This is a genomic window from Streptomyces sp. G5(2025) (genome assembly GCF_049542075.1).
Classification (GTDB): Bacteria; Actinomycetota; Actinomycetes; order Streptomycetales; family Streptomycetaceae; genus Streptomyces.
The window spans coordinates 1,888,176-1,945,846 of sequence record NZ_JBMUZT010000002.1; the positions used below are offsets into that span (position 1 = coordinate 1,888,176).

Consider the following 57,671-nt stretch of genomic DNA (forward strand, 5'->3'; position numbering starts at 1 on the left):
GCCCCAAGTCCGGTGATGTTGAAGCCGATGCGTTCCAAAGCGGCCGCGAAGAGGAGGTTCTGTTCGTAGCAGTAGCCTCCCCGCCGCCTGCGCACCATCTTGTCCTGCAGTGCGGCCAGGTCCAGCGGAACCGGACGGCCGAGCATCACTTCGAGATTCTCAAAGGGGATCGCCGCCACGTGCGCCCTGTGGAGTGCGCGCAGGGTGTCCAGATCCGGCTTCGTCCCACCCGTGTACCCGAGTCTGGCCACATAGGCCTCGACGTCGAGCTCTTCCCCGTTCCATGTCATGAAGCAATGATCCCTGTGGTCACGGCGGACTCCGTAACCTGCATGACCGCCCGACCTATTGCACGGTTCTGACCAGGAAAGCTACTCCGTTGTCAGTCCTACGTCGTAGCGTGTGTCCGGGACATCCTGGCGGATCGACGACGGCCAGGTCACGAGGAGGGGGAAGCCCAATGAGCAGTGTCAGCAAGGGAATCAGGAAGGTCGAAGTCGGTCTCAAGTGGGACCCGAGCCCTGCCGGATCCCCGTCCAACGACCTCGACATCATCGCCGCGACGTACGCGGCGGACGCTCCTTACGGCCAGCCCGTGTACCTCGTCCACTTCGACAGCCGCTCCCCGGACGGCACGATCACCCTCAACCGCGACAGCAGGACGGGCCAGGGCTTCGGTTTCGACGAGGTCATGGTCCTGGAGCTGGACCGCCTCGCACCCACGTACTGCCGGGTCGTGGTGGGGGTAGCGATCCAGCAGCATGAAGGGCAGAAGGTGTTCGGCGACATCACGAACACCGCCGTGCGGATCCGCGAGGGCCACACGGACCTGGCCCAGAGCGATCTCGCGGCCGTCGCGGGCAGCACGGCCGCGACCATCGCCGAATTCACCAGGGACGAGTCCGGGGCGTGGTCGTTCCGCGAGGTCATCCGTGGCTTTGACGCCGACCCCACGTCGTTCGCCTCCCTCATGGGGAGCAAGACCTGACGCCGGACTGAGCGGTGGGTGGATACGTCGTACCTGGGAAGACGGGCAGGCGCGCCGAAGGGGACCGACGTATCGCCGATCCCCTTCGTGCCGCTGTCAGCGGGCAGCCACCCGCTCAGCTGTGCCGGAAGCGCGTCCGGCACAGCCCCTCACAGGTCAGCTGCAGCCGCTGGTGGAGCCACAGCCCTCGCAGATGTAGCAGGAGCCTGCCCGCTGCATCTTCGTACCGCAGGAGAAGCACAGCGGCGCGTCGGCCTGGATGCCCAGCTGCATCTCGACGAGCTCGGCGCTGGTGTGCGCCTGCTGCGGGGCGGGCTTGGCGGCCTCGGCCTCAGTCTCGGCCTTCGGCGTGGCGACCGCCTTCAGCGACTCGGTCTGCCGCGGAGCGGACTGTGCCAGCCCCTCTACGTCGACCTCGGAGTCGTCGAGCGACGGCTCGTAGGAACCCGTCTCCAGGTGACGCTGGCGCTCCTCGGCGGAGTGGATGCCGAGCGCGGAGCGCGTCTCGAAGGGCAGGAAGTCCAGCGCCAGGCGGCGGAAGATGTAGTCGACGATCGACTGCGCCATCCGCACGTCCGGGTCGTCCGTCATACCGGCCGGCTCGAAGCGCATGTTCGTGAACTTGGAAACGTACGTCTCCAGGGGCACGCCGTACTGCAGACCGACGGAGACGGCGATCGAGAAGGCGTCCATCATGCCCGCGAGGGTCGAGCCCTGCTTGGACATCTTCAGGAAGACCTCGCCGAGACCGTCGTCCGGGTAGGAGTTGGCGGTCATGTAACCCTCGGCGCCACCCACCGTGAAGGAGGTGGTGATGCCGGGACGACCCTTCGGGAGGCGCTTGCGGACCGGGCGGTACTCGACCACCTTCTCGACCGCGGCACGGATCGTCTCTTCGGTCTTCTCCGTGAGCTCGGTCTTCTCCACCTCCTTCTTCTTGGCGGAGAGCGGCTGGCCGACCTTGCAGTTGTCGCGGTAGATGGCAAGCGCCTTGACGCCCATCTTCCAGGCCTCGAAGTAGACCTCTTCGACGTCCTCGACGGTGGCGGTCTCCGGGAGGTTGACCGTCTTGGAGAGGGCGCCCGAGATCCACGGCTGGATCGCGGCCATCATGCGGACGTGGCCCATCGCGGAGATGGAACGCTCGCCCATGGCGCAGTCGAAGACCTCGTAGTGCTCGGTCTTCAGGCCCGGGGCGTCGATCACGTTGCCGTTCTCGGCGATGTGGGCGACGATCGCCTCGATCTGCTCCTCCTGGTAGCCCAGGCGACGCAGGGCCTGCGGCACGGTGCCGTTGACGATCTGCATCGAGCCGCCGCCGACGAGCTTCTTGAACTTCACCAGGGCGAGGTCGGGCTCCAGGCCCGTGGTGTCGCAGGACATCGCGAGACCGATGGTGCCGGTCGGGGCGATGACGGACGCCTGGGAGTTACGGAAACCGTTCTTCTCACCGAGACGGATCACGTCCTGCCAGGCCTCCGTGGCGGCGGCCCAGATCGGGGTGTCCAGGTCGTCCATGCGGACGGCCGCGGTGTTGGCGTCGGCGTGCTGCTTCATGACGCGCTTGTGCGGCGTGGCGTTGCGGGCATAGCCCTCGTAGGGGCCGACGACCGCGGCGAGCTCGGCGGAACGCTTGTACGAGGTACCCGTCATCAGCGAGGTGATGGCCCCGGCGAGGGCACGGCCGCCGTCGGAGTCGTACGCGTGACCGGTGGCCATCAGGAGGGCGCCGAGGTTGGCGTAGCCGATGCCCAGCTGACGGAAGGCGCGGGTGTTCTCGCCGATCTTCTGGGTCGGGAAGTCCGCGAAGCAGATCGAGATGTCCATCGCGGTGATGACCAGCTCGACGACCTTCGAGAAGCGCTCGGCGTCGAAGGACTGGGTGCCCTTGCCGTCGTCCTTCAGGAACTTCATGAGGTTCAGCGAGGCGAGGTTGCAGGACGTGTTGTCCAGGTGCATGTACTCGCTGCACGGGTTCGAGCCGTTGATCCGGCCGGACTCCGGGCAGGTGTGCCAGGCGTTGATGGTGTCGTCGTACTGGATGCCGGGGTCGGCGCACGCCCAGGCGGCCTCGGCCATCTTGCGGAAGAGCGACTTGGCGTCGACCTCCTCGATGACGTCACCGGTCATCCGGGCACGCAGGCCGAACTTGGAGCCGGACTCCACGGCCTTCATGAACTCGTCGTTCACGCGGACCGAGTTGTTGGCGTTCTGGTACTGGACGGACGTGATGTCGTCGCCGCCCAGGTCCATGTCGAAGCCCGCGTCACGCAGGGCGCGGATCTTCTCCTCTTCCTTGACCTTGGTCTCGATGAAGCCCTCGATGTCGGGGTGGTCGACGTCGAGGATGACCATCTTGGCCGCACGGCGCGTGGCGCCACCGGACTTGATCGTTCCCGCGGAGGCGTCGGCACCGCGCATGAAGGAGACGGGACCCGAGGCGTTGCCTCCGGAGGACAGCAGTTCCTTTGAGGAACGGATGCGGGAGAGGTTCAGGCCGGCGCCGGAGCCGCCCTTGAAGATCATGCCCTCTTCCTTGTACCAGTCGAGGATCGACTCCATGGAGTCGTCGACGGCCAGGATGAAGCAGGCGGACACCTGCTGCGGCTGGGGCGTGCCGACGTTGAACCAGACCGGCGAGTTGAAGCTGAAGATCTGGTGCAGGAGGGCGTAGGCCAGCTCGTGCTCGAAGATCTCGGCATCGGCGGGCGAGGCGAAGTAGCTGTAGTCCTCGCCGGCCTTGCGGTAGGTCTTCACGATGCGGTCGATCAGCTGCTTGAGGCCGGTCTCGCGCTGCGGGGTACCGACGGCCCCGCGGAAGTACTTGCTGGTGACGATGTTGACCGCGTTCACCGACCAGAAGTCGGGGAACTCGACGCCACGCTGCTCGAAGTTGACCGAGCCGTCGCGCCAGTTGGTCATGACGACGTCACGGCGCTCCCAGACCACCTCGTCGTACGGATGCACGCCGGGGGTCGTGTGGATGCGCTCGATGCGCAGACCCTTGGCCTTGGATCCCTTGGCGCGGGAACCTCGTGCCGGGCCGCTCGTCGTCTCGGTCATGCCGCCTCCCTGTTTCAGGCTAAAACGCCCTGAAGTGCCACGATCTTCCCGTGACACGGATGTGTATCTGGCGTCGCGGGCATCGCAAAGGACACCCACGACAGGTCTGGTTTGCCGCCGGCCGGTCGGTCAGCCGGTCAGTCGGCGGCGGTGGCGGGCACCGGGACTTCGACAGTCCCTCCGGGCCCGCATTCATTCACGACGCGCTCTCCGCCCGCGTCGCGCGGCTCCGCGTCGAGCCGCTGTTCCCTCAGCTCTCCGATGGCAGCCTCGAAGTCCTCGAGCGAATCGAACGCCCGGTACACGGAGGCGAAGCGCAGGTAGGCGACGAGGTCGAGTTCCTGCAGCGGACCGAGTATGGCCAGCCCGACGTCATGGGTGGTCAGCTCGGCGCTTCCAGTGGCGCGGACGGCCTCTTCCACCCTCTGCCCGAGGAGGGCGAGGGCGTCCTCGGTGACCGGCCGTCCCTGGCACGCCTTGCGGACGCCGTTGATGACCTTCGTACGGCTGAAGGGCTCGGTCACGCCACTGCGCTTGATCACCATCAGTGAGCACGTCTCCACAGTCGTGAAACGACGGGAGCAGTCGGGGCACTGGCGGCGCCTTCGGATCGACGTGCCGTCGTCAGTGGTGCGGCTGTCGACTACGCGGCTGTCGGGGTGCCTGCAGAAGGGGCAGTGCATGGAACTCCCAACCCTCCTTCACGGCGCGACTCATAAGCGTCAACGGGCCCTCGGGGCCCCTCGAAGCAGCCCCAAGCATAGGCGATGCCTGAGCCCCTGAAAGACCAGGGACCACAACTTCTGGGCCGCTGTCGCAATCCAACCACTAGATCTGGGGTTTGCCCGCTTCTTCGACACCTCGCGTGTCGCGCCGCTCCTGGCCATGTCGGGGCCATGTCGGGCCCGCGAAGGCGCCCTTCGCGGGGCTCGGGAAGGGGGCCGGTGCCGGGTTGACGAGGCGCCGGATGGCAGTATGTGAGCCCCAGCGAGGGGCTCACGGCCCCGGCGGTGAAGCGTACCGTAATGAACCGAATTGCCGTTCGGCCCGAGTGTCAGCCATACACCTGGAAACCTGATCACGTCAGGTAATCAGCGATTTTTCACTCGAACGTGTGTTTGGCGCAACCTTTCGAAAGCAACTACCGTTGGCTAGCTAGGGAGAGAACATCTCGAGAGGGGCCGACCGACGTGACCACCACCGCAGACAGCGCCACCATCACTGCCCAGGACCGCTCCCAGAGCCGACTCGAGCCGGTGCATGCCATGAATGACGTAGCCACGAACCAGGAGGGGCCAAAGCCCACCCGCTCCCTGCCGGGTCGACCTCCAGGCATCCGCGCCGACAGTTCGGGACTCACCGACCGGCAGCGCAGGGTGATCGAGGTCATCAGGGACTCCGTGCAGCGGCGCGGTTACCCACCGTCGATGCGGGAGATCGGTCAGGCGGTGGGCCTGTCCAGCACTTCCTCGGTCGCCCATCAGCTGATGGCCCTGGAGCGCAAGGGCTTCCTCCGCCGCGACCCCCACCGCCCGCGCGCGTACGAGGTGCGCGGCTCGGACCAGCCGAGCAGCCAGCCCACCGACACCACCGGCAAGCCGGCCGCGTCGTACGTCCCGCTCGTCGGCCGTATCGCGGCCGGTGGCCCGATCCTCGCCGAGGAGTCGGTGGAGGACGTCTTCCCTCTCCCCCGGCAGCTCGTGGGCGACGGAGAGCTCTTCGTGCTGAAGGTCGTCGGTGACTCGATGATCGAGGCCGCCATCTGCGACGGCGACTGGGTCACGGTGCGGCGCCAGCCCGTCGCGGAGAACGGCGACATCGTGGCCGCCATGCTGGACGGCGAAGCGACGGTCAAGCGTTTCAAGCGCGAGGACGGGCACGTCTGGCTCCTCCCGCACAACTCCGCGTACCAGCCGATCCCCGGTGACGAGGCGACGATCCTCGGCAAGGTCGTGGCGGTGCTGCGGCGGGTGTGAGTCCGCGCTTCTGACCGGCCCCGGAACCAACTGCGCCGGTTCCGGGGCCCTGCTGTGTCCTGGCTCAGCCCGACACCTGAGCCGCCTCGGCCGCCTTCGCCGCGGCGTCGATCGCGGCCAGGGAGCGACGCACCTGATTGCGGTCCGTCGTGTACCAGAAGTCGGGCAGCGAAGCCCGTAGATAGCTTCCGTAGCGCGCCGTGGCCAGCCGGGGATCCAGGACGGCGACCACGCCGCGGTCCCCGGACGCTCGTACGAGACGCCCCGCGCCCTGCGCCATCAGGAGAGCCGCATGGGTGGCCGCGACTGCCATGAAGCCGTTGCCGCCGGCTTCGTCGACCGCCTTCTGGCGGGCGCTCATCAGCGGGTCGTCGGGGCGCGGGAAGGGAATCTTGTCCATGATCACCAGCTGGCAACTGGGGCCCGGCACGTCCACGCCCTGCCAGAGCGAGAGCGTCCCGAAGAGGCATGTCTTCACGTCCGCCGCGAAGCCCTTGATCAGCTCCCCCAGGGTCTCCTCGCCCTGGAGGAGGATGGGCATGTCGAGTCGCTCCCTTAGCTCCTCCGCCGCACTCTGAGCCGCACGCATGGAGGAGAACAGGCCGAGCGTCCGGCCACCGGCCGCCTCGATCAGCTCGGCCAGCTCATCGAGCATGTCGCTGCGCGTGCCCTCGCGGCCCGGACGGGCCAGGTGCTTGGCGACGTAGAGGATGCCCTGCTTGCCGTAGTCGAACGGGGAGCCGACGTCGAGGCCCTTCCACTGGGGCGCGTCCTCGGACTCGGTGCCCTCCGGGGCGAGGCCGAGCGACGCCCCGACGCCGTTGAAGTCGCCGCCGAGCTTGAGCGTGGCAGAGGTGAGGATCACCGAGCGCTCGGCGAAGAGCTTCTCCCGGAGGAGACCGGACACGGACATCGGGGCCACCCGCACGGAGGCTCCGAAACGGTCGTGCCGCTCGTACCAGACGACGTCGTACTCGGAGCCGTTCGTGATGCGCTCCGCCACGTCGTGGATCGACTCCACAGAGGCCAGGGCCTGCTTACGTACCGCGTCCTCGTCCTGGACCGACTTGTCGCGGGTGGAACCGAGCGCTGTGATGACCGAGCGGGCGGCGTCGCGCAGGGCCATCAGCGCGTACCCGAGGTCTTCGGGGATCTCCTCCAGGCGGCCCGGCAGGGCCAGCTCCATCAGCCGCTCGAAGCCTTCGGATGCGGTCTGGAGCTGGTCGGCCGCCTTCTCGTTGACGAGCTTGGCGGCTCGGCGCACCGCGCGGTTGACCTGACCGGGGGTGAGCTCGCCCGTGGCCACGCCGGTGACCCGGGAGACCAGTTCATGGGCCTCGTCCACGATCAGCACCTCGTGCTGGGGAAGGACAGGGGCGCCCTCGATGGCGTCGATGGCGAGCAGCGCGTGGTTGGTGACGACGACGTCGGCGAGCTTGGCGCGCTCGCGGGCCGCCTCGGCGAAGCACTCCGCCCCGTAGGCACACTTCGAAGCACCGAGGCACTCCCTGGAGGAGACGGAGACCTGGGACCACGCCCGGTCGGAGACGCCGGGGGTCAGGTCGTCCCGGTCGCCCGTCTCCGTCTCGTCGGCCCAGTCCCGCATCCTCAGGAGGTCATGGCCCAGCTTGCTGGTGGGCGCTGCCGCCTCGAACTGGTCGAAGAGGCCCTCCTCCTCGTCCTGCGGCGCGCCTTCGTGGAGGCGGTGGAGGCACAGGTAGTTCGAGCGGCCCTTGAGCATCGCGAACTGGGGTCGGCGGCGCATCAGCGGGTGCAGTGCGTCCACCGTGCGCGGCAGGTCCCGCTCCACGAGCTGGCGCTGGAGGGCGAGCGTGGCGGTGGCGACCACGACGCGCTCCCCGTGGGCCAGGGCGGGCACGAGATAGCCGAGGGATTTACCCGTGCCGGTGCCGGCCTGGACCAGCAGGTGGGAGCCGTCGTCGATCACCTCGGCGACGGCCTCGGCCATGGACACCTGGCCAGGGCGTTCCGTGCCGCCGACAGCGGTGACGGCGGCGTGCAGGAGCGCGGGGAGGGAGGGCTTCGTCATAGCGCGACCACCCTACGGTGCCCCACTGACAATCCCGCGATCAAGGCTGGTGGAGAGGGTTGGGCACGGTGCCGTGCACGGCGGCGTGCGGACGCTGCGGGCGGTCGCGGTACCCGTCGAGGAGGAGCCGGTTCCGGTTGAGGCACAGCCGCTCGATACGCGGTGTGAGCAGGTCGAACATCTCGTACCGCTCCTTCATCTCTGGAGCGCGCGCCTGGTGCCGGAGGATCTCGGCGCGCACGGCGGACCAGAAATCCTTCTCCGGGACGCCCAGTTGTTTCTCACACAGCGGCGCCAGGTAGCGGAAGACTCCCACGAAGAGACCGGAATGGATGAATTGCGTGAGGAAGTCGGGGGGCTCGGTGAGCAGTACGTCGCGTACATCGTCAGGCATCGAGTCATGCTCGGGCAGCCGCGCGGCGCTGACGTTCACGTCGTCCACGAAATCCTTCACCCCCAGGCGGACGGGCACGTCCTTGTCGTCGAAGACGACGATGGCGTTCTCCCCGTGAGGGGAGAACACGGTGCCGTAGCGGTAGAGGAAGTGCAGGAGCGGAGGCAGCAGGGCGGCGAAGAGCCGGCGCAGCCACACAGTGGGGGCGAGTCCCGAGCGTTCCACGAGTTCCGTGACGAAGGCCCTGCCGGCCGGGTCGACGTGCAGCAGCGAGGCAAGGGTGCGTGCGCGTTCGTCGGGGGCGAGGTAGCGGGTGAGAGGCTCGCGCCAGATGGCGCCGAGCAGTTCCCTGTACTGGTAGGGAACCTCCGGCAACCCGTCGTACACAGGATGTTCGACGGCCACCGAAGCCACCTCGCCGAGCAGGATCACCCGGCACTCGTCGCGCAGGAAGGGGTCGATGTCGCGCAGGGCGTGCATCCACGCGGTGACGGCGGGCGCGGCGATCGTGCGCTCCGTGGGCAGTCCGCGCCAGACCAGTGTGTTGAGGACCGAAAGCGGCAGCTTCACGGTGTGCCTGTCGGGACGGGACGCGTTGAGGAACGTACGGATGGACTGCTGGGGCAGGCGTATGTCGCCGTCGCTGCCGAGCGGAACGATGGCGTCCGCGGCGACGGAGGGAGCGAAGAGCGGCAGGACGACCTCGTCCCACTGCCAGGGGTGCACCGGAAGGTACAAATACTCCTGGGGGTCGAGCCTGCGCGCGCGGAGTAAGTCCGCGAAGGTCTCCTGGGTGGGGATGGGAAGCTCGCGGGCGTAGAGCTGCTGAGCGGTTTCCAGCCCGGTGACACCTCGATACACGGCGAGGTCGGTGTGGACAGCGATCCATGGGAGCGTCGTGGCGCGGCGGGCCTCCGGCGCCCATAGGTTGACGTCGGTGGCGGAGAAGCCGATGCGGCCTTTGTTGAGGACCAGCCAGGGGTGGCCGGTCTGGTGGCCCTCCAGTTCCGCGTAACTGAGGTCGGCGAGCTGCGCCGCGGTGAGCGCGGTGTGGTCGATCCTGGCGTCGGCGCTGAGGGTGATGCTGAGTTCGCGGACGAGGTGACCGAGGGTGGCGCCGTCGAGTCCCAGGGTCCTGCGGGCCAGCGTGAGGAATCGGACGGGGTCATGCAGGGGGCGGGCCGCCGCACCGCCCTCGCTCAGCGCCAGGCTGGCGGGGTCGACGTGCCAGCCTCCGTACGAGCCGCGGCGTGCGCGGAAGGTGAGACAGGGGCTGTCGTGGTCACCCTTGGGGTCGCGGTCGTGGACGCGGTTGCCCTCTTGGCTCCGGTTCTGGTCCCGATCTTGGTTCTGATCTCGGAGCTGACCCCGATGCCCGTCGCTGCCGTTGGGAGCGGTGGCTCCGGGCGGTGTGTCAGCCGCGTCCGGCCCGGGCGGTTCGAGGTGGAGACGGTAGGTGTCCGCCTCACCTTCTATGACCGGCTCGGGCCTGATGATCTCTTCGTACGCGAACTCGCCGATCATCTTGGCGAGCAGTCGGCGGCCGGCCTCGCGCCATCTGTCCTGGGTCAGCTCGGGTGGGTCGTAGAGCGCGGCGGATGGGCGGGAGATCGGGCTTGCGAACGGATTCGGCACGGGGACTCCTCAGGGAGGGAACCGGATCGGGTCGAGCGGTGTACCAAGAGTGATCGGGTCAGAGCACTGCGCGCAGGGCTCGGTCACGGACCATGAGCGCCGCCCGTTTGTCGGGCAGGTTCACTTCGGCGGAGAAGCGGAAGCCAGCACTCAGGAATGCGGAGATGGAGGGGGTGTTGCGCAGGTCAGGTTCTGCGATGACGCGTGCGCATGCGGGGCGGTGGTCGAACACGAGGTCGGCGACGGCTCTGAGCAGTGAAGTGCCAAGGCCGCGCCCGCGGTTGACGACGCCACCGATGAGGAGGTGGACACCGGTGTCGTGCGGGCGCGAGGGGTAGAGGCGGGCCAACGGGTCTAGGTCCGCCCGGTAGATCTCCCAGTAGCTCATCGGCATGCCTTCGAGCACGCCGAGGCAGGGCACGCTGCGTCCGTCTCCGTCGAGTTGGGGACGCAGGTGCTCCTCGGTGACGGCCTCGGGGCCTTCCAGCTCCCAGAAGGCTGCCACGGCAGGGTCGTTCATCCACCGGCTGATCAGTGGGAGGTCACGTTCGAGACGGACAGGTACGAGTTGGAAGACACCGGCGTCAGTGGTGGTTGGCCCCCAGGCGGCGATGCCGTCGAGGAGGTCCTCCACGGCCACGGTGCCCGGGCTGTGGTCCGGGGCGCGCTCGCCGTGCCCGATGTGAGTTGCCCGCGGAGTTCGCTCGTCGCTCTCGGCCAGCAAGGCGACGAGTTCGTCGGGCAGGCGCAGGTCGAGAGTGTCCGCGCCGTCGGCGCCGGTGGCCGTGGGATCGGTGTCGGCGTCGGTACTCGCATCGGTGGGAGACACGGCGTCGCTCCTGTCAGAAGAGTCAGAAGAGTCAGAAGAGTCTGAAGAGGCGGGGCATGGTCCTCAGGAATGAAGGGGGTTGGCGATGGTGACGTACACGGACTGGGTGTCGACCGGGCCGACGAGCTCATCGAGTCCATGGAGCCTGGTCAGCAGATTGGCCTTGCACCGCAGCACGGGTGAGTCGAGCAGCGTCGCGGGCAGTGAGGTGCGCAGCGGGTCAGGGCCGGATGCGATGTCGCCGAGGAAGCGTCGGAAGGCCGCGAGCAGCAGCCTTTCGTCCGCGAGTCGTTCGGCGCCGAACGCTCCGATCAGACCCAGGACGTTATTGATGCCGAGGTAGTAGGCGAACCGCTCGTCGGTCACCTCGTCCGAGACGAAGGTGTCGCTGTGCCGGCCGATGCCGGGGAGCCGCCGGTCGAGTTCGGCACGCCGGGATTCCCGGAAGTAGTAGCCCTGGTTGTCGCGGTAGCGGCCTCCCACGGGCCATCCCTCGGAATCGAGGAGGAGGATCGTGTTCTGCTGGTGCGCTTCCAGGGCGACGCCTGCCTCGCTGTCCAGCCACAGCACGGGGCGGACGACGGTCTCCAGGTAGCGCAGGAACCACTCGGTGGCGACAGCGCCTCGGGGGCGGCCCGTCCGTCCCGCCAGCCTGGTCACCGTCTCGCCGAGCCGGGAGCGCATGAGGCGGAGGTCCTGGCAGGCGGGCAGGGCCGAAGGCTTGGGCGAAACGAGGCCCGCGACGCAGGTGGCGTCGTCCCCGGGGCTGAAGGGGTTGTGCCGAATCATGACGTCGAGCCCGGTCACGGGCGCGCCGTCACGATCGTTGACGGCAAGCCACGCGGGGTCGCGGACGACGTCGAAGCAGGGGTGGGCCGCCTGCCACTGCTTGGCGAGGCCGCTGCGTAGCAGCCGGTGGACTTCGACGCCGCGACGGAGTTCTTTACGGAGGTTCTCACGACGGGAGTTGGTGATGCGGACGCCGAGCGACAGCTTGAGCATGGCGGCTGCGCCGGAACGGTAGAGGGTGCGTACGGAGGAGGTGGGGTGCCAGGGGGCGCCGTGCGGTCCGAGGTCTTGGAGGAGGCCGGCGTCGAGGAGTTCGGCCGCCGTGGGACGGTGTCGGAGCTCGCGGATCTGCCACGGATGGACGGGCAGCGCGACGCGGCCGTCCGGCAGCGGTAGTTCCGGGCCTGCGAGGCGGGCGGCGAGCTGGTCGGCCGGGAGCGGACGCCCGCGTTCCGTCCAGGCCGAGTCCGCTGCGAGTACGGAGGGATGGACAGCTAGCCAGTGCAGTGCGAAGGCTCCGCGCAACTCCGGTGAGTAGAGCCGTGATTCGCTGTCGGACAGGCCCTCGCGGCTCTTGGGGGTCGGGTGGAAGGGGTGACCGAGGAGCAGCGACTGTTCGGCGGCGAGGAAGAGGTCGGGCTCGTCGGCCCGGCTGGCACGACGGTCGGCGATGAACTGGGCGGTGCGACGGACCGAGTCGGCGACCCGGCCGACCAGGTCGGCGCCGTCGACGGGGCCGGCCGGATGCGCGGCTGCGGCCTGGGGCGCCACTTCCGGGAGGGGCACTGACACCTCGGGGTTCGACTGTCCTGCCCGGTTCGCCGCAGGTGCCGGGGCTCCTGGGTCTGCCGGGGTTGCCGGGTCTGCCATGGTTCCCGTGCCTGAAGGGTTTTCCGGGCCTGGAGGGGTGCCCGTGCCTGCCGGGGTTCCTCTGCCTGAAGGGATTCCCGGGCCTGCCAGGGTCCCCGAGTCTGCCGAGGTTCCCGGCGGGCCTGCCGGGGCATTCGTGGCCGGATCACCCGCCGGCGGCTCCGCGTCGCGGCGTGCCGTCTCGCGGCCGAGGAGGGCAGCGACGGTCACCGCGTCGACGGGAGGGGCGCTGGCCGGGCCGTCCTCCAGGTAAGGCAGGCCGAAGCGGTGCCAGCCGGTGGCCGACCAGTAGTGCACGGGGACGAGCAGAGCCGTGCCGCTGGCGTGGAGAGGGATGCGCAGGGCGCCCTGCTCCGGTGCCGGAAGGTTGTTCTCCCTGACCCAGCAGCGCAGCAGGTTCTCGACGGCGGCCGCCTGGGCGGCGGTGTGCGGATCGGGGTGTTCCAGCAGGTCGGTGGCCCTGCCGTGCAAGTGCTCGGCCTCTCGGCCGCCGCACTTCTGCCGGGGGACCGTACCGGCCTCGGCCGCCAAGAGTGGTTGTGTGACGCACGTGCCTGGGGCGTCGAGGTGGGGGCGGCCTTCGGACGGGGGGGTGGCGTTCAAGAGGGGTTCCTTGTGGGGTTGTTCGGGCTCCGTGTGGCGACGGGTCCGGGACATACCCGGCATCTCATGGCCGCCGCCGCGGGGCGGCCCGGGTCCGTCTTGGCTATCCGTGGTGGGCACGCGCTGCGGTGGTCAGCGCGTCGGCGAGACGGTCGAGGACCGCAACCGCCTGTTCGTCGGTGATGGTCAGAGGGGGAAGGAGTCGTACGACGCTGGAGTGGCGCCCGCCGAGTTCCACGATGAGGCCGCGCCGCAGGCACTCGCGCTGCACAGCGGCGGCCAGTTGGGGGGCTGGTGGGCGAGGGCGAGTGGCGGTCGGCAGGTGGCCGGCGGCCCCGGTGAGCGGCTCGTATGCGGTATCAGGCCGGCTGAAGCGCCCCCAAGTTTTCGATGCCCTGGTCGGCGGTAGCGTCACTACCGGCGGCCGGCCTCGCCCGGGATTCTTCCGGCCCGGGCCCAGGAGCGCCCTGACCCGGCCGAGGGTGGACGATCCCCGCTCCGAAGCTGCCCGGGTTCCCACCACCCCGCGCCCCCGACCCCGCTCCCGCTCCCGCTCCCGCCCCAGGGGTAGAGCCCGGCATCCTCGCCCCGACCGCCCCACCAGACCTGGCCGACCCGACAGACTCCACCGCCCCCACCATCCCCACCGGCTTAACGGGCTCCCCAGGCTGCCCAGAAGCACCTGACTCGCCCCGCCCACCTGGCTCACCCCGCCCACCTGGTGCACCCCGCCCATCTGGCTCGACGAGTTCGACTCCGATCATCAGGCCCCGGCCACGAACCTCACCGATACAGGGGTGGGCTGCCGCCAGGGAACGGAGTTGAGTGATCATGCGGGCACCCAATGTGGCGGCGCGTTCGGCGAGGCCGTTCTCGCGGACGTAGGCGAGGGTCGCCGCGCCCGCTGCCATGGCGAGTTGGTTGCCTCGGAAGGTGCCCGCGTGGGCGCCGGGGGGCCAGACGTCGAGGTCGTCCCGGTAGATCACCACCGCGAGGGGCAGGCTGCCACCGATCGCTTTGGAGAGCACCATCACATCGGGTACGACGCCGCTGTGCTCGACGGCCCAGAACGCTCCGGTGCGCCCGACACCCGTCTGGACCTCGTCGGCGATGAGCGGGATGCCGCGCACCGCGGTGATCTCACGCATTCGGCGCAGCCAGGCGTCGGGCGCCGGAAGGACCCCGCCCTCGCCCTGGACAGGTTCGACGATCATGCCTGCTGGGGCTGGAACGCCCGACTTCGTGTCGTCGAGGAGACTCTCCGTCCAGCGGGCGGAGAGTTCGGCGCCGCGTGGGCCGCCGAGACCGAACGGGCAGCGGTAGTCCTGGGGGTAAGGGAGGCGCGCGACCCGTACGCCCCGCGCGCCGCCGGACACTTCGAGCGCCCCGGCCGTCATGCCGTGGTAAGCGCCGGTGAAGGCCAGCATGCCGTCGCGTCCGGTGGCCGCGCGGACCAGTTTCAACGCGGCCTCCACGGCGTCCGTCCCGGCGGGGCCGCAGAACTGGATGCGCGCACGCTCGGCGAGGCCGCGCGGCAACGTGCTGAACAGCTCGGTGGTGAAGGCGTCCTTGACCGGTGTGGCGAGGTCGAGGACGTGCAGCGGCGCCCCCGAGTCGAGCACCTTCCTGATGGCTTCGAGCACCACGGGGTGGTTGTGGCCGAGGGCCAGCGTCCCTGCGCCCGAGAGGCAGTCGAGGTAGCGGCGCCCGTCCGCACCTTCGATGGTCATGCCGCGCGCCCGCACCGGCACGATCGGCAGGGCTCTGGCGTAGGTACGTGCAGCTGATTCGCGCGCCGACTGCCGCCGCAGGATGCCCTCTTGCGTGGCGGAAGGCATGACGGTAGGCCCGGCACTCATTTCCCCGCCCCCCATTACCGCCCCCTCGGTCTCTCCAACCCCCGCAGGCCCCTCAACCTCCGAAGTGCCCTCGCCCCCCGTCGGCCCCTCAACCTCCGAAGTACCCTCAACCCCCGCAGGCCCCGCAACTCCCGCAAGATCATCAGGCCCCGCAGGCTCTACAGACCCCGGGGCCTCCGCCGGCTGCAACGACTGTGTTACGGAACGTGCTGCGGACACCGCCGCGGGCGCAGGCTCGGTCACGGCCACGACTGTTGGTCCTCCCGCTGTGGACGAGCGCGTCCGGCCGTGTGGCTCGGGTGCACCCGTATGTCGGGTGGACCCCATATGACCGAACGCGCAGGCGAGTTGGCAGGGGAGATCGGCGCAGGCCGCGACTCCCCCCGTACGTACCAACGACGGTGAACCCGGAGGATCACGGGTCATTGGAAGATCCTTGCCGTGACGGAACCGTTGCCCTTCCGTCGGCCGTCCCCAACGGCATCGGCATAGTGTGGGGGGCCGTTCGCCAGCGACAGGTGCGCCGCCCCCTGGTCACAGGGGGCCCGCGCCGGTGTGCGGCGGGTGCTTGGCACCCGAGTGTCCAGCACTTCGAACCATTGCACTCTGCACCAGTGAGGCGCTTGCCCCACAGGCGCTCAGAACCATGCTCAGAACCATTGCACTATGAACGATCTTCGAGGCCCAGGGGGAATCTCACGATGCGACCCATACGTCCGCTCTTCACCGCCCGCAGTGGGAGGAGCGCGCGCACCAGAACCTCCCCCGTGGCGGCCGCGGTGGCGCTCGGCGCGGCGCTCGTACTGACCGCCACGGCCTGCGGCCCCACCGAGGACAACGCCGGCGGTGACTCGTCCTCGGCACAGCCCGGTGACAGCGAGGGCGGCGGCAGCAGCGATGACAAGATCAAGATTCCGGCGGACCTCCAGGACCGGCTCAAGGAGCACGGGATCGACCTGGACAAGTGGAAGAACGGCGCCTGGAAGAACTGGGACAAGGACGACTGGCTGCGCGAGGCCGGCGACTTCGTCAACCCGATCATCGAGGACCTGTGGGACCCCGAGCGGATGCGGGACGCCGACAAGAACCCGGACCGCAGCGTCGACGACAGCGACATCTCCGGCGACCAAGGCGTCACCGATCCGACGCCCGAGCCCGTCGAGGCCGCCGCCGTGAAGGCGCCGTACCACGACCAGGCAGCCGAGTCCGGCAAGCTCTTCTTCGACGGTCCCGAGGGTTCGATGGTCTGCTCCGCGACCGTCATCAAGGACCCGGCCCACCCGGGCAAGTCCAACATGGTGTGGACCGCCGGTCACTGCGTGCACGCCGGCGCCGAGGGCGGCTGGTATCGCAACATGGTCTTCGTCCCCTCGTACAACGACAGCGGCAAGTCGGCCGAGGAACTGCAGAACGCCCCCAAGGAAGAGGTCGCCCCGTACGGCGTCTGGTGGGGCGACTGGGCGCAGACCTCCGACCAGTGGATTGAGCAGGGCGGCCCGACGGGCGGCAAGGGTGCGCCGTACGACTTCGCGGTGATTCACGTGGCGCCCGAGAAGGGCAGCGAGGGCAAGTCGCTGGAGGAGACCGTCGGTTCGGCGCTTCCGGTGGACTTCAACGCCCCCTCGGTTCCGCAGATCAAGACCATGACGGCCACCGGTTACCCGGCGGCGCCGCCCTTCGACGGCCAGAAGCTGTTCCAGTGTGCCGACAAGCCGGGCCGGCTCTCGCTCACGAAGCCCGACCCGACGATGTACCGCGTCGGCTGCACCATGACCGGTGGTTCATCCGGCGGCGGCTGGGTGGCGCAGGGCCAGGACGGCAAGCCCGCCCTGGTCTCGAACACCTCCATCGGCCCGGTGACGGCGGGCTGGCTGGCCGGTCCGCGCCTGGGCAAGGAGGCCAAGGGCATCTACACCGCGGTCAGCAAGAAGTTCGCCGGGCAGTAGGCCGGACCCCCGGCATGTGAGGCCTTCGGGCAAGCCGGACCTCTCGTACCGCATACCGTACGGCGGCGGGGTCGTCGTAAACCTTCACGACCCCGCCGCTGTTCATCCCCAATCTCACAGGCATAGTGGGGTGTTGTGTCAACGCGGGTCTCCCGGACTTCTCCCGGGACGCGCATGACACGTACATGGCAATTCTCTGCCTCTATCCATGGCAATCACGCAATTCACGTTCTATTCGGGGGTAACAGCACCATGCGTTCCACTCGTGCGCTCTTCGCGCGCAGTCGTGGACGGCGCGCCGCACTCGCCGCCACCGGACTCGCAGCGGTCCTGGCGCTCACCGCCACGGCCTGCGGTCCGAGCGAGGACAAGGCGAGCGACGCGCCGGACACCGCCGCCTCCCAGGGATCCGACGGCTCCGACGCCGGTGCCGGGAGTGCCGACTCCAAGCTGCCCGGCGAACTCGCCGACAAGCTCAAGAAGCACGGCATCGACCCGGACAAGTGGAAGAACGGCGCCTGGAAGAACTGGGACAAGGACGACTGGCTGCGCGAGTCCAAGGACTTCGTCAATCCGGTCATCGCCGGGCTCTGGAAGCCCGAGCGGATGCAGAAGGCGAAGGACCCGAACAAGACGATCGCCGCGAAGGACGCGAGTGCCGACCAGGGCGCGACCGACCCCGCCCCGACGCCGGTCCGGGCCAAGCCCGAGAAGACGCCGTACCACGAGAACGCCGCCCCCGTCGGCAAGATCTTCTTCGACTCCCCCGAGGGTTCGATGGTCTGCTCCGGAACCGTCGTGAAGGACCCGCGCAACCCCGGCAAGTCCAACCTCGTGTGGACCGCGGGTCACTGCGTGCATGCCGGCGCCGAGGGCGGCTGGTACCGCAACATCGCGTTCGTGCCCTCCTACAACGACCTCGGCAAGTCCGAGGCCGAGCTGGGCAACGCGGCTCCGCAGGAGATCGCCCCCTACGGGCAGTACTGGGCGGACTGGGTCTCGACCTCGAACGAGTGGATCAATGAGGGCGGTCCGACGGGCGGCGCGGGTGCGACGTACGACTACGCCGTGATGCACGTGAAGCCGGAGCGGGGCGGCAAGTCCCTTGAGGAGACCGTGGGCAACGCGCTCGATGTCGACTTCTCGACTCCGGCCGCGCAGACCGTGAGCTCTATGGGTGCCTGGGGCTACCCGGCCGCCCCTCCGTACAACGGCCTGATCATGCACAAGTGCGTGGACAAGCCGGGCCGTCTGTCGCTGTCACCGAGCCAGCCGACGATGTACCGCATCGGCTGCACCATGACCGGCGGCTCGTCCGGCGGCGGCTGGTTCCGGATGGTGGGCGACAAGACCGAGCTCGTGTCGAACACCTCCATCGGCCCGGCCGAGAACACCTGGCTAGCGGGACCGCAGCTGGGCAAGGGCGCCGAGCAGGTCTACGACATGATGAGCAAGAAGTACGGCTCGCAGTAGCCCCACTGGTCACCAACTGGTTACCGAACCGGTCACCCACCGGTCGCCGAAGAGTCATCCACCGGTCGCCTGACACAGCTGAAGGCCCGCCCCCTGCGAGAGGGGACGGGCCTTCGGCCGTGCGATGGGCGGGCCGGATTGTGCTCGGTCCGGCTGCCGTCAGCGGGTGGCCGGTACGTACGGCCCGAGCTCAGCGGCGAGTTCCTCGTGCACCCGCGCCTTGAGCAGGGTGCCCTCCGCGGTGTGCTCCTCGGAGAGCACCTCGCCCTCGGCATGCGCACGCGAGATGAGCTGGCCGTGGGTGTACGGGACGAGGGCCTCGATCTCGACCTCGGGCCGCGGCAGTTCGGCGTCGATCAGCGCGAGGAGCTCCGCGATACCGGCGCCGGTGCGCGCCGAGACCGCGATCGCGTGCTTCTCGTTCCGCATCAGGCGCTGGAGGACCAGCGGGTCCGCCGCGTCCGCCTTGTTGATCACTACGACCTCGGGCACATCGGTGGCGCCCACATCGCGGATCACCTCGCGCACGGCGGCCAGCTGCTCCTCCGGCACCGGGTGCGAACCGTCCACCACGTGCAGGATGAGGTCGGAGTCGGCGACCTCCTCCATCGTGGAGCGGAACGCCTCGACGAGGTGGTGCGGCAGATGCCGTACGAATCCGACGGTGTCGGCCAAGGTGTAGAGCCGGCCGGTCGGTGTCTCGGCCCGGCGCACGGTCGGGTCGAGGGTGGCGAACAGCGCGTTCTCCACCAGCACGCCCGCGCCCGTGAGGCGATTGAGGAGCGAGGACTTGCCCGCGTTCGTATAGCCGGCGATCGCGACCGAAGGCACCTTGTTGCGTCGGCGCTCCTGTCGCTTGAGGTCGCGGCCCGTCTTCATCTCCGCGATCTCACGGCGCATCTTCGCCATCTTCTCGCGGATCCGTCGCCGGTCCGTCTCGATCTTGGTCTCACCGGGGCCACGGGTGGCCATGCCGCCACCGCCGCCGCCACCCATCTGACGGGAGAGCGACTGACCCCAGCCGCGCAGTCTCGGCAGCATGTACTGCATCTGCGCCAGGGCGACCTGCGCCTTGCCCTCTCGGGACTTGGCGTGCTGGGCGAAGATGTCGAGGATCAGGGCGGTCCTGTCGACCACCTTGACCTTCACCACGTCTTCGAGGTGGATCAGCTGGCCGGGGCTCAGCTCACCGTCGCAGACGACGGTGTCGGCACCGGTCTCAAGCACGATGTCGCGCAGCTCAAGGGCCTTGCCGGAGCCGATGTACGTCGCCGGGTCCGGCTTGTCGCGGCGCTGGATGACACCGTCGAGCACGAGCGCGCCCGCGGTCTCCGCGAGGGCGGCCAGCTCCGCGAGGGAGTTCTCCGCATCGTCCACGGTCCCGGAGGTCCACACGCCGACGAGGACCACGCGCTCCAGGCGGAGCTGGCGGTACTCGACTTCGGTGACGTCCTCGAGTTCGGTGGAGAGTCCGGCGACGCGGCGCAGAGCCGCGCGCTCGGAGCGCTCAAGCTGGTCGCCGTCCCGCTCTCCGTCGATCTCGTGGCTCCAGGCGACGTCCTCTTCCATCAGGGCATCGGCCCGAAGACCTTCGGGGTAGTTCTGCGCGAAGCTCTGTGCGTCCTGGGAAGGGGAAGAAGAGGAGGTCATTGGGTCCTTACGTCGATACGTCGATGGAATACGAACGGATCCCTGATCCGTCGCCGACGAGTGCGTCACCCGTCACAGTCGACAACGCCCGAGCCGGCCCGGAGATTCCCGGACCCGGCCTCGGCCGACCCTGAGATATCCCCGAGGGGAAGCCCCGAAGTCCGGACCGGCCGTGCCGGCCGTGCCGGCCGTGCCGTCGACCTGATGATGGTTGCACGGCACGGGCCGTCTCGTCATCCGTGTTTTTCCCGGCCGGAAATCGTCACCGGGTAGTTACTTCCCTTCCGGCGCTCCCGTACGCCAGTCCGGGTGCCCCGGCATGGGCGGCGTCTTCTGCCCGTACAGCCAGGCGTCGAAGAATCCGGTGAGGTCACGGCCCGCCGTCTCGGAGGCGAGCCGCACGAAGTCGGCGGTCGTGGCGTTGCCGTCGCGGTGGATGTGCACCCACTGCCGCTCAAGGTGTTCGAAGGCCCGGTGCCCGAGCTCCTGGCGCAGCGCGTAGAGGACCAGGGCGCTGCCGTCGTAGACGACGGGTCGGAAGAGGCTGATCTTCTCCCCGGGAGCGGGTGCCTTGGGCTTGGCGGGCGGGCCGCCGGCCGCGCGCCAGCCGTCCGACCGGCGGTAGGCCACCTTCATCCGGTCCTCCAGGGGCCGCTTCGACTTCTCCTCGGCGTAGAGGGCCTCGTACCAGGTGGCGTGGGCTTCGTTGAGCCAGACGTCCGACCAGGCCCGCGGGGTGACGCTGTCGCCGAACCACTGGTGTGCCAGTTCGTGCACCATGATCGCGTCGACGTACCACTCGGGGTATTCGGTGCGGGTGAAGATCTCTCTCTCGAAGAGAGAGAGCGTCTGTGTCTCCAGTTCGAAGCCGGTGCGCGCGTCGGCGACCAGGACGCCGTAGGTCTCGAAGGGGTAGCGCCCGACCTTCTTCTCCATCCAGTCGATCTGGCCGGGCGTCTTCTTCAGCCAGCGCTCCAGGAGCTTGCGGTCCTTGGTGGGCACCACATCGCGTACGGGAAGGCCGTGCGGGCCCTGGCGGTGGACCACGGTGGACCGCCCGATCGACACCTGCGCCAGTTCGGTCGCCATGGGGTGGTGGGTACGGTATGCCCAGGTGGTGGTCCCGTCGGCGCGCCGGGCCTTGGCGGTCGGCAGGCCGTTCGCGACGACGGTGAGTCCCTTGGGGGCCGTCACACGGAACGTGAACGCCGCCTTGTCCGCCGGATGGTCGTTGCACGGGAAGACCAGGTGGGCGGCGTCCGCCTGGTTGGCCATGGCGAGCCCGTCCGCCGTGCGCACCCAGCCGCTCTGGGCTTCCTTGGCGGAGATCGGGTCACTGGTGTGCCGGACGGTGATCCGCAGCCGCTCGCCGGGCGTGACCGGTGCGGACGGCGTGAGCACCAGGTCCTCGCCGGAGCTGTCGAAACGGGCGGTTTCGCCGTTGACCTCGACGGAACGGACCTTGCTGTGCGTGAAGTCGAGGTTCACGCGCTCCAGGGGCGCCGTGACCCGGGCGTCGATCTTGGTGATGGCGTCCAGCGGCTTGCGGTTGTCGCCGCGATAGGTGAAGGCGATGTCGTACGAGTCCACGTCGTACCCGGGGTTGCCCAGGTGCGGGAAGAGCGGGTCGCCGATGCCGAGCGGGGCGGCCGGGGACGGCACGCTCGCCGCGACGAGGGCGGCGGACGCGGTCGCCGCGATCAGTGCCGCGGCGATGCGGGGGGTGCGGAGGGCCTTCGGCCGCGGGGCCGTGGTCCGAGGGGTGAGCAGCATGGCTTACGGCTATCAGCGCGGCACCGTCACGGTGTGACGACGCGCGTTCCGACCACTCGAACGGGGCGCCGTGCCCTCGGGCGATGAGCCGAGTCGACGGTCCCAGGGTGGCCGTGGCGTGTCAGTGGGCGGCGGCGGCCGGGTGCTGGGCGCGGCTCACGTCGTACACGCCCGGCACGGCGCGCATCGCCCGCATCAGCGCCGGAAGGTGCGCGGCGTCGGGCAGTTGCAGCGTGTATGTGTGGCGGACGCGCTGCTGGGTGGGCGGTTCCACGGTCGCGGAGACGATGGCGACGCCCTCCAGAGCGATCGCTTCGGTGAGGTCGGCGAGCAGGTGGGCACGGCCGAACGATTCGGCGGTCAGGGTCACCCGGAACTCCGCGCTGTCCCCCCAGCGGACGCCGACCTCCGCGCGCCCCACGTCCTTCATGCGCTCCACCGCGGGGCAGCCGACACGGTGGACGGTCACGACGCCTCCGCGCACGGCGAACGCGGTGATGGCGTCGGGCGGCACCGGCGTACAACACCCCGCGAGGCGTACCGTCGCGCCCTCGCGGTCCACCACGGCGCTCGCGGCGGCCGAGCGTGGGGCGTCGGAGGCGTCCGGGCGGGGCGTGCTCACCGGCGTCTGCTGGGCAGGCCGCCGACCGGACGGCGTCGGGGCGGGAGCCGCGGGCACCGGGTGCGTGGTGAGCCAGCGCCGGATCGCGATTCTGGCGGCGGGCGTACGGGCGTGGTCGAGCCACTCGCTCGACGGCCCGGAGGTGGCGTCCTGCCCCATGAGCAACTGCACGGTGTCGCCGTCGCGCAGGACGGTGCTGAGGGTCGCCAGGCGGCCGTTGACGCGGGCGCCGATGCAGGCGTGCGCGTCCTCGCCGTACTGGGCGTAGGCGGCGTCCACGCAGCTGGCGCCGGCGGGCAGACCGAGCGTGCCGCCGTCGGGGCGGAAGACGGCGATCTCGCGGTCCTGGGCGAGGTCCTCGCGCAGCGTCGACCAGAACGTGTCCGGGTCGGGTGCGGCCTCCTGCCAGTCGAGGAGCCGGGAGAGCCAGCCGGGCCTGGTCGGGTCGACGCGCTCGTCGTCGGCCCGGTCGGACAGCTCCTCCGAAGGAGGAGCGTAGGGATGGCGCAGGGCGACGACGCCCGCCTCGGCCACCTGGTGCATCTGGTGCGTACGGATGAGGACCTCGGCGACCTGGCCGTCGGGACGGGCCACCGCGGTGTGCAGCGATTGGTAGAGGTTGAACTTCGGTACGGCGATGAAGTCCTTGAACTCCGAGACGACCGGCGTGAAACAGGTGTGCAGTTCGCCGAGGGCTCCGTAGCAGTCCGCGTCTTCGTTGACGAGCACGAGGAGGCGGCCGTAGTCCGAGGCACGTAGCTCACCGCGTTTGCGGTGCACCCGGTGGACAGAGAGGAAGTGCCGCGGCCTGATGAGCACTTCGGCGGCGATGCCCGCGTCCCGGAGCACGCCGCGCACCTCGCCCGCGATGTCTCCGAGCGGGTCCCCGTGGCTTGCGGCGTTGGCGTCGATGAGGGTCTTGACCTCGGCGTACTCCTCCGGGTGGAGGATCGCGAAGACCAGATCCTCCAGCTCGGTCTTGAGCGCCTGTACGCCAAGGCGCTCGGCGAGCGGAATGAGGACGTCCCGGGTCACCTTGGCGATGCGGGCCTGTTTCTCGGGGCGCATGACGCCGAGGGTGCGCATGTTGTGCAGCCGGTCGGCGAGCTTGATCGACATGACGCGAACGTCGTTGCCGGTGGCGACGAGCATCTTGCGGAACGTCTCCGGCTCGGCCGCCGCGCCGTAGTCGACCTTTTCGAGCTTGGTGACGCCGTCGACGAGATAGCAGACGTCGTCGCCGAACTCGGCCCGTACCTGGTCGAGGGTCACGTCCGTGTCCTCGACCGTGTCGTGGAGCAGGGACGCGGTCAGGGTGGTGATCTCGGCGCCGAGCTGGGCGAGGATCAGGGTCACGGCGAGGGGGTGCGTGATGTACGGTTCGCCGCTCTTGCGCATTTGGCCCCGGTGCGAGGACTCCGCGAGGACGTAGGCACGGCGCAGCGGCTCCAGGTCGGCGTCCGGATAGTGGGCCCGGTGCGCCTCCGCCACGTGGCCGATCGCGTCGGGGAGGCGGTCGCGGGCGGCGGGCCCCAGCAGGGCGGCCCTGCCAAGCCTGCGCAGGTCAAGACGGGCGCGGCCGCGCCTGCGCTGGGCCCCGGACGTCACGGGGCCGGGCATGGCAGGGTTCGTTGCCTCCGCACTCATGGGCACCTCCGGCTGCTTCGACCGGCGGTGGACGGACGGTGGCGTACTCCGTCCGGGCCGGTGCTTGATGCTACCGAGCCCATCACGTGGCACTGACCGCCTCTCGCCGAGCGTGAAACGGATCACCCATTCGAGCGACAGTTCATGCGCTCGCCGTTTCGAGCCATTCGGACGTGAACTCGCCTTCGGCGACGATGACGGCGGGACCGGTCATCTCGATCTCGCCGTCGGGCCGCTCAGTGATCACCAGGCGCCCGCCGAGCACGTCGACGGTGTACGTGACCGGGGCGCCGGTGGCGGCCGGGTCCACGCCGTCCCTGCGGGCGGCGGCCACGGCCACGGCGCACGTGCCGGTGCCGCATGAGCGGGTCTCCCCCGCGCCGCGCTCGTGCACGCGCATGGCGACGTGCCGCGGGCCGCGGTCGACGACGAATTCGACGTTCACCCCGTCCGGGTAGGCACCAGCGGGGCTGTAGAGCGGCGGGGCGTAGAGATGGCCGGCTTCGGAGAGGTCGTCCACGAAGGCGACCGCGTGGGGGTTGCCCATGTTCACATTGAGCGCGGGCCACTTGTGGTCGTCGACCGAGACCGTGACGTCGTCTCCGGAGAGGCGCGCCTTGCCCATTCCCACGGTGATCTCGCCGCCGGATTCCGCCTTGGCGATGTGCACGGTCTTCACGCCGCCCCGGGTGGCCACCACCAGGTCGCCCGCGTCGATGTGTCCCGCGTGCTGGAGGTACCGGGCGAAGACGCGCACTCCGTTGCCGCACATCTCGGCGATCGATCCGTCGCCATTGCGGTAGTCCATGAACCACTCGGCCTGATCCGCGAGGTGGCGGGCCTCGGGGTGGGCGGCGGAGCGCACGACGTGCAGGAGGCCGTCGCCACCGATGCCCGCCCGGCGGTCGCACAGGGCGGCGACGGCGGCCGGGGGCAGCTCGATGGCGTTGCCGGGGTCCGGGATGATCACGAAGTCGTTCTCGGTCCCGTGCCCCTTGAGGAAGGCGATCCGCGTGCTCATTCCTCGATCGTACGGTGTGGGTACGACACTCGGTCGGCGCGGTGCCCGCAAGCTGCCGGCGGCGGCCTCAGCGCAGCCGGGCCACCCGCCACACCGCGAGGACGGCGGCGCCGAGGAACAGCAGGGCGTACGCGGAGACGACCCGCCAGTCCGGGCGGCGTCCGGAGCCGCGCTCCGGTAGCCCCGGCCAGGTGTGCCCCACCCGGCGGGCAGCCATCATTCCCCAGCCGGCCGCACAGCAGCTGATCAGCAGTCCCAGCATGGCGACCACCGCGCCGCCGTCACCGAACTCGAAGGCGAGCGGGAAGGCGAACATCAGGGAGCCGACCGCGGCGAGGATCACGATGGGCGCGAGCTGCCAGATGCGCAGGCGACGCTGCGGGCGCAGCTCGACCTCGACCTCGGCCTCCGCGGCCATCTCGTCCGGGCCGGGACCGTCGTCCGTGACGCCTCCCGGCGCCTCGTCGGGACCGTCGGGACTCAGCTGCTCTCCGCCGTCATGCGCGGTGTCTCGAGGGCCGGCCTCCATCGCCACGCGCCCTCCCACTTCGGACTTCACTGGTCGATCGATGGTCGATGATGGCACGGCGTCAGGTGCCCGGATGACCGCCGGAGCGTCCCGATGCCATCACGTGATCAGGCTGTGACCGGTCGTTCGACCAACGCCAGTGCGAGTGCCGGGAGTTCCGCACGATCGGCCACGGCCCCGCTGAGCCAGTTCACCCGCGGGTCGCGCCGGAACCACGAGTCCTGACGGCGCGCGAAACGTTTGGTGGCGCGCACTGTCTCGGCGCGCGCCTCCTCCTCGGTGCACTCTCCCGCGAGCGCGGCGAGCACCTGCTGGTAGCCGAGCGCGCGCGACGCCGTGAGTCCCTCGCGCAGCCCTCGTGCCTCCAGCGCGCGTACCTCGTCGACCAGGCCCGCGTCCCACATGCGGTCCACGCGCGTGGCGATGCGCTCGTCGAGTTCGGGGCGGGCGACGTCGACGCCGATCTGGACCGTGTCGTACACGGACTCGTGCCTCGGGAGGTTGGCGGTGAAGGGCTTGCCGGTGATCTCGATGACCTCCAGGGCGCGGACGATCCTGCGGCCGTTGCTCGGCAGGATCGCCTGGGCGGCACCCGGGTCGGCGGCGGCGAGCCGGGCGTGCAGCGCTCCGGGGCCACGCAGGGCCAGCTCCTCCTCCAGGCGGGCCCGTACGGCGGGGTCGGTGCCGGGGAACTCCAGGTGGTCGACGGCACCCCTGACGTACAGCCCTGAGCCGCCGACGAGGATCGGCCAGCGCCCTTCGGCGAGGAGGCGGTCGATGTGCGCGCGGGCCAGCTTCTGGTATTCAGCGACGCTGGCCGCCTCCGTGATGTCCCAGATGTCCAAAAGGTGGTGGGGAACTCCGTCACGCTCTTCGGGCGTCAGCTTGGCGGTGCCGATATCCATCCCTCGGTAGAGCTGCATGGAGTCGGCGTTGACGACTTCGCCGCCGAGACGCTGGGCGAGGAAAACGCCCAGATCGGACTTTCCGGCCGCAGTGGGACCGACAACGGCGATGACCCGCGGGGCGGGAGCTGCACTACTCACCGCCCCAGTCTCGCAAACCTCGCACGCACTTCCCGAACGAGCTACGTGACGGCACGGCTTCCAGGTCGTTGCCTGTTGCGAGGTTCCGGCCGCCGGTTTTGAGGACCGACGACCCGGGCGACGCAATGTGCCGCACCGGGCGGCGCGGGATTTCGCCCACACGAGTAACGTATGGAGTAGATATGGGCGTTTTTGCAAGGTTCCGCCGGAAGGCCAAGGACGACGAAACGAAGACGTCCGAGGCGGCAGCCGCCACAGTGACGGCTGAGCCGGAGAAGACCGAGGCGACCGCCGAGGCCTCCCCCGCCACGACCGATCCGAAGCCCGTTGCCGAGGCCGACACGGACGCGAAGAGCGCCGCCGAGGACAAGCCCGCAGAGGCCCCCGAGGCGGCCGCGGCAGAGGCCGTGGACATCCCCAAGCAGCAGTCCGCCGAGAAGGCGGCCGACACCGAGGCCGGTGAGGGCGCCCGAAAGTAGCTCCCCACAGCTCCCAGCGAGGGAAGGTGAACCCATGGGCTTCCTGGACCGCATGAAAACCAAGCTCGCCCCTGCCAAGGACAAGGTCTCGAACCTCGCGCAGCAGCACGGGGACAAGATCGACCATGGTCTGGAGAAGGCCGCGAAGGTGGTCGACGAGAAGACCAAGGGCAAGTACAGCGACAAGATCCAGGCGGGCACGGGCAAGGCCAAGCACGCCGTCGACCGCTTGGCCGCGCAGGACCAGGGCAAGGACAAGGACGACGGCGGCAGCACCACTCCGCCGCCGTCGACGCCTCCGACGCCCCCTCCGGCTCCCTGACCCGCATCGCAACGGCGGACGGCCGTGAAGCAGCCCGCTTCACGGCCGTCGCCGTGTCACAGGGACCGATCCACGGCCGGCCGCCCGGGGGCCACCGGGGGGCCGCTGAGGTCCTGGGCGCGGGCCGACAGAGCCCGCTGGTCGCTGGGGCCCGCCGGTAGCCAGGCTGCCGGTCGCTAGGACCAGGCGGCCACCAGATAACCGACGCCGTACGGCGCGTCCTCATAGAGCAGCTCGCCGCTCAGCGCCGCTCCGTCGGCCGCCCCGGCGAGCACCTGCCACGGGGCGCGGCCCGCCGCCTTCAGTTCGTGCGCGAGCTCGGCGTCCAGCGCCTTCAGTGCCGCCACGTCGGCCGCGCCGAGGGCCCGCCCGACCTCCGCGTCAAAGCCGGCCGCCCGCTCGTCGAGGTAGCCCGGCGCCTTCAGCGTGCGGCACGCGCTGGCGTCGCCCATCACCAGCAGTGCCACGCGGTCCGCCCGCGCCGCGATCTCCCCTCCGACTTCAATACACCGCTCGGCGGCAAGTGGTTCCCCCACGCCCAAGCCTTCCAGGGGAGCAGTCGACCAGCGGATACGCGTGAGTAGCCAGGCGGCCACCGCGAGCGACGGCGGAAGCACACATTCCGCCGCCTCGGCATCGGCACGGCTGTTGGCGTCGGCCTCGCCCTGGGCCGAACCGAGCCGGACGTCGAGATCGACTCCGAAGCCCCGGAAGGACCCGCGCGCTCCCTGCGGATGCGGCCCGCGCGCACTGGGGCCCGCGGGGCCCACCACCACGAGCCGGTCGGGTCTGGCGGCCGCGAGGACCCCGATGGCGTCCGTGCACGCCGCGCGCGCGGCGTCCAACTCGGGAGCGGCGCCTGCGGCGACGTCGGGGACGAGCAGAGGCGGACAAGGGCACACGGCAGCGGCGACAAGCATGATCCGCAGCGTAACGCGCCTGCTGGGAGACCGGTCCCGAGTCACCGCCCCCGTCCCGCAGTCGGCGACTCCCGTCGTCGACGACCCCGCCGACGACGGCCCCGCGCCTCAGGTCAGTCGCAGCCGCAGCCGCTTCCCGTCGCCACCGGCAGCGGCGCGGGAGCGCCGATCTTCGGCAGGCCCAGCATGACGCCCGCGGGCTTCGCGGCCGCCTCGGTGTTGCGCTTCTCCCAGGCGTCGCCCGCGCGCGTGGGACGCACATTCAGGACGGCACCCTCGGCGAGCAGGTGGTGCGGGGCGGCGTAGGTGATCTCGACGGTCACGACGTCACCGGGACGCACCTCGGTGTCCGGCTTGGTGAAGTGCACCAGGCGGTTGTCGGGGGCGCGGCCGGAGAGGCGGTGCGTGGCACCGTCCTTGCGGCCCTCGCCCTCCGCGACCATCAGCTCCAGCGTGCGGCCGACCTGCTTCTTGTTCTCCTCCCAGGAGATCTCCTCCTGGAGGGCCACCAGACGCTCGTAGCGCGACTGGACGACCTCCTTGGGGATCTGTCCCTCCATGGTCGCGGCCGGGGTCCCGGGGCGCTTGGAGTACTGGAAGGTGAACGCGTTGGCGAAGCGGGCCTCGCGGACCACGTGCATCGTCTGCTCGAAGTCCTCCTCGGTCTCGCCGGGGAAGCCCACGATGATGTCGGTGGAGATCGCCGCGTCCGGCATGGCGGCGCGGACCTTCTCGATGATCCCCAGGAAGCGGTCCTGGCGGTACGAGCGGCGCATCGCCTTCAGGACGGGGTCCGATCCGGACTGGAGCGGCATATGGAGCTGCGGCATCACGTTCGGCGTCTCGGCCATCGCGGCGATCACGTCGTCGGTGAAGTCGCGCGGGTGCGGGGAGGTGAAGCGCACGCGCTCCAGGCCCTCGATCTTCCCGCAGGCGCGCAGCAGCTTGCTGAAGGCCTCACGGTCGCCGATGTCGGAGCCGTACGCGTTCACGTTCTGTCCGAGGAGGGTGATCTCGGAGACGCCCTCGCCGACGAGCGCCTCGATCTCCGCGAGGATGTCGCCGGTCCTGCGGTCCTTCTCCTTGCCGCGCAGGGCGGGGACGATGCAGAAGGTGCAGGTGTTGTTGCAGCCGACGGAGATGGAGACCCACGCGGCGTACGCGCTCTCGCGGCGGGTCGGCAGCGTGGACGGAAAGGCTTCGAGCGACTCGGCGATCTCGACCTGCGCCTCTTCCTGGACGCGGGCGCGCTCCAGGAGGACCGGCAGCTTGCCGATGTTGTGCGTGCCGAAGACGACGTCGACCCAGGGCGCCTTCTTGACGATGGTGTCGCGGTCCTTCTGGGCGAGGCAGCCGCCGACGGCGATCTGCATCCCGGGACGCTTGGTCTTCATCGGGGCCAGGCGGCCGAGATTGCCGTACAGACGGTTGTCGGCGTTCTCGCGCACGGCGCACGTGTTGAAGACGACGACGTCGGCGTCGCCGTCGGCTCCTTCGGGCGCACGCTCGTAGCCGGCGTCCTCCAGCAGCCCGGAGAGCCGCTCGGAGTCATGGACGTTCATCTGGCACCCGTAGGTGCGCACCTCGTAAGTCTTCGCGCTCATCTCGCCCACCAGAGTACGGGGTCGCCACGCGCGCGTGCCCGCGGATTGCGACCCGGGCTCCCCAGAGACGGCCCTCAGAGAGGGGAGAGGGCTTGCGGAAGGGGTGTGGTGTGACCTCGCCCCTGGTCATCACCGTGAGCGGCCTGGCAGGATCGCGCGCATGCTCCAGGTCCTCCCCCACATCGGCAGACGCCGTGCCCTTCAGGGCTCGGCCGCGGCGTTCGTGGTGCTCGGGCTGCTGTTGTGGTGGCTGCTTCCCGTGGGCGAGGACTCTCCGAGCGGCCGCATCGAGTTCAGCACGGGCGTGCGGAACGGCGTGTACGAGCGGTACGGCAAGCTTCTGCGCACGGCGATCTCCCAGGACATGCCGAAGGTGGAGGTGGATCTCCTCAACAGCCAGGGGTCACCGCAGAACATCGAGCGGGTGGCCACCGGGGAGGCCGATTTCACCATCGCGGCGGCCGACGCGGTCGAGAAGTACCGCCTTGAGGGCGCGCCCGGGGCTGATCGCCTGAGGGGCTGCGCACGCCTGTACGACGACTACGTCCAGCTTGTGGTGCCCCGGGGCTCCGACATCCACTCCGTGGAGGATCTGCGGGACAAGCGGGTCGCGGTCGGGCAGGAGCACTCGGGGGTGCGACTGATAGCGGACAGGGTGCTCGACGCCGCGGGTCTCGACCCGGGCACGGACATCGAGCCGGTGTCCGCGGGCATCGACACCATGCCGGACCTGCTGCAGAGCCGATCCATCGATGCCTTCTTCTGGTCGGGCGGGCTGCCGACCACCTCCGTGCGCACGCTCTCCAAGGACATGGGCATCCGCCTCGTCGAGCTCGGTTACCTCGTCGAGAAGCTGCACAGGCAGGGCGGCGCCTCGCGGTACTACCGGGCCGCGACGATGCCGGCGGACGCCTATCCCCTCGCCCAGCAGGGCTCCGCCGTGCCCACCCTGGCGGTCGCGAACCTCCTGGTCACGACCGCCCGGGCCGATGCCGACCTGACCGCCGGGCTGACCCGCACCGTCATTGACAGCCGCGACCACATCGGCGATGAGGTGCACGCGGCCCAGCTGGTCGATCTGCGGACCGCGCTGTTCACCGACCCCCTCCCGCTGCACGACGGGGCGCGCCGCTACTACCGCTCGGTCAAACCATGAGGCCCTGCGAGCGCTGTCAGCGGCCCTCAGGAGGCCGCTGACGGCTCACTGCGGGGGACGCTGACGGTGACCCTCAGTCCCTGCGGTTCGTTCCGCTCGTACGCGATGGAGCCGCCTCCGGCCGTGAGCAGGGCCCGCGAGATGGACAGGCCGAGGCCGGAGCCCTGCACGTTCTGATGGCGGTTGCTGCGCCAGAAGCGGTCGCCGACGCGTGCCAGCTCGTCGTCGGTGAGGCCGGGTCCGCCGTCGGTGACCACCACGGTCGCCGTTCCGTTGCTGGAGGAGACCCTCACGTTGACCGGCCCTCCCTCGGGGGTGAACTTCAGGGCGTTGTCGATCACCGCGTCCAGAGCGCTGGAGAGGGCGACCGGGTCGGCCCAGCCGGTGGTCGCCGGGCAGTCGCCCGTCAGCCGTACGCCCCGCTCGTCGGCGAGCGGCCGCCAGGAGGCGACCCGTTCGGCCGCCAGCTCGCCGATGTCCGTGAGGCTCAGGTCGGCCGCGGCGTGCTCGGCGAGCGCCAGGCCGAGCAGGTCGTCGAGGACCTGGGCCAGGCGCTTGCCCTCGGTGCGGACGGAGGCGATCTCCTCATTGCCCTCGGGCAGTTCGAGGGCGAGGAGCTCGATGCGGAGCAGCAGGGCGGAGAGGGGATTGCGTAGCTGGTGCGAGGCGTCGGCGACGAAGGCGCGTTGCTGTTCCAGCACGTCCTCGACGTTGTCGGCCATCTCGTTGAACGACCGGGCCAGGCGCCTGAGTTCCGGCGGCCCGCCCGCGGCGGCGACGCGTGATTTGAGGCGTCCGGTCGCTATGTCGTGCGTGGTGGCGTCCAGGACCCGTACGGGGCGCAGCACCCAGCCGGTGAGGCGCAGGGCCGCACCCACCGCCAGGAGCATGGCGGCCGATTCACCCGCGGCGATGAGCAGCCAGCCCTGGAGCGTCTTCGAACGCATGCGTCCCGTGGGAGAGTCGGTGACGACCACGGCGATCACGTCACCGTCCCTGATCACCGGGGACGCGACGGCGAGGCGGCCCCGCTGCCACGGCCAGACCTGCTCGGGGTCGTGGCTGCCACGGGAGCGCAGGGCCTCTTGGAAGGCTTCGCGGACGTCGCCCTTGAGGGGCAGGTACCAGGAGGCCGGGGCGTGCGCCATGGGGCCGTCGTCGCGGTAGAAGACGCCCGCTCTGATGCCGTAGACGTCGTAGTAGTCGTCGAGTTCGTTCTGTAGCGTCTCGCGGCGCTCGTCCGTGCCGCCCCTCACCCGGGAGCCCGTGGGGCGTTCGGTGACGAACTGTGCGAGGGAGGCGAACCGCGCCGTGTCGTCGATCCGGTCGACCACTACCTTCTGCTGCTGCGCCGCCGCGACGCTGACGGCCAGCGGGAACCCGAGCGCGAGCAGTACGCCCGCCATGAGGACGATCAGCAGCGGTAGGAGGCGAGAGCGCACCTGTCCTCGCTCTTGCTACGTGGCCGGGGCGACGAGGCGGTAGCCGACGCCGCGCACCGTCTCGATCAGGGCGGGCATGTGCAGCTTGGAGCGCAGGGAGGCCACGTGCACCTCCAGCGTGCGGCCCGTCCCTTCCCAACTGGTGCGCCACACTTCGCTGATGATCTGTTCTCGGCGGAACACCACTCCGGGGCGCTGGGCCAGGAGCGCGAGCAAGTCGAACTCCTTGCGGGTCAGTTGGACAACCGAACCCTCCACACTGACCTGGCGGGTCGGCAGTTCGATGTGCACGGAACCGAGCCGCAGCTCGGTGTCGCCGGAGGCCGCCGCGCCGCCCGCCGGGGGGCGCCGGATGACCGCGTGGATGCGGGCGATCAGTTCCCCGGTGTCGTACGGCTTCACTACGTAGTCGTCGGCTCCGAGGTTCAGGCCGTGTATCCGGGAGCGTACGTCGGCGCGGGCCGTCACCATGATCACCGGGGTCGAGCCGCGCTTGCGGATCTTGCCGCAGACCTCGTAGCCGTCCTGGTCGGGCAGGCCGAGGTCGAGCAGGACCACTCCGAAGGGGGGCGCTTCGGCGGGCAGCAGGGCTTGGAGGGCCTCCTCGCCATTCCGGGCGTGTACGACGTCGAAGCCGTGCCGGGACAGGATCGCGGAGAGGGCGGCAGCCACGTGATCGTCGTCCTCGACAAGAAGCAGTCTCATACGGGCCCCCTCCAGTTCATCCGTCATTCCGTCGTGTCCGGTAGTCGCGCATGCGCACAAGGCATCCACGCCGATGGGTAAGGACCGCGTCAAGAGGCATCGGGTCACGGACACGTTCCGTTATCCAGCCGGTACGCACATCGTGGACCCTCTTCACACGGTGTGTCCGGTTGCGGCCGGATCGTTATGCTCAATTTCCCCTCAGATGTAATGACGCTGGTCGCACTGGGTTATTACTGTCCTCCCAACCGAGGAGGATGGAGCAACAAGCCGTGACCGAAGTATCGGTGACCAAGGACGCCATACCGCCCGGGGCGGACGACCTGGTCGTGCTGAAGAACGTCAACAAGCACTTCGGCGCTCTGCACGTCCTCCAGGACATCGACCTGACCATCGCCCGTGGCGAGGTCGTCGTGGTGATCGGCCCCTCCGGGTCCGGCAAGTCGACCCTGTGCCGCGCCATCAACCGCCTGGAGACGATCGATTCGGGAGCCATCTCGATCGACGGCAAGCCGCTGCCCCAGGAGGGCAAGGAACTGGCCCGCCTCCGTGCGGACGTGGGCATGGTCTTCCAGTCCTTCAACCTTTTCGCGCACAAGACCGTGCTCGAGAACGTGACGCTGGGACAGACCAAGGTGCGCAAGATCGGCAAAGCGGAGGCGGAGGCGAAGGCGCGCGGTCTGCTGGACCGCGTGGGCGTCGCCTCGCAGGCCGACAAGTACCCCGCGCAGCTCTCCGGCGGTCAGCAGCAACGCGTCGCGATCGCACGCGCGTTGGCGATGGACCCCAAGGTGATGCTCTTCGACGAGCCCACGTCGGCGCTCGACCCGGAGATGATCAACGAGGTCCTTGAGGTGATGCAGCAGCTCGCCCGCGACGGGATGACGATGGTCGTCGTCACCCACGAGATGGGCTTCGCCCGGTCCGCGGCGAACCGCGTCGTCTTCATGGCGGACGGCCGGATCGTCGAGCAGGCCACGCCGGACCAGTTCTTCAGCAACCCGCGCAGTGACCGGGCCAAGGACTTCCTGTCGAAGATCCTTAAGCACTGAGGCTTCCGCACCGTCTCAACTCCTGTCGAAACAAGAGGATGTTCACCATGAGGTTCCGTAAGTCCGCCGCCACGGCCGCCGTTGTCGCCGCTCTCGCACTGACCGCCACCGCGTGTGGCGGCGAGGAGGGTACCGCCGGCGACAAGCCGAAGGACCCGACCGGCGGGAAGAACGCGCCCAAGCTGCCCACGTACGAAGTGAAGTCGGACGTGAAGATCGACTCGGACGTCCTGAAGAAGGCCCAGAAGGCCGGCAAGATCGTCATCGGCGCCAAGGACGACCAGCCGTACCTGGGCTTCAAGGACAGCAGCGGCAAGCGCTCCGGCTTCGACATCGAGATCGCCAAGATGGTCGCGGCGGACCTCGGCTTCAAGGCCGACCAGATCGAGTTCAAGACGATCGACTCTGGTGTCCGTGAGACCACCATCTCCAAGGGTGACGTCGACCTCTACGTCGGTACCTACACGATCAACGACGAACGCAAGAAGCAGGTCGGCTTCGCCGGTCCGTACTTCATGGCCGGCGCGGACCTGCTCGTCCGCGAGGACGACAAGAGCATCACCGGCCCGGACTCAGTGAAGGGCAAGAAGGTCTGCTCCATCGTCGGCTCCACTCCGCTCCAGGAGATCAAGAAGTCGAAGTACGGCGCCAAGACCGTCGAGCTGGCCAAGTACTCGGAGTGCGTGCAGCAGCTCATCAACAAGGAGGTTGACGCCGTCACCACCGACAACGCCATCCTCAAGGGTTACGCGGCGCAGCAGCCCAAGGCGCTGCGGGTGGTCGACAAGCCGTTCACCAAGGAGCCGTACGGCATCGGCATGAGCAAGAACGACAAGGCGCTGCGCGACGCGGTCGCGGACGCCGTAGAGGCGCACCAGAAGAACGGCGACTACAAGAAGGCGTACGACGCGACGCTGGGCCTGTCGGGCTCCGAGTTCACCGAGCCGCCGGCCCTTGAGCGCTACTGACCCAGCTGATCGCCCGTTCCACTCCCCGGCAGTGAGTTGACCGGCCCCCCGTGGGCACCCAGGCGGTGTCTACGGGGCCGGCTCCCCCTGCCCGACCACTGCCGCCCACGAGGACATCCCCGTGAATGTACTGCTCGACCATATGGCGGAATTCCGCGAGGGATTCATAGGCACGATCTGGCTGACCGTGGCCAGTGGCATGCTCGCGCTGCTCCTCGGCGTCGTGCTCGCCGGTTTCCGCGTCTCGCCGGTACCGCCGCTGCGGTTCTTCGGCACCGCATGGGTCACCCTGTTCCGGAACACCCCGCTGACGCTGCTCTTCCTCACCATCTGGTTCGCGGTGCCGCAGGTCTTCGACTTCGGCTTCGATCCGTGGACCAAGGCGCTGATGGTGCTCAGCGTCTACACCTCGTCGTTCGTCTGCGAAGCGGTCCGGTCCGGCATCAACACCGTGCCCCTCGGCCAGGCGGAGGCCGCCCGTTCACTGGGGATGACGTTCTTCCAGACGCTCGGGACGATCATCCTGCCGCAGGCGGTACGCACCGTACTGCCCCCGTTGAGCAGCATCTTCATCGCGCTGACGAAGAACTCCGCCATCGCGGGCGCGTTCAGCGTCACGGAACTGTTCGGCTGGCAGAAGACCCTCAGCGACCAGGGCTTCGCCATCGCGTGGCTGTTCCTCTGGGTGGCGCTCGGCTACCTCGTCATCACATTCACCATCAGTGGCCTGTTCCGGCTGCTCGAGCGGAGCCTGGAGGTCGCGCGATGAGCTCCAGCGTCCTGTACGACGCCCCGGGCCCCAAGGCCCGGATGCGCAACCGCATCTACTCCGTCGTCGGCACGGCGGCCATCATCGCCCTCGCCGTCGTCGTGGTCATGCGTCTCGCCGACCGTGGCCACTTCGACTCCGCGGTGTGGAACACCTTCAACTACTCCAATGTGCGGACGATCATCCGCGACGGCATCGTCACCACGCTGAAGGTCTTCGCCCTCGCCGGCGTGCTGTCCTTGGTGCTCGGTGCGCTGCTCGCGGTCGCCCGCGCGTCGGACCACCGACCGGTCCGCTGGCTGGCCACCGGGTTCATCGAGCTGTTCCGTGCCATTCCGCTGCTGATCACGATCTACGCCCTGTGGGTGCTCTTCCTGACCTACAAGAGCGACCTGGGCGCCGTCGGGGCCAACAACGGCTTCTGGGCCCTAGTCATCGGCCTGGCCGTCTACAACGGCGCGGTGCAGGCAGAGGTCCTCCGGGCCGGCTTCAACGCCGTGCCACGCGGCCAGGTGGAGGCGGCTTACGCGCTGGGACTGCGCAAGTCCCAGGTCATGACGATGCTCCTGCTGCCGCAGGCGGTCAGGTCCATGCTGCCTACGATCATCAGCCAGCTGGTGGTCACGCTGAAGGACACGTCGCTCGGCTACATCATCACGTACGCGGAGCTGCTGTACGCGGCCCGGCAGCTGGCCAACACCACTCTCGTCAACGGCCAGTACATCTACGTTCCGGTGATCATGGTCGTCGGCACGATCTATGTGGTGATGTGCATGGCGCTCTCCGGGCTCGCCACCTGGGTCGAGAAGCGCGGGCGTCGCACCAAGACGGGCATCGTGGTGGCCGCGGCCGCCGAACCGGCCGAGGCTCCGGGGGTTCTCGATTCGGACGCTCCCGAAGGCGCGCCCAGAAAAGAGAACTGAGAGCGTCAAGCACCGGTGACGCAGAACCGGAAGGAGGAGGTGTCGGCCTGCAGGCCGACACCTCCTCTTTTGAATCGGCTCAAATGGGTGCCGACAATTGGAGCGTCCATGGGCCGTTCGAAACAGCGCGGCCCGCCCCATGTGCCATCGCTGGGCAGCCCGCTGGCGGCCTGACGATCGATGGGACGATCGAACAGCACAGTGTCGGCGGCGGTCGCGCCGCTGCCCCCGCCGCTTGACGCAGGCACAAGCAGTGGGTTGCATACGTTCTGTGATCGTGCACCGGGCTCCAACTGCCAGTTTCTCTACGTACGTCCAGCGCTTCCGGGCAGCCCGGACCCTCGGATTCCGCCGGGTCGGAGGGTGCGCGCCGTGGACCCGGTGATCGTCGTCGGCGCGGGCCCCGTCGGCCTCGCGCTCGCCCTCGCGCTCGCCCGCCACTCGGTGCCCACGGTCGTCCTCGACGAAGGGCCGGGCAAGGACGAACAGCGCCTCGCGCGCACGACCGTGCTCCGCGAGGACACCGCGGCCTTCGTGGAACGGCTCGTGGGTCACTCATTCGGTGACGCGGAGTCGGGCGCCCGGTGGGCCAGTTGGCGGTCGCTGCGGCGCAAGCAGGTGATGCGCGAACTCGCTTTCGACGACGAGGCCCCCTCCCCGCTGCACGTGCCGCAGCACGTGCTGACCGGCGCCCTGCGCGAGGCCATCGCCGGCGAGCGGCTCGTCGAGATCTCGACGGAGAGCAAACTCGACTCCCTGGAGCAGGACGCCTCCGGGCTCACCGCCCATTCGCGAGGCTCCAAGGACACATGGTGGCGCGGCAGTTACCTGGTGGGTTGCGACGGGTCCCGCTCCACCGTGCGCAAGCTCCTGGACATCCGCTTCCCGGGTCGTACGGCGGTGGAGCGACACGCCGTGGCGGCGCTGCGCACGGAACTTCCATGGACGGGCGAGGCGTTGTTGCATCGGATGCCTCCGTGGCGCGGCGGGGGCGCAGAGGTGACGGGCCGTCCGCTCGCCGGCGGGGTGTGGCGGATCGACTGGCTTCTGCCGCCGCGCGGCGAGCTGGTGACGCCGGACGCCCTCGTCCTGCGGATCCGGGAGACCCTCGCGGGCTGGTGCGGGGGCTCCACACCGCCGTACGAGCTGCTCGACACGGGCGTGCACACCGTCCACCACCGCCTCGCCCGCCGGTGGCGGGTCGGCCGTGCCTTCCTCGCCGGGGACGCCGCGCACCTGCTGGGCGCGCTCGGCACACAGGGGCTCGACGAGGGGCTGCGGGACGCGGACAACCTCGCGTGGAAGCTGGCGCTCGTCTGGCACCACGGCCCGCACGATCCGCTGCTCGACAGCTACCAGGCCGAGCGGCGGGCCGGTGTGGCCACCCGCCTGCGCGCCGCCGACCAGTCGCTCCCGGTGCTGCGCGGCGGCGGAGGTCTGCGTTCGTACGTGCCGGGGTCGGCGCGCGGGCATGACGCACTCCTCACGGACGGCCATGTCGGGCGCGGGCCGCTCGGTGCGCCCTCGTCGTACGCGGACTCTCCCCGGCGCCCGCGCCGTCCGAGTCCCAGGTGGCGGTGGGCACGGAGGCGGGCGCGCCTGTCGCCGACGTGCAGGTCACCGCCCCTGACGGGTCCTTCGTCCAGCTACGGGAGCGGCTCGGGCGCGGTCAGCTCCTCGTCGTCCTTGTCGCGCCGGGCACGGTGGTGTGGGAGCGCCGGCACTGGGTGACGGCCGGGATCATGCCGCGGCTCGCCGCCGCCGTGACGGCGCTGCCGCACCCGGCCGAGCTGCTGGTCGCGGAGAGCTATCCCGGGGCCGCGGCGCACTCCGTCCTGCTCGTACGCCCCGACGGGCACCTGGTCACCGCGCTCTCCGGAGTGCGCCCGGCCGAGCTGTACGCGGCGGCCGAGGCGGCGGTGGGCGGCCCGAGGCAGGCGGCGCGTGAGCGTGGAGGCCAGGCGGGTCAGGGCGAGGCGGGCAAGGGGGAGACGAGCCGCCGGGAGGAGGACGCGGCGCGGCCGAGCAGGTAGGGAACGGCGGGGGCGCGGTTCGGCCGGGCGAGTGTCAGCCGGGCTCGCCCTGGCCGCGGGGCCGTCGGGGGTGTCAGATGCGTCGGGCGCATCGCGCGCGTCGGGTGCATCACGCGCGTCGGGCGCATCACGCGCGTCGGGCGCAGGCCTGCGCAGTCCAGTCGGCCGCCCCTTGAACCTCTCCCAACCGCATACTGAGCAGGGGTTGACCGCCCCAGGCCTCCATGGTCTACTCCGGATCGTGACCGACACCGATGTGCGCCTGTGGCGGAGGGTCCACATGGACCTCGTCCGGTACGCAGGCTGCGTGTGTCACCCGTCCTGCTGAATTCGCATCTTTTCTCCACGCGCTGAGCGCCGCCTCTCGGCCTGCTCGCGCGCTCTTCCGCGAACTTTCAGGACGGTATTTGTGTCTGTTTCCACCTCGGCGTCCACCCATGGGCCAACCCCTGTGTCCGCCTCTGCCTCCGCCTCCGCTTCCGCTTCCGTCTCCACCGAGCCCGTGGCCGCACGCTCCGCCGCTCCGACCGCCGCCCAACTTCTCGACTTCGTCCGCCGCAGCGCGGCCGATCCCGAGCTCATCGCCTCCCTGCCGCTCGACCCCGAGGGCCGCACCTGGGTGCGCCTGGCGGGGCCCGGCGGCAGCGAGGCCTGGCTGATCGGCTGGCCGCCGGGCACCGGAACCGGCTGGCACGACCACGCGGAGTCGGTCGGCGCCTTCCTCACCGCTGCGGGCACACTCAAGGAGAACTCGCTCGCCGTGCGCCTGCCCACCGACGGCTGGAGGACCCTGGAGCTCTCCGAAGGCGTCGACCGTGAACGCGAGTTGGGGGTCGGCGAGGGCCGCGCTTTCGGCCGTCACCACGTGCACGAGGTGCTGAACGAATCGGCCACCGAGCACGCCATCTCCGTACACGCCTACTACCCGCCCCTTCCCCGGATCCGGCGTTACAGCCGCGCCGGCGAGGTGCTCCGCCTGGAAGCGGTGGAACGCCCGGAGGACTGGCAGTGAGCGAACAACCGACCGGAATCGACGCGTTTTTGGAGCGCGTACGAAGCGACCTCGTCCGGGTGGGCCCACAGGAGGCGTACGACATCGCCCGGACCGGCGGCCTGCTGGTCGACATCCGGTACGCGGCGCTGAGGGAGCGCGACGGCCTGATCCCCGGAGCCCTGGTCGTCGAACGCAACGAACTGGAGTGGCGCCTCGACCCCCAGGGCAGCCATCGCGCTCCGGAGGCCACGGACCACGAGCTGCGTGTCGTCGTGATCTGCAACGAGGGTTACGCGTCGAGCCTTGCGGCCGCTTCCCTCAGGCAGTTGGGCCTGCGTCACGCGACCGACCTCGCCGGAGGCTTCCAGGCGTGGAAGGCGGCAGGGCTCCCGGTCACGGCGTGAGGGCGCGGGCAGCGGCCGCGGGGGCTCGCCGCCCTGCTCCTCAGCGCCCGCTACTGGGCGCCTGCTCCCTAGCGCCTACCCCTTAGTGCCTACTCCTTTGCCGTCGCCACCGTGACCGGTAGGGGTCTGAGGGCGGCGCGGCCGGGCAGCGCGGTCGCCGTCAGGGCGAGCAGTCCGGCAACGGCGACGACGGAGACGTACACCAACGGGGTGACCGTCGGTGCCGCGCTGCCCGTCATGCCCACGCTGAACGCGCTCAGTACGGCGAGCGCCACCCCGCTGCCGAGCGCGGTGCCGATGAAGAGCACCGACAGCGCCTCGGTGCGCAGCATGCGCAGTACCTGGCGGCGCGTGGCGCCCGCGAGCCGGAGCATCGCGAATTCGCGCATGCGCTCGGACACGGACATCGCGAGCGTGTTGACGACCGCGATGGCGGTGAAGGCCAGGACGAGTCCCATGGCGAGACGGTTCACCTCGGCGTTGGCCTGTTGGCGCTCGGCTTGGAGGCCGTCGGCGGCGGCCGGGTAGATCACCTGAAGGCCCGGGAACTTCTGGACGGCGACCGCGAGTTGTACCTGCGTACGGTCGCTCTTGACGAGGGCCGTGGCGGCGAGCGGGTTGTCGACGTGGCGGGCGACCAGGTCGTGCGCCATGGTCAGATCGCCGAACCCGAGCCCGCGGGCGTACACGGCACGGACGGTGAGCTCCGCCTTCGTGCCGTCCCCGAGAGTGAGCGCAAGCGAGCTGCCCGGTCTGAGGCCGAGTTGGTCGGCCGCCAGTTCGCTGACGGCGACGCTGCCCGCGCCGAAGCCCTTCAGGGTTCCGGCGACGACGTCAGGGTCCCAGGTGTGGGTAAGTCCTTCCGGCGTGACGCCCTGCGCCGGGTACTTGTCGAGCCCTACCCGCACGGTGGTGCGGACGACCTCGGTGACGGCCTCGACGCCTTCGGTCGTACGCAGTTCCCGCGCGGCCTGCGCCGGGACGCCCGGCCCCCGCGCGGCGAGCACCCAGTTCGCGCGGATGCCGTCGCGGGCCTGCGCACGGGCCGCGTCACCGAGGGTCGGCTGGACGAAGAGGACGGTGCAGGTCATGCCGGTGAGGAGGGCGAGGGGGGTGACGGCGGCGGCCATCCGGGCCGCGTTGCCGCGCAGGTTGGCGTGGGCGAGCTTGCCGGCCGGTCCGGTCAGCCGGAGCGGTCCGCGCAGCAGCGCGGCAGCCGCCCGCACGACGAACGGCCCGAGGAGCGCGATGGCACAGGCGAGGACCACAACGGCAAGGAAGGTCACGGGAGTCGAAGCGGCCTCGGTGTGCAGCACGCTCAGCACGGCGATCAGCACGACACCACCGACGAGCAGGACGAGACCGGCGACGGCTCGGCCCCAGGCGGGACTGGTCTGCTCGACCCGCGCCTCGGCGAGGGCCTCGGCCGGGCGGATCCGGACGATCCTGCGCCCCGCGATACGAGCGGCGGCCCAGGCTCCGAGCACGGTCGCGATGACGGCGACGAGGGGCGGGAAGACACTCACGGCGCGCTCCAGGGTGCCGGGGATGGCGCCCGTCTCCACGAAGCGGCCGTGCAGCCAGCCGCCCAGCGGAATACCGGCGAGCGAGCCGATGCCCCCCGCGGCAGCCCCGACGAGCACGGCCTCCCGTCCAAGGAGCTTGCGAATCTGCCGGGGCGTCGCGGCGACGGCACGGAGCAGGGCGAGTTCGCGGTGGCGCTGCTGGACGGAGAGGGCGAAGGTGCCGACGACGACGAGAATCGCGACGAGGAGAGAGGTGCCGCCCATCGCGCCGCCCATGCTGACGAGCTTGACGCGGGCACCGGCGGCGTCGAGAAACTCCACGGGCCCTCGGTCGTCACCCGTGCTGACCTGCGCTGTCGTGCCGTCCAGAGCCTGTGAGACGGCACGCTTGAGGTCGGCGACGCCGGTGTTCCGGTCCGGTATGACACCGAAGGCGCTGACCTTTCCGGGGTGCGCCGCGAGCCACTCGGCCTCTCCGGCGGAGAAGAAGAGCGAGGTCTGGTGGGCGAGGGCGCCGCTCTCAGGGGCGGCGCCCTCGGAGGCAGCGCTTATGGGGGCGGCGCTCATGGGGGCGGCGATGCCGGTGACGCGGTAGGTGCGCGGGCTCTGTGTCGACTGGACGGTGAGCCGGTCGCCGGGTGCCAGTTCGGCGCGGTCCGCGAGGTCGCGGTCGATGACGAGGTCGCCTGCCGCGCGCGGGGCACGGCCGTCGACGATGCGGAGCGGCGTGAGGGCGGCGGACCTCCAGGCGTGTCCGTACGCGGGCCTGTCCGGGTCGATCGCGGCGGCGGGCGTCAACGGATGTGCGGGGAAAGTCAGTTCGGGCACGACCTCACCGACACCCGGGGCCTTCTTGAGCCTGCCTTCTATGGCGTCGGCCGGCAGCCAGGCCCGTTCGGTGATCGGTTTCGCCTTGTGCTTGACCTTGGTCTTGCCCTTCTTGTGCGTGACCGTGGTCTGGTGGACGTTCTGGTCGGCGGAGACAATCACGGGCGCGGCGGCGTAGCGCTCGGTCTTCACGGTGCCGCGCAGGCCGGTCTCCAGGAGCGTGCCGCAGGCCGTGATGAGCGCGGCGGCACACATCAGCGCGAGGAAGGCCCCCAGGAAACCGCCCTTGCGTTCTCTGACCGTCTGCAGTGCGTAGCGCAGCATCATGAGGGCTCGGTCTCTTCTCGGTTGCCGGAAGGGGCGCCCGAGGAGGGCGGCGCGGACGCCGACGCGGCGGACGCCGACGCCACGGGTGTGGGCGTGGACGTGGCCGTGGATGCGGGTGCGGGTGCGGGAAAGGCCAGGAAGCGCGTGAGCACGATGCGGGCATCGGCGGGGGTGTCGGCCTCCGGCCGCTTGTAGCGGTTGAGCAGCGCGATGTACTCCTCGAAGAACTCGCGGACCTCGGGAACGGTCAGCCGGATCGTGCCGCGCGAGTAAGGGAAGGCGTCGCCCCACTCCCCTGGTTCGGCACCCCTGTCCCGCTGCGCCTGCCCGAAGAGGTCAAGGTCGGCCGCGTACGAGAGGTGGTTGAGCTCATCCATGACGAGCCGCGTCTCGGGACTCTGGCGGCTGAGCGGCGGAAAGCGCCGGTCGCCGGGGACGGTTCGCCACCAGCGCTCGCGTCCGTGCCCGGAACACGGCGCCTCCTCGACGAAGCCGTAGCGGGCGAGTTCACGCAGGTGGTAGCTGGTCGCCCCGGTGTTGAGGCCGAGCGCCCTGCCGAGCGTCGCCGAGGTGGCCGGGCCGTGCACGGCGAGGTGCTGCAACATCTGCTGACGTCGCGGCTGCGCGAGGGCTTTGAGTACGCGGAGGTCGGTGAGTTCTTCTGAGGGTGGCGGTGCGGTTGGGGATGTTGGAGTTGGGTTCGAGGCCGGGGCCCGAGCTGAGGCCGGGGCTGCCGGGTTCATCGCCGGGGCTGGGGCCCGCACCGAGGCCGTGCCCGTGGCCATGCCGGAAGACGAAGCTCCGGAAGGCGGAGCTCCGGGAGCCGAAGCCGCGCTGGAGGCGGGAGCATGCGGTTGGGCCGCGTCAGTGGTGCCGGGTTCCTGTGCCATACGTACACAGTCGTCTGTGCACATGCTTCTGTGCACTGCGGTGGCCCGGCGTCTCCGCAGGGGGGTTAACCCCGCCCCGCGGAGCGCGAGTTGGAGTACGTGGATTGTTCCGGGTGCCGCCCCACCCCCGTGGGAGCGGCGCCCTCAGAACGCCTCGTACCCCAAGTCCTCGGTGTCCTCGCCCTCTTCCTCCAGGGCCTGCCGGACCACTCTGAGCGCCATGCCCTCCCCGTACCCCTTGCGGGCGAGCATGCCCGCGAGGCGGCGCAACCGCTTGTCGCGGTCGAGGCCGCGCGTGGAGCGGAGCTTGCGGGCGACCAGCTCCCGCGCGGTCGCCTCCTCCTGCTCCGAGTCGAGCTGCCCCACGGCTTCGTCGATCAGCGTGGACTCCACGCCCTTGGTGCGCAGCTCGCGGGCGAGCGCGCGCCGGGCCAGGCCCCTCCCGTGGTGCCGGGACTCCACCCAGGCGTCCGCGAAAGCGCTGTCGTTGATCAGCCCGACCTCTTCGAAGCGGGAGAGGACTTCCTCCGCCACGTCGTCGGGGACCTCCCGCTTGCGCAGCGCGTCGGCGAGCTGCTTGCGCGTGCGCGGGGTACCGGTGAGCAGGCGCAGACAGATCGCCCGCGCCCGCTCAGCCGGATCCCCCGTCGGCGGCTCCCCCTCCTCGGCCCTCGACGAGGAAGGGGGACCGCTGTCCCGGTGGTCACCGAAGCCGCCACGCCGTCGGCGACGCCCACCGCCGCGGCCGGTGCCGCCCTCCCGGTGGCCGTCACTGCCCCGGGAGCCCGGCCCGTCACCGCCGTGCGAACCGGCCTCGTCACCGCCCTGGAGACCGGGGAAGCCGCGGCCGTCGTCCGGGCCGGCGCCGTACTGATCCACACCGCCCCCGTGGCCCCGCCCCGCGGCGCCGGGGCGGCTTTCGGGGGTGGTGTGGTCCGCCCAGTCCGATCGTCGCGTCACGGACTAGCTCTTGGCCGCCGCGGCCTTGGACTTGGCGGCCTTGGCCGCCGGCGCGGGCACCGCCTTGGCGGCGTCCTCGGCCGGAGCCGCGCCCGCCGCGTCCGCGCCCGGCTCGGTGACCGGCGCCTCGGGCTTCACGCCGACACCCAGCTTCTCCTTGATCTTCTTCTCGATCTCGTTGGCGAGGTCGGGGTTGTCCTTCAGGAAGTTGCGGGCGTTCTCCTTGCCCTGGCCGAGCTGGTCGCCCTCGTACGTGTACCAGGCGCCTGCCTTGCGGACGAAGCCGTGCTCGACGCCCATGTCGATCAGGCCGCCCTCGCGGCTGATGCCCTGGCCGTAGAGGATGTCGAACTCGGCCTGCTTGAAGGGCGGCGCGACCTTGTTCTTGACGACCTTGACGCGGGTGCGGTTGCCGACCGCGTCCGTGCCGTCCTTCAGGGTCTCGATGCGGCGGATGTCCATGCGCACCGAGGCGTAGAACTTCAGCGCCCGGCCACCGGTGGTGGTCTCCGGGGAGCCGAACATGACGCCGATCTTCTCGCGGAGCTGGTTGATGAAGATCGCCGTGGTCTTGGACTGGTTGAGCGCGCTGGTGATCTTCCGGAGCGCCTGGCTCATCAGGCGGGCCTGGAGACCCACGTGCGAGTCGCCCATCTCGCCCTCGATCTCCGCGCGCGGCACCAGGGCGGCGACGGAGTCGATGACGATGAGGTCGAGGGCGCCGGAGCGGACCAGCATGTCGACGATCTCGAGGGCCTGCTCGCCGTTGTCCGGCTGGGACAGGATGAGGTTGTCGATGTCGACGCCGAGCTTCTTCGCGTACTCGGGATCGAGGGCGTGCTCCGCGTCCACGAAGGCCACCGCGCCGCCCGCCCGCTGGGCGTTGGCCACGGCGTGCAGCGTGAGGGTCGTCTTACCGGAGGACTCCGGTCCGTACACCTCCACCACACGGCCGCGGGGGATGCCGCCGACGCCGAGGGCGACGTCGAGCGCGGTCGACCCGGTGGGGATGACCTCGATGGGCTCATTCGGCCGCTCGCCCATGCGCATCACTGCGCCCTTGCCGAATTGCCGTTCAATCTGTGCGAGCGCGGCGTCGAGCGCCTTCTCGCGGTCGGTTCCTGCCATGGGTTCCACCCGATTTGCTTGAGTCGATCGCTTCACGTCAAAGACGCTAACGCCTGCCACTGACAATCCGCCCCGACGCCCGTCCAGCCTGTGGATAACTCAAGGCCATCCCGCACCGAAATCCTCCGGAGCGGATCAGGGATCCTCCCCGCACCCCCGGAAAATGGCCGCCGGACACCCCATAAGAATGGATGTTCGATTTTAGTGTCAAGCGCGGCACACCGCACCGGACGCCGACGGCCCGCGCCCGCTCGAACCCTGGCCGGGGCGGGGCGCGGCGCGGCAGAATCCTGCGCCGTGACGATCACCGCGGACGAACTCAACCGGGCCACCCTCAGCCGTCAGCTGCTGCTGGAGCGTGCGCCACTGACCGTCCAGGACGGGATACGACGCGTGGTCGCCCTCCAGGCGCAGCACCCGGCCTCGCCGTACGTCGCGCTCTGGAACCGGCTCGCCGACTTCGCCCCGGGAGAGCTCGCCACCGCCTTCGCCGAGCGCACGGTGGTCAAGGCGACCCTCATGCGGATCACGCTGCACGCCGTGCACAGGGAGGACTACCGGGACTTCCGCGAGGCGATGCAGCCGACGCTGTACGGTTCCCGGCTCGGCCACCGCTTCGCCGCGGCGGGCCTGAGGCCCGCGGACGGCGAGGAGCTGGTGCCGGAGCTGCTGGCCTTCGCCGACTGCCCGCGGACCTCGGCCGAGATGCAGGCGTGGGTCGAGGCGCGGCTCGGCGCCGAGAAGGCGGCCGGGGCGTGGTGGGGTCTGAAGGCGTACGCGCCCCTGCACCATGCCGCGACCGACGCCCTGTGGTCGTTCGGCGTCCGGCCGTCCTTCGTGGCGGCCGACGCGGGGCCTCCGCCCATGGGGCGGGCGGCGCGACCGGAGGCGTTGCGCACCCTGCTCCTGCGGTATCTGGCCGGCTTCGGGCCCGCATCCGTGGCCGACATGGCCCAGTTCTCCATGGTGCAGCGGGCGCCCGTCCGTGCGGCACTCCGCGCCCTGGAGGGGACCGTCGAGATGCTCCGGGGGCCGGACGGCGACACGCTCTTCGACCTCCCGGGAGCTCCCCGGCCTGCCGCCGACACCCCCGCCCCGCCCCGGCTCATGGCAATGTGGGACAGCGTCCTGCTGGCCTACGCCGACCGCAGCCGGGTGATACCCCCGGCCTACCGCCCCCTGATGATCCGCAACAACGGCGACGTACTGCCCACCCTGCTGGTCGACGGCCATGTCGCCGGGGTGTGGCGGCCGGTGGACGACGGCATCGAGGCCACGGCCTTCCACCCCCTGTCCTCCGAGACCTGGGACGGGCTCGCCGCGGAGGCCCGCTCCCTGAGGGCGCTCCTCACGGACCGTGAGACGAAGGTCTACAGCCGCCACCATCACTGGTGGGCCAAGCTCCCCGAGGCCGAGGTCCGGTTGCTGGCGTAGCAAGCGGCGCCAAAGGAGTCCAGGCCCTACAGGCGGCCGTCCGGCTGCGGCCGCGTCTCGGACTCCGCCGCCGCCCCCGGTTCGTTCGGCCCGCGCAAAGCGCGCCGCACGCGCGCGAGGAGGGTCGGTCCGACCCTGCGCCGGTGACCGTGCACCCGCGGGTCGTCGGTGACGTCGTACCGCTTCACGTACGCCCCGAGGAAGGCCTGAAGGGTCGCGACGGCGGGGATGGCGATGAGCGCCCCGACCGCTCCGAGGAGTGCCGTCCCCGCGATGACCGATCCGAAGGCGACCGCGGGGTGGATGTCCACGCTCTTGGCGGTGAGCTTCGGCTGGAGCATGTAGTTCTCGAACTGCTGGTAGATCACGACGAAGATCAGTACCCAGAGCGCGTACCAGGGATCGACCGTGAAGGCGATCAGCATCGGCAGGGCGCCCGCCAGATACGTGCCGATGGTGGGGATGAACTGGGAGACCAGCCCCACCCACACGGCGAGCACGGGCGCGTAGGGGACGTCGAGCGTCTGGAGCAGGACGTAGTGGGCGATCCCGGAGATCAGCGCCATCAGGCCGCGCGAGTAGAGATAGCCACCGGTCTTGTCGACCGCGATCTCCCAGGCACGCAGCACCTCGGCCTGCCTGGCGGGCGGCAGCACCGAGCACAGCGCGCGCCGCAGCCGCGGCCCGTCGGCCGCGAAGTAGAACGAGAACAGCAGGATCGTCAGGAGCTGGAAGAGCCCGCCGAGGACCTGCGCGGAGACGTCCAGGACGCCGCTGGCGCTGTTCTGCACGTACTTCTGGAGCCAGTCGGAGTGGACCAGGCTGTCCTGCACCTCGACGCGGGAGAGGTCCGTGTGGAACGTCTGATTGATCCAGCTGATGACCTTGTCGAGGTAGTCGGGGAAGTCCTCGACCATGTCCACGATCTGGCCGGCGAGCATCGAGCCCATCAGCGTGACGAAACCCGCGCCGGCGATCAGGACGCCCATGAAGACGATGAACGTGGCGAAGCCCCTGCGCAGCCCGCGCGCCGCCATCCAACTCACCGCCGGCTCGACCGCGAGCGCCAGGAAGAACGCGATCAGGACGTTGATCAGCAGCCCGGTCAACTGGTGGAAGGCCCAACTGCCCAGCTGGAAGCAGGCGATGAGCGCGAGGGCGAGCACCATGGCGCGTGGCAGCCAGCGCGGCATGCTGGCGCCGTTGCCTGCCTCGGCCCCGGCGGGGGGCTGCGGGGGCGGCGTCGTGCCGGGCGGAGCGATGTCCTGGGTGACCTGCGCGGTCTCGTCTGTGGATGCCACGGGCCCAGTCTCGCCCACGCCACCGGCAAACGGCCGCCGCCCCCGCATCTTGGGACGGTCCACGCACGCGTGGAGGCCGTAGGCGCGAACCGACCGCCCTGAAGTCAGCGCTTTTCGGCCGGTACGTCCATGGCCGTGCAGACCGCGCGCCAGACGTCCTTGGCGTCCCAGCCCGCGTCCAGCGCTTCGTTGACCGTACGGCCGCCCAGCTCCGCCATCACGTGATCGCGCGCGAACGAATCTGCGTACCCCGCTCCGAAGTGAGCCGCCATTCGCTGCCAGAAAACCGTCAACCGCATGCCTTCAGTATCGCGCCCCTGAGAGTGCAGCCGGGCTCAGGGGGCTTGTCGGGACCACTTTCCGCCCTACGGTCGGGACATGGCCGAAACCGGAGCATCCCCCGCCCTAGTGCCCTTCCCCGACGCGGCGCCCTCCCCGGTCGCCCGCGCCGAGCACTTCGTCTGGCTCACCGCGCGCGTTCTGGAGCAGCGGCGGTTCGCGTACCACTTCCCCACGAAGGCCGTCGGCGCGGGCCGCGAGCAGGCCGCGGACGCGGTGGAGACCGCCCTCGCCGCCTACGCCACCGCGGACGGCGGGTACGGCTACGCGCTCGAACCCGACCTGCGCGGCCCCGTGAGCCAGCCCCTGCACACCGGACACGCGCTGCGCGTCCTGGACTCGATCCGGCGCTGCGCCGGGCAGCGGGTGGAGCGCGTGTGCCGCTATCTGACGTCGGTCTCGACGCCCGATGGCGCCCTTCCCGCGATCCATCCCAGCCAGCGCGGCTACCCCTCGGCGCCGTTCGTGCCGGTCGTGGACGACCCGCCCAGCGAGCTGCTCGCCACCGGGCCCGTGGTGGGTCTGCTGCACCGCAACGAGGTGTGGCACGCCTGGCTCTTTCGAGCCACGGACTACTGCTGGGCGGCCGTCGATTCGCTGGGGACGTCTCACCCGTACGAAGTCCAGGCGGCCGTCGCCTTCCTGGATGGCGTGCCCGACCGCTCGCGCGCGCAGGCCGCCGCCGACCGCCTCGGCCGCCTCGTGCGCGACCAGCGCCTGGCCGCACTGGATCCGGACGACCTGGACGCGTACCCCGTGTCGCCCGGGTACGCGCCGGGTGAGCATCACTTCCCGCACGACTTCGCGAAGGCTCCCGAGTCGCTCGCGCGCGCGTGGTTCACCGACGCCGAGATGGAGCGCTCACTGGACTTCCTGGCGCGGGAACAGCGGGAGGACGGCGGCTGGCCGGTCCGGTGGCGGCAGTGGGCGCCGGGCACGGCCCTTGAAGCGCGCCCGATCGTGACCATTGAGGCGCTGCGCACACTCCGCGCGTACGGGCGGCCCATCGACTGACGCGGAAAGACGCCGTTGCCCTCACCCCGTCAGCGCCCGCAGCCCCGCCGTGACGACCACGGCCGCCGTGATGACGACGAGGAACGGCGCGCGCAGCACCAGCGCCACGGCCGCTGCGGCGAGCCCTGCCGCCCTGGCGTCCAGGACGGGCGCCCGCCCGTCGGCGAAGGCCTGCTGGGCCGTGAGCGCCGCCAGCAGGGCCACGGGGAGCAGGGCGGCCATGCGTCGCACGCCCGGCCGCTCCAGCACGCCACCGGGCACCAGGAGCCCCGCCAGCTTGACGAGGTAGCAGCCGACGGCGGTCGCACCGATCGCGATCCAGATGTTCAACGGTCCTCCCTCCAGTCGTCGCCATGAGCCTTTCTGCCCTCTACGTAGAGGACGAGTGGCACTGCGGCAGCGGCCACCAGGACAGGCACGCCCGCGGGCAGCACCGGCAGCAGAGCGAGCCCCAGGAGGACGGCGAGACCCGCGACGGCACGCTCCCTGGCCGTCCGCAGCATCGGCGCGAGCAACGCCAGGAACACCGCGGGTCCGGCCGCGTCGAGCCCCCACGCGTCGGTGTCGCCGATCGCCCCGGCACCGAGCGCGCCGAGCAACGTGGTGAGGTTCCACAGGGCGTAGAGGCTGAGCCCCGTGACCGTGAAGCCGATGCGGGCGCCGCGCCGCGTGGGCTGGGCGAGCGAGACGGCCGTGGTCTCGTCGATGACCCAGTGCGCGGCGAACGGCCGTACCGCGCGCGGGAGGGCGAGCAGCTGCGAGAGGCGCAGCCCGTAGAACGCGTTGCGCACCCCGAGGAAGAACGCGCCCGCGGCGGCCGTCAACGGATTGCCGCCGCCCGCGAGCGCACCGACCAGGGCGAACTGCGACGCCCCGGTGAACACCAACAGGCTGAGCGCACAGGTCTGGAGCACCGTGAGGCCGCTGCCCGCCGACGTCACTCCGAAGGCGAAGCCGGAAAGCCCGACGGCGACCCCGACGCCGAGCGCGTCGCGGACGACGGCGGCGTCGGGTTTCTCCAGGGCCACACCGTGCTCTTCCGGGGGCGCGCCTCCCGCCTCCAGAGGTTTGCCACTTTCCTCCGGAGGCTCGTCGCTCCCGCGTCTGCCATCCGGTGCGCCAATGCCTGCTATGCCCTCGGGGTTCGTCTGTTCTGACACGCACCGGACGTTACGAGCGCGGCCCCGGCCGGGTCTTGTACGTTCTTGCGCCCACGCTGATAGGCCCCCGGCGGCACCCCAACGATCCGGGTGAAATGCCGGTTGAGGTGCGGCTGGTCGGTGAACCCCACGGCGACGGCCGCCTCGGCGGGCGCCGTACCCGCGTCGAGGAGGTGGCGGGCCCGGCGCACTCGCGCGTCGGTGAGCCACGCGTGCGGAGGCATGCCGTACGCGTCACGGAAGGCGCGCAGGAGAGCGAACGGACTGGCGCCGAGTTCGGTGGCGAGCCGCTCAAGGCTCGGCGGGTCCACGAGGCTCTCCTCCAGGACGGCACGCGCGCGTGCCGCGATCTTCGCGCCCGCCGTGCGCACGGTGCGCTGCGGCAGAGATCCGCCGTTGAGCCGCAGCAGCCTGGTCACCGCCACCCGCAGCAGCGTGTCGGCGGCGAGGGCGTTGCCCTCTTCCGCCGCGCGCAGCACCCGGTGCACGAGCTCCACGGCGTACGGATCGTCGAGGACCGGGCGGATGAAGCCGGGCGAGCCGCGAAGGGTCGTCGTCTCCGCCGCGATGGCGGCGACCACGTCCGGTGCCGGGTAGACCGCGCCGTACCGCCAGCCCTCGGGCACGCCGGCCCGGCCGGTGTGCGGGGTGTCGGGGTTGATCAGGGCGAGGGACCCCGGCCCCGCGTGCCGGTCGGCGCCTGTGTGGTGGAAGACGTCGACGCCCTCGGCGATCGCCGCGATCACGTAGTGCTCGTGGGTGTGCCGCACGAACGTCCTGCGGACGTAGCGGGCCCGCAGCAGGTCGACGCCGGGCAGGTCGGCGTACCGCCAGTGCCGTGCCTGCTCCGCCGAAGCCGCCATGTCCCCATTCTGCGACGGACGCGCAACCTCTTTTCCGCAGGTCGGCGCCGTTGTCAGTGGCGGGGTGCACGATGGGGTCATGGTCAGCTCCACATCCGGTGCCCCCAGCGCCCGTAGCGCGCTCGACGGATTCTCCCCCGCGACCCGCAGTTGGTTCACGGGGGCTTTCTCCGCGCCCACCTCCGCCCAGGCCGGGGCGTGGCAGGCCATCTCCGAGGGCTCCGACGTGCTGGTCGTCGCGCCCACCGGGTCGGGCAAGACCCTGGCCGCGTTCCTCGCCGCGCTCGACCAGCTGGCCTCGACGCCGCCGCCGGCCGACCCGAAGAAGCGCTGCCGAGTCCTGTACGTGTCGCCGTTGAAGGCCCTCGCGGTCGACGTGGAGCGCAATCTGCGCAGTCCTCTGACCGGCATCCGCCAGGAGGCCGTGCGCCTCGGCATGCCCGAGCCTGAGGTGCGCGTCGGCATCCGCTCGGGCGACACACCCGCCGCCGAGCGCCGCGCCCTGGCGACCCGCCCGCCGGACATCCTGATCACCACCCCCGAGTCGCTCTTCCTGATGCTCACCTCGGCCACGCGGGACGCGCTCACCGGCATCGAGACGGTGATCCTCGACGAGGTGCACGCCGTCGCGGGCACCAAGCGCGGCGCGCATCTCGCCCTGTCCCTGGAGCGGCTGGACGAGCTGCTGCCGAAGCCCGCCCGCCGCATCGGCCTGTCGGCGACGGTGCGGCCGGTGGACGAGGTGGCGCGCTATCTCTCCCCGAAGCGCAAGGTGGAGATCGTCCAGCCGCCGTCCGGCAAGGAGTTCGACCTTTCGGTGGTCGTCCCGGTCGAGGACCTCGGCGAGTTGGGCGGCTCCCCGGTCGCCGACTCCGGGGACGGCGGCGGCCCGGCGGCGGAACGCCCCTCGATCTGGCCGCACGTCGAGGAGCGGATCACCGACCTCGTCCAGGCGCACCGCTCGACGATCGTCTTCGCCAACTCCCGCCGCCTGGCCGAGCGCCTGTGCAACCGCCTCAACGAAATCGCGTACGAACGGGCGACCGGTGAGGCCCTCCCCGAGGATCACTCCCCGGCGGAGCTGATGGCCGAGTCGGGTGCCGCCAAGGGCGCCCCGCCCATCCTGGCCCGCGCCCACCACGGCTCGGTCTCCAAGGAGCAGCGCGCCCAGGTCGAGGAGGACCTGAAGGCGGGCAGGCTGCCGGCCGTGGTCGCCACGTCCAGTCTGGAGCTGGGCATCGACATGGGAGCGGTCGACCTGGTCGTGCAGGTCGAGTCGCCACCGTCCGTCGCCTCCGGGCTTCAGCGCGTGGGGCGCGCGGGCCACCAAGTGGGCGCGGTCTCCACCGGAGTCGTCTTCCCCAAGTACCGGGGCGACCTGGTCCAGGCGGCCGTCGTCACGGAGCGGATGCGCACCGGCTCGATCGAGTCGCTGCGCGTCCCGGCCAACCCTCTGGACGTGCTGGCGCAGCAGCTGGTGGCGATGGTGGCGCTCGACACCTGGCAGGTCGACGACCTCCTGACGGTGGTCCGCCGAGCCGCCTCCTTCGCCTCGCTCCCGGAGTCCGCCTTCACGGCCGTGCTCGACATGCTCGCGGGCCGCTATCCGTCCGACGCCTTCGCGGAGCTGCGGCCCCGCGTGGTCTGGGACCGCGTGACGGGCACGGTCACGGGACGCCCCGGAGCGCAGCGTCTCGCGGTCACCTCCGGAGGCACAATCCCCGACCGCGGCCTCTTCGGGGTCTTCCTCGCGGGCGCCGACCCGAAGAAGGGCGGCGGCCGCGTCGGAGAGCTCGACGAGGAGATGGTGTACGAGTCCCGGATCGGCGACGTCTTCACCCTCGGCACCAGCTCCTGGCGCATCGAGGACATCACCCGCGACCGCGTCCTCGTCTCCCCCGCCCCCGGGGTCCCGGGTCGGCTGCCCTTCTGGAAGGGCGACCAGCTGGGCCGCCCACTCGAACTGGGCCGCGCGCTCGGCGCGTTCCTCAGAGAGGTCGGCGCGCTCTCGCGGGAGGACGCGCGCGTGCGGCTGCTGGCCGCGGGGCTCGACTCCTGGGCCGCCGACAACGTCCTTTCGTACCTCGCGGAGCAGCGCGAGGCCTGCGGGCACATCCCGGACGACCGCACGATCGTCGTCGAGCGGTTCCGCGACGAGCTGGGCGACTGGCGGGTCGTCGTGCACTCCCCCTTCGGCGCCCAGGTGCACGCCCCGTGGGCCCTCGCCCTGGGCGCCCGCCTGACCGAGCGGTACGGCATGGACGCCCAGGTCATGCACGCCGACGACGGCATCGTGCTCCGTCTGCCGGACGCCGACCTCATGGGCCTTGACCTCCTCGACCAGGACCCGACCGAGCCCCCGGTGGAGTACGACGCGGAGAAGGCCCCCATCGGAGCCGGTGACGTCGCCTTCGACAAGGGCGAGGTCAACCAGATCGTCACCGACCAGGTGGGCGGCTCGGCCCTGTTCGCCTCCCGCTTCCGGGAGTGCGCCGCCCGCGCCCTGCTGCTGCCCCGCCGCAGCCCCGGCAAGCGCACCCCCCTGTGGCAGCAACGCCAGCGCGCCGCTCAACTGCTCGAAGTGGCGAGCGAGTACGGCTCGTTCCCGATCGTCCTGGAGGCCGTCAGGGAGTGCCTCCAGGATGTCTTCGACGTACCGGGCCTCACGGAACTGATGGGCGACATCGAGTCCCGCAGCGTCCGCCTCGTCGAGGTCACCACCCCCGAGCCCTCCCCCTTCGCCCGCTCCCTCCTGTTCGGGTACGTGGCGCAGTTCCTGTACGAGGGCGACTCCCCCCTGGCCGAGCGGCGCGCGGCGGCCCTCTCTCTGGACTCCCACCTCCTCGCGGAGCTCCTCGGCCAGGCAGAGCTGCGCGAACTGCTCGACGCGGACGTCCTCGCCGAGCTGGAGCAGGAGCTCCAGTGGCGCACGGAGGACCGGCGGGTCAAGGACTCCGAAGGCGTCGCCGACCTGCTGCGCCTTCTCGGGCCGCTCACCGAGGCCGAGTTGACCGAGCGCGGCGCCGAGCGCGGGTGGGCAGCCGAGCTGGCGTCCGCACGCCGCGCCATCCGGGTCCGCATCGCCGGGGCGGACCACTGGGCGGCGATCGAGGACGCGGGCCGCCTGCGGGACGCCCTCGGCACGGCCCTGCCGGTGGGGGTCCCCGAAGCGTTCACCGAGCCGGTCAAGGACCCCCTCGGCGACCTCCTGGCCCGCTTCGCCCGCACGCACGGCCCGTTCACGTCCGCCACCGCCGCCGCCCGCTTCGGCCTCGGGACCGCGGTCACGGAGGGCGCGCTGCAACGCCTCGCGGCGAACGGCCGTGTCGTACAAGGAGAGTTCCACCCGGCTGACATCGGCCAGGAGTGGTGCGACGCCGCGGTCCTGCGCCGCCTGCGCCGCCGCTCCCTGGCTGCGCTGCGGCATGAGCTGGAGCCCGTACCTCCCTCGGCGCTCGCCCAGTTCCTGCCCCAGTGGCAGCACCTGAGCGGTCATGGGCTGCGCGGCATCGACGGTCTGGCGCGCGCCGTGGAGCAGTTGCAGGGCGCGACCGTCCCGGCCTCCGCCCTCGAAAAGCTGGTCCTGCCCTCGCGGGTCGCCGGCTACACCCCCGCCATGCTCGACGAACTCACCGCGGCCGGTGAGGTCGTCTGGGCCGGCGCCGGGTCCCTGCCGGGGAAGGACGGCTGGGTCTCCCTCTACCTCGCCGACACGGCACCACTGCTCCTGCCGCCCCCACATCCCTTGGAGCTGACCGCCCTGCACCAATCCGTCCTGGACACCCTCACCGGGGGGTACGGCCTCTTCTTCCGCCAGATCGCCGACCAGGTCCGCGCCACCACCCACCCGGAGGCCTCGGACCCGCAACTGGCCGACGCGATCTGGGACCTGGCCTGGTCGGGACGGCTCACGAACGACACCCTCACCCCGATGCGTTCGCTCCTCGGCTCCGGACGCACCGCGGGATCCACGGCTCACCGCGCCAAGCGGGGCATCCCGCGCGGACGCTACGGCTCCTTGACCGCCGCCGCCCGCACCGCCTCGCGCACCGGCCCCCCGACGGTCGCGGGCCGCTGGTCGCTGCTCCCGGAGCGTGAGCCCGACCCGACGCTGCGCGCCCACGCCCTGGCCCGCACTCTCCTGGACCGGCATGGCGTGGTCACCCGCGGCGCGGTGGCGGCCGAAGGCGTGGAAGGCGGCTTCTCGGCGACGTACCGTGTCCTGTCCGCCTTCGAGGACAGTGGTCAAGCCCGGCGGGGCTACGTCGTGGAGGGGCTCGGCGCGGCCCAGTTCGCGATGGACGGCGCAGTGGACCGCCTGCGCGCCACGGCGAACACCCGGGAGCGTACGGACAGCGGCCGCCCCTCCGACGCGCAGGCCGCCGTCGTCCTCGCCGCCGCCGACCCCGCCAACGCGTACGGCGCCGCGCTGCCCTGGCCCGAGCCACCGTCCGGTGCGAGCCACAAGCCCGGCCGCAAAGCGGGCTCCCTGGTCGTTCTGGTCGACGGCGAACTGACGCTCTACATGGAGCGCGGCGGCAAGACCCTCCTGGCCTGGCCCGCCACCCCCGAAGACCCGGTCACCGAAGACCCCCGCCTGCACGCCGCCGCCGAAGCCCTGGCCGCAGCCGCCCGAGCGGGCTCGCTCGGCACGGTAACGGTGGAGCGGGTCAACGGCGCCGCGGCCCTGACCTCCCCTTTCGGCCCCCTCCTGGAAGGAGCCGGCTTCCACGCCACCCCACGGGGGCTGCGGTTGCGTGCATAGCCCTAACCTCGCAGCAGGCCTGGCGCGGCTACGGCTACGGCTCCCGTTCCGGCCCCGAATCCGGTTTCGGCCCCGATTCCGGTTCCGGTTCAAGCTCCGGTTCCGGTTCAAGCTCCGGTTCCGGTTCCGGCCCCCGCAGGATCCAGCCTCAGCCAGCGCCCCGGCCCGGCTTCGACCCGGCCCCAGCCCGGCCGGACCAAAGCCTGCGCCGGCCCGGGCCACGGCCCAGGCCCCAACCGCCCACCCCCTGCCACAGCCACAGCCACAGCCCAACCCACCCCGGCACCAGCACCGACACCGACACCGGCACCGCCCCCAGGCTCAGCCGCCCCACCCCGCCCCACCCCCGCCCTCCATGCCACCCTGGACCCATGCCCGAAGGCGACACCGTCCACCAGGCAGCCCGGCGGCTGCACACCGCCCTCGCCGGGCACGCCCTCACGCGCTCCGACCTCCGCGTCCCCAAACTCGCGACGGTCGACCTCACCGGACGCACCGTCCTGGACGTGACGGCACGCGGAAAGCACCTCCTCACCCGTATCGAGGGCGGCCTCACCCTCCACTCGCACCTCCGCATGGACGGCGTCTGGCGGATCTACACC

At 70.6% G+C, this 57,671-nt stretch carries 45 protein-coding genes and 2 pseudogenes (2 of these 47 cut by a window edge); 19 read left to right on the top strand and 28 right to left on the bottom strand.

Annotation, left to right across the window (positions count from 1 at the left end; translation table 11 throughout):
* Positions 1-290: the start of an arylamine N-acetyltransferase family protein gene (locus ACOBQB_RS08530; protein WP_423590063.1), read on the bottom strand. The gene continues 532 nt to the left of window position 1, outside the view; 290 of the gene's 822 nt are visible here — the first part of the coding sequence; it begins with the start codon at positions 288-290; the stop codon falls past the left edge of the window.
* Between the two features lie 110 nt (positions 291-400).
* Between ACOBQB_RS08530 and ACOBQB_RS08535 the strand changes: the two genes are divergently transcribed.
* Positions 401-988 carry a TerD family protein gene (locus ACOBQB_RS08535; protein ID WP_423590064.1) on the top strand — a complete coding sequence of 196 codons (588 nt, stop codon included), beginning with the start codon at positions 401-403 and terminating at the stop codon, positions 986-988.
* A gap of 156 nt (positions 989-1,144) precedes the next feature.
* On the opposite strand, the gene ACOBQB_RS08540 is transcribed toward ACOBQB_RS08535, so the two are convergent.
* Positions 1,145-4,051 (bottom strand): vitamin B12-dependent ribonucleotide reductase, encoded by a 2,907-nt coding sequence (locus ACOBQB_RS08540; RefSeq protein ID WP_423590066.1) that lies wholly within the window; start codon positions 4,049-4,051, stop codon positions 1,145-1,147.
* Positions 4,052-4,188: 137 nt separating this feature from the next.
* Positions 4,189-4,734 carry a transcriptional regulator NrdR gene (gene nrdR, locus ACOBQB_RS08545; protein ID WP_423590068.1) on the bottom strand — a complete coding sequence of 182 codons (546 nt, stop codon included), beginning with the start codon at positions 4,732-4,734 and terminating at the stop codon, positions 4,189-4,191.
* A 507-nt stretch (positions 4,735-5,241) separates the two neighbouring features.
* Between nrdR and lexA the strand changes: the two genes are divergently transcribed.
* Positions 5,242-6,027, top strand: coding sequence for a transcriptional repressor LexA (gene lexA, locus ACOBQB_RS08550; protein WP_423590069.1), 786 nt, complete (start codon positions 5,242-5,244; stop codon positions 6,025-6,027).
* 64 nt (positions 6,028-6,091) lie between these two features.
* Here lexA and ACOBQB_RS08555 read toward each other — a convergent pair whose 3' ends face one another.
* From ACOBQB_RS08555 to ACOBQB_RS08580, 6 genes and pseudogenes are all read right to left on the bottom strand, one after another.
* Positions 6,092-8,077: an ATP-dependent DNA helicase gene (locus ACOBQB_RS08555; protein ID WP_423590070.1), complete on the bottom strand. Its 1,986-nt coding sequence runs from the start codon at positions 8,075-8,077 to the stop codon at positions 6,092-6,094.
* A 40-nt stretch (positions 8,078-8,117) separates the two neighbouring features.
* Entirely contained in the window at positions 8,118-10,106 is a 1,989-nt protein-coding gene (locus tag ACOBQB_RS08560; protein WP_423590072.1) for an IucA/IucC family protein, read from the bottom strand.
* A gap of 58 nt (positions 10,107-10,164) precedes the next feature.
* Entirely contained in the window at positions 10,165-10,935 is a 771-nt protein-coding gene (locus ACOBQB_RS08565) for a GNAT family N-acetyltransferase (protein WP_423590073.1), read from the bottom strand.
* A gap of 63 nt (positions 10,936-10,998) precedes the next feature.
* Positions 10,999-13,197, bottom strand: coding sequence for an IucA/IucC family protein (locus tag ACOBQB_RS08570; protein ID WP_423590075.1), 2,199 nt, complete (start codon positions 13,195-13,197; stop codon positions 10,999-11,001).
* A gap of 103 nt (positions 13,198-13,300) precedes the next feature.
* Positions 13,301-13,510 (bottom strand): annotated as a pseudogene (locus tag ACOBQB_RS08575) (aspartate aminotransferase family protein); the annotation flags it as partial.
* Positions 13,511-13,556: 46 nt separating this feature from the next.
* Positions 13,557-15,035, bottom strand: a complete 1,479-nt coding sequence (locus tag ACOBQB_RS08580) for a diaminobutyrate--2-oxoglutarate transaminase family protein (protein ID WP_423590077.1) — start codon at positions 15,033-15,035, stop codon at positions 13,557-13,559.
* A 722-nt stretch (positions 15,036-15,757) separates the two neighbouring features.
* Between ACOBQB_RS08580 and ACOBQB_RS08585 the strand changes: the two genes are divergently transcribed.
* Both ACOBQB_RS08585 and ACOBQB_RS08590 read left to right on the top strand, forming a co-directional pair.
* Positions 15,758-17,002 carry a trypsin-like serine peptidase gene (locus tag ACOBQB_RS08585; protein WP_423590079.1) on the top strand — a complete coding sequence of 415 codons (1,245 nt, stop codon included), beginning with the start codon at positions 15,758-15,760 and terminating at the stop codon, positions 17,000-17,002.
* Between the two features lie 252 nt (positions 17,003-17,254).
* Complete coding sequence (locus tag ACOBQB_RS08590) at positions 17,255-18,475, top strand: trypsin-like serine peptidase (protein ID WP_423590081.1); 1,221 nt, start codon at positions 17,255-17,257, stop codon at positions 18,473-18,475.
* 159 nt (positions 18,476-18,634) lie between these two features.
* On the opposite strand, the gene hflX is transcribed toward ACOBQB_RS08590, so the two are convergent.
* The 6 genes from hflX to miaA all read right to left on the bottom strand — a co-directional run bounded on the left by hflX (position 18,635) and on the right by miaA (position 26,763).
* On the bottom strand, positions 18,635-20,125 hold the full coding sequence (hflX, locus tag ACOBQB_RS08595) for a GTPase HflX (protein WP_423590083.1): 1,491 nt from the start codon (positions 20,123-20,125) through the stop codon (positions 18,635-18,637).
* 273 nt (positions 20,126-20,398) lie between these two features.
* Positions 20,399-21,898, bottom strand: coding sequence for a M1 family metallopeptidase (locus ACOBQB_RS08600; RefSeq protein ID WP_423590085.1), 1,500 nt, complete (start codon positions 21,896-21,898; stop codon positions 20,399-20,401).
* 121 nt (positions 21,899-22,019) lie between these two features.
* Complete coding sequence (locus ACOBQB_RS08605) at positions 22,020-24,167, bottom strand: RelA/SpoT family protein (RefSeq protein WP_423590086.1); 2,148 nt, start codon at positions 24,165-24,167, stop codon at positions 22,020-22,022.
* 142 nt (positions 24,168-24,309) lie between these two features.
* Entirely contained in the window at positions 24,310-25,188 is an 879-nt protein-coding gene (gene dapF, locus ACOBQB_RS08610) for a diaminopimelate epimerase (RefSeq protein ID WP_423590088.1), read from the bottom strand.
* Between the two features lie 67 nt (positions 25,189-25,255).
* The gene (locus ACOBQB_RS08615) at positions 25,256-25,717 is read right to left on the bottom strand and encodes a hypothetical protein (RefSeq protein WP_423590495.1); all 462 of its coding nucleotides are present in this window, start codon (positions 25,715-25,717) and stop codon (positions 25,256-25,258) included.
* 107 nt (positions 25,718-25,824) lie between these two features.
* Complete coding sequence (gene miaA / locus ACOBQB_RS08620) at positions 25,825-26,763, bottom strand: tRNA (adenosine(37)-N6)-dimethylallyltransferase MiaA (RefSeq protein WP_423590089.1); 939 nt, start codon at positions 26,761-26,763, stop codon at positions 25,825-25,827.
* A 182-nt stretch (positions 26,764-26,945) separates the two neighbouring features.
* Between miaA and ACOBQB_RS08625 the strand changes: the two genes are divergently transcribed.
* Together ACOBQB_RS08625 and ACOBQB_RS08630 are read left to right on the top strand one after the other, a co-directional pair.
* Positions 26,946-27,242 carry a hypothetical protein gene (locus tag ACOBQB_RS08625; RefSeq protein ID WP_423590090.1) on the top strand — a complete coding sequence of 99 codons (297 nt, stop codon included), beginning with the start codon at positions 26,946-26,948 and terminating at the stop codon, positions 27,240-27,242.
* 34 nt (positions 27,243-27,276) lie between these two features.
* Positions 27,277-27,564 (top strand): antitoxin, encoded by a 288-nt coding sequence (locus ACOBQB_RS08630; protein WP_423590092.1) that lies wholly within the window; start codon positions 27,277-27,279, stop codon positions 27,562-27,564.
* Between the two features lie 176 nt (positions 27,565-27,740).
* On the opposite strand, the gene ACOBQB_RS08635 is transcribed toward ACOBQB_RS08630, so the two are convergent.
* Positions 27,741-28,484, bottom strand: coding sequence for a class III extradiol dioxygenase subunit B-like domain-containing protein (locus ACOBQB_RS08635; RefSeq protein WP_423590094.1), 744 nt, complete (start codon positions 28,482-28,484; stop codon positions 27,741-27,743).
* A gap of 113 nt (positions 28,485-28,597) precedes the next feature.
* Positions 28,598-30,088 (bottom strand): tRNA (N6-isopentenyl adenosine(37)-C2)-methylthiotransferase MiaB, encoded by a 1,491-nt coding sequence (gene miaB, locus ACOBQB_RS08640; protein WP_399930502.1) that lies wholly within the window; start codon positions 30,086-30,088, stop codon positions 28,598-28,600.
* Positions 30,089-30,248: 160 nt separating this feature from the next.
* Between miaB and ACOBQB_RS08645 the strand changes: the two genes are divergently transcribed.
* On the top strand, positions 30,249-31,244 hold the full coding sequence (locus ACOBQB_RS08645; RefSeq protein WP_423590096.1) for a TAXI family TRAP transporter solute-binding subunit: 996 nt from the start codon (positions 30,249-30,251) through the stop codon (positions 31,242-31,244).
* Positions 31,245-31,270: 26 nt separating this feature from the next.
* Here the strand turns inward: ACOBQB_RS08645 and ACOBQB_RS08650 are convergent, their stop codons facing one another.
* Entirely contained in the window at positions 31,271-32,686 is a 1,416-nt protein-coding gene (locus ACOBQB_RS08650) for a sensor histidine kinase (protein WP_423590098.1), read from the bottom strand.
* A 15-nt stretch (positions 32,687-32,701) separates the two neighbouring features.
* The gene (locus tag ACOBQB_RS08655) at positions 32,702-33,391 is read right to left on the bottom strand and encodes a response regulator transcription factor (RefSeq protein ID WP_423590100.1); all 690 of its coding nucleotides are present in this window, start codon (positions 33,389-33,391) and stop codon (positions 32,702-32,704) included.
* 272 nt (positions 33,392-33,663) lie between these two features.
* On the opposite strand from ACOBQB_RS08655, the gene ACOBQB_RS08660 reads away from it, so the two are divergent.
* The 8 genes and pseudogenes from ACOBQB_RS08660 (at position 33,664) to ACOBQB_RS08695 (ending at position 40,534) form a co-directional block, all read left to right on the top strand.
* Positions 33,664-34,443: an amino acid ABC transporter ATP-binding protein gene (locus ACOBQB_RS08660; protein ID WP_423590102.1), complete on the top strand. Its 780-nt coding sequence runs from the start codon at positions 33,664-33,666 to the stop codon at positions 34,441-34,443.
* Positions 34,444-34,490: 47 nt separating this feature from the next.
* Complete coding sequence (locus ACOBQB_RS08665; protein WP_423590104.1) at positions 34,491-35,411, top strand: glutamate ABC transporter substrate-binding protein; 921 nt, start codon at positions 34,491-34,493, stop codon at positions 35,409-35,411.
* Positions 35,412-35,532: 121 nt separating this feature from the next.
* On the top strand, positions 35,533-36,180 hold the full coding sequence (locus tag ACOBQB_RS08670) for an amino acid ABC transporter permease (RefSeq protein WP_423590106.1): 648 nt from the start codon (positions 35,533-35,535) through the stop codon (positions 36,178-36,180).
* Positions 36,177-37,103 (top strand): amino acid ABC transporter permease, encoded by a 927-nt coding sequence (locus ACOBQB_RS08675; protein WP_423590108.1) that lies wholly within the window; start codon positions 36,177-36,179, stop codon positions 37,101-37,103. The genes ACOBQB_RS08670 and ACOBQB_RS08675 overlap by 4 nt, the downstream gene beginning before the upstream one ends.
* 372 nt (positions 37,104-37,475) lie before the next feature.
* Positions 37,476-39,136: pseudogene (locus ACOBQB_RS08680) on the top strand (FAD-dependent monooxygenase).
* Positions 39,137-39,392: 256 nt separating this feature from the next.
* Entirely contained in the window at positions 39,393-39,464 is a 72-nt protein-coding gene (locus ACOBQB_RS08685) for a putative leader peptide (RefSeq protein ID WP_327084869.1), read from the top strand.
* Between the two features lie 123 nt (positions 39,465-39,587).
* On the top strand, positions 39,588-40,148 hold the full coding sequence (locus tag ACOBQB_RS08690; RefSeq protein WP_423590110.1) for a cysteine dioxygenase: 561 nt from the start codon (positions 39,588-39,590) through the stop codon (positions 40,146-40,148).
* Complete coding sequence (locus tag ACOBQB_RS08695; RefSeq protein ID WP_423590497.1) at positions 40,139-40,534, top strand: rhodanese-like domain-containing protein; 396 nt, start codon at positions 40,139-40,141, stop codon at positions 40,532-40,534. Before ACOBQB_RS08690 ends, ACOBQB_RS08695 begins: the two co-directional genes overlap by 10 nt.
* An 89-nt stretch (positions 40,535-40,623) precedes the next feature.
* Here ACOBQB_RS08695 and ACOBQB_RS08700 read toward each other — a convergent pair whose 3' ends face one another.
* The 4 genes from ACOBQB_RS08700 to recA form a co-directional block, all read right to left on the bottom strand.
* A complete protein-coding gene (locus ACOBQB_RS08700) occupies positions 40,624-43,215 on the bottom strand; it encodes an FtsX-like permease family protein (protein WP_423590111.1) in 2,592 nt (863 codons plus the stop codon).
* Positions 43,212-43,820, bottom strand: a complete 609-nt coding sequence (locus ACOBQB_RS08705) for an ArsR/SmtB family transcription factor (protein ID WP_423590113.1) — start codon at positions 43,818-43,820, stop codon at positions 43,212-43,214. Before ACOBQB_RS08705 ends, ACOBQB_RS08700 begins: the two co-directional genes overlap by 4 nt.
* Positions 43,821-44,249: 429 nt before the next feature.
* Positions 44,250-45,065, bottom strand: coding sequence for a recombination regulator RecX (gene recX / locus ACOBQB_RS08710; RefSeq protein ID WP_423590115.1), 816 nt, complete (start codon positions 45,063-45,065; stop codon positions 44,250-44,252).
* Positions 45,066-45,068: 3 nt separating this feature from the next.
* The gene (recA, locus tag ACOBQB_RS08715; RefSeq protein ID WP_423590117.1) at positions 45,069-46,193 is read right to left on the bottom strand and encodes a recombinase RecA; all 1,125 of its coding nucleotides are present in this window, start codon (positions 46,191-46,193) and stop codon (positions 45,069-45,071) included.
* A 297-nt stretch (positions 46,194-46,490) separates the two neighbouring features.
* On the opposite strand from recA, the gene ACOBQB_RS08720 reads away from it, so the two are divergent.
* Positions 46,491-47,627: a winged helix DNA-binding domain-containing protein gene (locus tag ACOBQB_RS08720; RefSeq protein ID WP_423590119.1), complete on the top strand. Its 1,137-nt coding sequence runs from the start codon at positions 46,491-46,493 to the stop codon at positions 47,625-47,627.
* Between the two features lie 26 nt (positions 47,628-47,653).
* Here ACOBQB_RS08720 and ACOBQB_RS08725 read toward each other — a convergent pair whose 3' ends face one another.
* Positions 47,654-48,928 carry an AI-2E family transporter gene (locus tag ACOBQB_RS08725; RefSeq protein ID WP_423590120.1) on the bottom strand — a complete coding sequence of 425 codons (1,275 nt, stop codon included), beginning with the start codon at positions 48,926-48,928 and terminating at the stop codon, positions 47,654-47,656.
* A gap of 104 nt (positions 48,929-49,032) precedes the next feature.
* Entirely contained in the window at positions 49,033-49,227 is a 195-nt protein-coding gene (locus ACOBQB_RS08730; RefSeq protein WP_423590122.1) for a DUF3046 domain-containing protein, read from the bottom strand.
* Between the two features lie 79 nt (positions 49,228-49,306).
* Between ACOBQB_RS08730 and ACOBQB_RS08735 the strand changes: the two genes are divergently transcribed.
* On the top strand, positions 49,307-50,281 hold the full coding sequence (locus ACOBQB_RS08735) for a hypothetical protein (protein ID WP_423590124.1): 975 nt from the start codon (positions 49,307-49,309) through the stop codon (positions 50,279-50,281).
* Positions 50,282-50,302: 21 nt separating this feature from the next.
* On the opposite strand, the gene ACOBQB_RS08740 is transcribed toward ACOBQB_RS08735, so the two are convergent.
* From ACOBQB_RS08740 to ACOBQB_RS08750, 3 genes are all read right to left on the bottom strand, one after another.
* Positions 50,303-50,611, bottom strand: coding sequence for an AzlD domain-containing protein (locus ACOBQB_RS08740; RefSeq protein ID WP_423590126.1), 309 nt, complete (start codon positions 50,609-50,611; stop codon positions 50,303-50,305).
* Positions 50,608-51,309 (bottom strand): AzlC family ABC transporter permease, encoded by a 702-nt coding sequence (locus ACOBQB_RS08745; protein ID WP_423590128.1) that lies wholly within the window; start codon positions 51,307-51,309, stop codon positions 50,608-50,610. Before ACOBQB_RS08745 ends, ACOBQB_RS08740 begins: the two co-directional genes overlap by 4 nt.
* Before the next feature lie 101 nt (positions 51,310-51,410).
* On the bottom strand, positions 51,411-52,304 hold the full coding sequence (locus ACOBQB_RS08750; protein WP_423590130.1) for an AraC family transcriptional regulator: 894 nt from the start codon (positions 52,302-52,304) through the stop codon (positions 51,411-51,413).
* Between the two features lie 79 nt (positions 52,305-52,383).
* Here ACOBQB_RS08750 and ACOBQB_RS08755 point away from each other — a divergent pair, with 79 nt between their 5' ends.
* Both ACOBQB_RS08755 and ACOBQB_RS08760 read left to right on the top strand, forming a co-directional pair.
* On the top strand, positions 52,384-57,069 hold the full coding sequence (locus ACOBQB_RS08755) for an ATP-dependent helicase (protein ID WP_423590132.1): 4,686 nt from the start codon (positions 52,384-52,386) through the stop codon (positions 57,067-57,069).
* A gap of 371 nt (positions 57,070-57,440) precedes the next feature.
* Positions 57,441-57,671 carry the 5' end (the start) of an Fpg/Nei family DNA glycosylase gene (locus tag ACOBQB_RS08760; protein ID WP_423590134.1) on the top strand. 570 nt of this gene lie beyond the right edge of the window, so 231 of the gene's 801 nt are visible here — the first part of the coding sequence; it begins with the start codon at positions 57,441-57,443; the stop codon falls past the right edge of the window.

What these genes read in the sequence shown, in the direction of transcription:
- ACOBQB_RS08645 (WP_423590096.1), top strand. Translation starts at nt 30,249, where the DNA reads ATGCTCCAGGTCCTCCCCCACATCGGCAGACGCCGTGCCCTTCAGGGC.
- hflX (WP_423590083.1), bottom strand. Translation starts at nt 20,125, where the DNA reads ATGACCTCCTCTTCTTCCCCTTCCCAGGACGCACAGAGCTTCGCGCAG.
- ACOBQB_RS08625 (WP_423590090.1), top strand. Translation starts at nt 26,946, where the DNA reads ATGGGCGTTTTTGCAAGGTTCCGCCGGAAGGCCAAGGACGACGAAACG.
- ACOBQB_RS08540 (WP_423590066.1), bottom strand. Translation starts at nt 4,051, where the DNA reads ATGACCGAGACGACGAGCGGCCCGGCACGAGGTTCCCGCGCCAAGGGA.
- ACOBQB_RS08665 (WP_423590104.1), top strand. Translation starts at nt 34,491, where the DNA reads ATGAGGTTCCGTAAGTCCGCCGCCACGGCCGCCGTTGTCGCCGCTCTC.
- ACOBQB_RS08675 (WP_423590108.1), top strand. Translation starts at nt 36,177, where the DNA reads ATGAGCTCCAGCGTCCTGTACGACGCCCCGGGCCCCAAGGCCCGGATG.
- ACOBQB_RS08705 (WP_423590113.1), bottom strand. Translation starts at nt 43,820, where the DNA reads ATGTTGCAGCACCTCGCCGTGCACGGCCCGGCCACCTCGGCGACGCTC.
- ACOBQB_RS08615 (WP_423590495.1), bottom strand. Translation starts at nt 25,717, where the DNA reads ATGGAGGCCGGCCCTCGAGACACCGCGCATGACGGCGGAGAGCAGCTG.
- ACOBQB_RS08605 (WP_423590086.1), bottom strand. Translation starts at nt 24,167, where the DNA reads ATGAGTGCGGAGGCAACGAACCCTGCCATGCCCGGCCCCGTGACGTCC.
- miaB (WP_399930502.1), bottom strand. Translation starts at nt 30,088, where the DNA reads ATGAGCGCGAAGACTTACGAGGTGCGCACCTACGGGTGCCAGATGAAC.
- ACOBQB_RS08755 (WP_423590132.1), top strand. Translation starts at nt 52,384, where the DNA reads ATGGTCAGCTCCACATCCGGTGCCCCCAGCGCCCGTAGCGCGCTCGAC.
- ACOBQB_RS08635 (WP_423590094.1), bottom strand. Translation starts at nt 28,484, where the DNA reads ATGCTTGTCGCCGCTGCCGTGTGCCCTTGTCCGCCTCTGCTCGTCCCC.
- ACOBQB_RS08555 (WP_423590070.1), bottom strand. Translation starts at nt 8,077, where the DNA reads ATGACGAAGCCCTCCCTCCCCGCGCTCCTGCACGCCGCCGTCACCGCT.
- ACOBQB_RS08750 (WP_423590130.1), bottom strand. Translation starts at nt 52,304, where the DNA reads ATGGCGGCTTCGGCGGAGCAGGCACGGCACTGGCGGTACGCCGACCTG.
- nrdR (WP_423590068.1), bottom strand. Translation starts at nt 4,734, where the DNA reads ATGCACTGCCCCTTCTGCAGGCACCCCGACAGCCGCGTAGTCGACAGC.
- dapF (WP_423590088.1), bottom strand. Translation starts at nt 25,188, where the DNA reads ATGAGCACGCGGATCGCCTTCCTCAAGGGGCACGGGACCGAGAACGAC.
- ACOBQB_RS08580 (WP_423590077.1), bottom strand. Translation starts at nt 15,035, where the DNA reads ATGCCTTCCGCCACGCAAGAGGGCATCCTGCGGCGGCAGTCGGCGCGC.
- ACOBQB_RS08585 (WP_423590079.1), top strand. Translation starts at nt 15,758, where the DNA reads ATGCGACCCATACGTCCGCTCTTCACCGCCCGCAGTGGGAGGAGCGCG.
- ACOBQB_RS08630 (WP_423590092.1), top strand. Translation starts at nt 27,277, where the DNA reads ATGGGCTTCCTGGACCGCATGAAAACCAAGCTCGCCCCTGCCAAGGAC.
- ACOBQB_RS08600 (WP_423590085.1), bottom strand. Translation starts at nt 21,898, where the DNA reads ATGCTGCTCACCCCTCGGACCACGGCCCCGCGGCCGAAGGCCCTCCGC.
- ACOBQB_RS08700 (WP_423590111.1), bottom strand. Translation starts at nt 43,215, where the DNA reads ATGATGCTGCGCTACGCACTGCAGACGGTCAGAGAACGCAAGGGCGGT.
- ACOBQB_RS08735 (WP_423590124.1), top strand. Translation starts at nt 49,307, where the DNA reads ATGGCCGAAACCGGAGCATCCCCCGCCCTAGTGCCCTTCCCCGACGCG.
- recA (WP_423590117.1), bottom strand. Translation starts at nt 46,193, where the DNA reads ATGGCAGGAACCGACCGCGAGAAGGCGCTCGACGCCGCGCTCGCACAG.
- ACOBQB_RS08730 (WP_423590122.1), bottom strand. Translation starts at nt 49,227, where the DNA reads ATGCGGTTGACGGTTTTCTGGCAGCGAATGGCGGCTCACTTCGGAGCG.
- ACOBQB_RS08590 (WP_423590081.1), top strand. Translation starts at nt 17,255, where the DNA reads ATGCGTTCCACTCGTGCGCTCTTCGCGCGCAGTCGTGGACGGCGCGCC.
- ACOBQB_RS08655 (WP_423590100.1), bottom strand. Translation starts at nt 33,391, where the DNA reads ATGAGACTGCTTCTTGTCGAGGACGACGATCACGTGGCTGCCGCCCTC.